Below are 54,992 nucleotides of genomic sequence, written 5' to 3'. Positions count from 1 at the left end.
TGATCAGGTGGAGGAGGCATCAAACGGTTCCATACCGGCTCTCCTCGTCCTGAATGCCATCTGCGTGGGCGTTGCGGTCTGGGCGGGCCTTGGCATGCTGCGCATCGGATACGGTATTCCACTGCTCTACCTACTCGTTCCAGGCTATGGTCTCGCAATCCTCATGCTCTGGATCAGCGACAAGGACTTCGTGGCCATTGCCATAGATGCGGGGGGCGTTGCCACAGGACCGCTCGCCAACACGTTCCTCCTAGCACTTGCCCTTGGCGCCTCGGCGGCCGTGGAGGGCCAGAATCCGGTGGTGGACGGCCTGGGCTTCGTTGCGCTGGTCGCTTTGGCACCTATCATTTCAGTGATGGCGCTCGGACTTCTGATGGGCAGAAAAAGAAGAACTGAGGAGTAAGCAGATGTTGGATCCGTATCTGATCGTGAGCATCGTCCGCAAGGGATGGGGTGACACGGTGCTGGAGGCGACGATGAACGCCGGTGCTCACGGGGGTACGGTGCTGATGGGGCGAGGGATCGGACGAAACGAGCAGCAGCGCGTATTCGGCATCCAGATCGAGCCTGAGAAAGAAATCGTCCTGACCCTTGTACCCGCCCATCAACGGGAGGTCGTGCTTCGGGAGGCGGAGCGCGCGGGAGAGCTCAATGCTCCCGGTAAAGGGTTGGCGTTCGTGTTGCCGCTCGAGAAGGTCGTCGGCGTCGTGCACCTCGTGAACGAGCTGCCGTGACATTTGACTGCAAGCTGCTCCGGAGGACCGCATCATGCGCGCGATGGTATTGCACGAAATTGGGCAGCCGCTGGTGCTTCTGGAACGGCAAGACCCGCTGCCGGGAGCAGGCGAGATTCTCGTCCGGGTCGAGGCCTGTGCCGTCTGTCGCACTGATCTCCATGTCGTGGACGGCGACTTGTCCAGTCCGAAGTTGCCGCTCGTTCCGGGACATGAAATCGTGGGTCGCGTCGAGGCGGTCGGTGAGGGTGTTTCCCAAGAAAGGATCGGCCGTCGTGTCGGGATACCCTGGCTTGGCCACACCTGCGGACACTGCAGTTATTGCACGAACGGGCAGGAAAACCTCTGCGACGAGCCGCTGTTCACCGGCTATACCCGCGACGGAGGCTTCGCTACCCATGTGGTCGCCGATCGCGAATATGCATTGGAGCTTCCCGAGGATGGGGATCCGGTGTCCCTCGCGCCGCTTCTCTGTGCGGGCCTCATCGGCTGGCGATCGCTGAAGAAGGCCGGTGACGGGAGGCGGATTGGCCTCTACGGGTTCGGAGCAGCCGCGCATATCATCGCCCAGATCTGCCGTTGGCAGGGACGCGAGGTCTTCGCCTTCAGCAAGCCAGGCGACATGCAGGCGCAAGATTTTGCCAGAAGCCTCGGCGTCAGCTGGGCCGGTGCTTCCGGCGACAAGCCACCCGAGCTCCTTGATGCCGCAATCCTGTTCGCGCCCGTTGGGGACCTGGTGCCCGAGGCCCTGAAGGTGGTGAGGAAGGGCGGCCGTGTCGTTTGTGGGGGGATCCACATGAGCGACATTCCAAGCATGCCCTATTCGCTTCTTTGGGGGGAGCGAAGCATCTGCTCCGTCGCGAACCTTACCCGAAAGGATGCGGAGGAATTCTTCCCGATCGCCCTGGCGGCAGGAGTGAGAACCCACACTGTGCCTTACCCTCTGACCGAGGTGAACGCCGCGCTGGAAGACCTGCGCTCGGGCAGGCTGTCCGGTGCGGCGGTGCTGGTGCCCTGAGCAGGAGCCGCGCCCTCATCGTGAAGTGCGCACGCCAGTGCGCACCTCGTAACCGACCTGCCTCAGGCGGCCGCCGAGCGGCGTCCTTCCGCCTCTGCGACCTTCTTCTTCACGGCCACGAAGCTATCCGGGCTGACGGAGATGCTGTCGATGCCGCAGTCCACCAGGAACTTCGCGAATTCCGGATGGTCGCTCGGTGCCTGACCGCAGATGCCGATCTTGGCGCCAGCTTTTCCGGCCTCGGTGATGACGCTGCGGATCATCCACTTCACCGCCTCGTCCTGTTCGTCGAACAGGTCGGCAAGCTCGCCGGAGTCCCTGTCTACCCCCAGGGTGAGCTGGGTGAGGTCGTTCGAACCGATCGAGAAGCCGTCGAAGTGCTGCGCGAACTGCTTTGCGAGGATGACATTAGAGGGGATTTCGCACATCACGTAGACCTGCAGCCCATCCTCGCCACGCTTCAACCCGTTCTCCGCCATCACCTCCAGCACCTTCTCCGCTTCCGAAACGGAGCGGCAGAAGGGGATCATCACGACGACATTCTTGAAGCCGAGTTCGCTGCGGAGCCTACGGATTGCCCGGCACTCCAGTGCGAAGCCCTCGCGATAGCGGGGCGAGTAGTAGCGCGATGCACCCCGGAAGCCGATCATCGGATTTTCCTCATTCGGCTCGAATTCCGCGCCACCGACAAGGCCTGCATATTCGTTGGTCTTGAAGTCGCTCATCCTGACGATCACCGGCTTCGGGTAGAGCGCCGCTGCGATTCGAGCCAGACCTTCGGACAACTGGTCGACGAAATACTCCGACTTGTCGTCGTAGGCGGCGGTCAGCGCGGCGATTTCCTCTTTGGCGGCCTCATCCTTGAGGCGATCGAAATGGACAAGCGCCATGGGATGGATGCGGATGGCGTTGCTGATGACGAACTCCATGCGCGCAAGGCCTACTCCGTCAGCCGGCAACTTCCACCAGCGGAAGGCAGCCCCGGGATTGGCGAGGTTCAGCATGACCTTCGTCTCTGTCGTCGGAACGTCGTCCATGTTGAGCGTTTCGATGTCGTATTCGGCACTGCCTTCGTAGATCATCCCTTCGTCGCCTTCGGCACAGGAGACGGTAATCTGCTGGCCGGTGTGCAGGAGGCGCGTCGCGTCTCCGGTTCCCACAACAGCTGGAAGTCCAAGTTCGCGGCTCACGATGGCGGCGTGGGAGGTGCGTCCGCCGTGGTCTGTGACAATGGCTGCCGCACGCTTCATGATGGGCACCCAGTCGGGGTCGGTCGTGGAGGTAACGAGGATCGAACCGTCGACGAACTGGTCGATGTCCTTGGCCGTCTCGATCAGGCAGACTTGGCCACAGACGATGGCATCGCCGATGGAGAGGCCCCTGACAAGCTGCTTTCCCTTGCTCTTGATGTGATATGCCTTGAAGACCGCGGCTTCCCGGTTGGACTGTACGGTTTCTGGACGGGCCTGGACGATGTAGAGGCGCCCGGTCTCTCCGTCGCGGGCCCATTCCATGTCCATCGCGCAACCATAATGCTGCTCGATGGTAGCGGCCCAACGGGCAAGCGTCAGGATTTCCTCATCGGCGAGCACGAAGGCCTCCCGCTCCGCCCTGGACGTCGGCACGTTGCGCGTCGGCTGATCGGCGTTGCCGTAAATCATCTTGATGGCCTTTGCGCCCTTCTTCTTCGCGATGATCGGCGTTAGCGACGGCTGGTCGAGGAGCGGCTTGAAGACCTGATATTCATCCGGATCGACCGCGCCCTGCACGACGTTTTCGCCGAGACCCCAGGCAGCGTTGATGAGGACCACCTTGTCGAACCCCGTTTCCGTGTCGATCGAGAACATCACCCCGGATCCGCCGATGTCGGAACGGACCATCTGCTGGACGCCGATCGACAGGGCAACCTTCATGTGGTCGAAGCCCTTGGCCTGGCGATAGGAGATGGCGCGGTCGGTAAACAACGAGGCGAAGCAGCGTCGGCACGCGTCGAGCAGCGCCTTTTCGCCCGCGACATTGAGAAAGGTTTCCTGCTGTCCGGCAAAGCTTGCGTCGGGCAGGTCCTCGGCTGTCGCGCTCGATCGGACGGCAACACTGGCATCGGTACGACCTGCCCGTTCCGACAATTCGCGATAGGCGGCGATGATGGCGTCCGCAGTCTCCTTCGGCCAGTCGCCGCGCAGGAAGAGCTTGCGGACTGCCGCTCCTGTTTCCGCAAGGCTGGCTTTGCCCGTCGTCCAATCAGCAATCAGCGCGGCCATTGCGTCGCGGATGCCGTTCTCGTCGACGTAGTTCCAATAGGCGTCGGCGGTGGTGGCGAAACCGGCCGGAACATCCACGCCTCTCTGCGCGAGTGTCTGGATCATCTCGCCAAGGGACGAGTTCTTGCCCCCAACCTTGGCGACGTCGATCCTCCTGAGCTTCTCGAACCAGACCACGGGAGCTTCGGTAACGCTCATTGCTGACCTCCAGGAATTACGGTGCGGGCCGCGTGCGGCCACCTTCAATGAGGGAGACGCTAGTCTGAGGGCAGCCGCTTAACCTTGATCCGTGTCAAGATCGGGTCATCCTTCCTATCAAGGCCAGGCGGCGAAGTTCGTCTCCTGCGCCGTTCGTTTCATGGCAGCATCCTGACGGTGTGCTTTCGGAGAGTGTCCAGCCATCCGCTTGAAAAAACGACTGAAATAGGCGGGGTCCTTGAAGCCAAGCACGTTGGCTATCTCGGCGATCTGCATGGCGCTTCCGTCCAGAAGCATCGCCGCCTCCGCTACAAGCCTGGTGTGGACCAGTTCCATGGGCGTCCGCCGGGTTGCGCGGCGAACGGCGGTGTTAAGACGGTCCGCAGTCACACCCAACGTGTTCGCATATTCAGCAATCGTCCAGTGTTCACGCGCGTGAAGCTCGACAAGATGAACGAAGCCGCGAAGGATCATGCGTGGCGATGGCTGGGCCTGATCGGCGGAGGGCTTCGAGAGGCGCCAGACCTGCAGGAGCAGAAGGGCCAGATGGTGGCGGACAGCTTCTTGCGCGCCTGGCACATCCAGACGCAGTTCCTGATCGATGGCAGCGATCGTGGAAAGCAACTGTCTGGCGTCCGCAGTCGCCAGCCGTGCGCCGAGGATGGGGCGGGTGATTGCGTCGCGGACTTGCGAGAAGATGGCACCCACAGGCATGGCCGAGCCGAGAAGGACATCTGGAATGGCAAGTGTTCCCCCGTCAGCGCCGGCCTCGAACAGGATCGATCCATTTGCGTCGGCGGGTATCCAGACGATGGCAGGTCCGGCGACAGCCACGTCCTGCTCTGCGAATGTCAGTGAGCCGCTGCCGGCTTGAAGAACGAAGATGCGGCTCCGCCGGCCGCGGAAGGTCCATTCCATGCCAGCCAAGCCACCCTGGAAGAGACGAGCTTCGATGGGATCGGAAGGGGCCGCCGGCCCAGCCGCAAAGGATCCGGTAGATGCAGCTTTCAAATCAGGAGTCCCGCTTTCCGTGAAAAGTACCAGTATCTCCTGTGAAAGTCTATTCTTCCCCTCGTGAGAGCTGTTACCTTTACGAGGTCGAGCCGATCCGATGGGACACCACGGTCGGGTTGATCATGACGGCCCGGTGGAGCGGGTCCAAGGGAGGAATCCATGAAGAATTTGCTACGCAGGCAGATCCTGCGCACAACGGCTTTGGCCGTCTCGACACTCGCATTTGGTATGGGCGCAACCGCAACCGCGCAGGAGCGCGCTTCGGTCAAAATTGGCTACGCGCTTTCGCTGACCGGGCCGAACGCCGGCGGTACCGGCATCACGACGCTGCCGAACTACCAGCTCTGGGTCAAGGAAGTGAATGACGCAGGCGGACTGGAAATGCCGGACGGCAAGCGTTTGCCGATCGAAGTCGTCGAATACGACGACCGTTCCTCTGCGGAAGAGCTCGTGCGGGCGCTTCAGCGCCTTGCAACCCAGGACGAGGTCGACTTCATCCTGCCGCCGTGGAGCACCGGCTACAATCTGGCAGCAGCACCGTTGCTCGACCGCTACGGCTATCCGCACCTGGCTGCCACTTCGGTGACGGACAAGGCTCCCGAATTCGCCGCACGCTGGAAGAAGAGCTTCTGGATGCTCGGCGGCGGCCACGACTACACGAGTGCCCTGGCCAAGGTCCTTACCGATGCGGCCGACACGGGAACGATCAACAAGAAGGTTGCGATGATATCGATCGCCGACGGCTTCGGTATCGATCTGGTCAATGCGGCTCGTCCGTCGTTCCAGGAGGCCGGTCTCGAAGTGGTCTACGACAAGACCTACCCGGTTGGCACCACCGACTTCACACCAATGATCAACGAAGCGAAGGCGAGCGGGGCCGACACCTTCGTGGCCTTCTCCTACCCGCCAGAAACCTTTGCACTGACGCAGCAGGCGCAGGTCGCCGACTTCAACCCGAAGGTCCTCTATTTCGGTGTTGGCACGGCGTTCCCGATCTATGCCAAGAACAATGGCGACGCCATCAACGGCATCATGGGGATCGGTGGCATTGACGGCACCAGCGAGAAGATCGCGGACTACCGCAAGCGCCATGAGGCTGCGACAGGCAAGGCTCCCGACTACTGGGCGAGCGTGATCACTTATGCCTCGCTGGAAATCCTGCAGGAAGCCATCAAGCGCAAGGGCCTCGATCGTGAGGCAGTTGCCGAGGAAATCGCTTCCGGCACCTTCGAAACGGTACTCGGCGAGACCAAGCTTGAAGACAACCAGCTTCGTGACCTGTGGTGGGCCGGCCAGTGGCAAGACGGACAGTTCGTCGCCATCGCGCCATCCGATCGTCCGGGTGCTGCAGAGCCGATGATCCCGCGGCCCGCCTGGAAGAAGTAGGGCGCGACGGCGCAAAGCCTGTCCACGGACAAACCTCTCCCCCTCCGGGGAGAGGACAGATTTCGACACCCGCTTTTGCTGACATCCGGGATGATATCCGACGGCACGTACTTGCCGGGATCTGGCCCATTAGAAGGAGCAGGCAGTGCTCACCACCACCCTTATCTCCGGACTGGTGCTTGGAGGGACCTACGCGCTGATCGCGATGGGACTGACGATCCAGTACGGCATCGCGAGGATCATGAACCTTGCCTATGGCGAGACGATCATCGCTGCCGCGTTCGTGGCCTATGTTCTCTACGGACGGTGGGGGATGGACCCCGTCCTTGGTTTGCTGGTCGCCGTCCCGATCGGGTTCGCCTTCGGCTACGTGATCTACGGCCTGATGCTGAGGCCGCTCGTCTTGCGCTCCGCCAGTCGGGAGAGCCTCGAAATCGATTCCATCCTGGCCACCTTCGGGCTGCTGTTCGTGATCCAGGGGGTGATGCTGGTCGTCTTCGGTTCCAACTATACCAGCTACAATTATCTGAATGTCGGCATCGAAGTGTTCGGTGCCGTGGTTGCCGCTAACAGGCTCCTTGCGCTCGCCCTCGCAGTCGTCATCGGCGGCGGGCTGTACCTGCTTCTCACGCGCACCCTCTGGGGCACGGCGTTGCGGGCTGTCGCGGTGGCGCCGAAATCGGCTCCGCTGGTCGGGATAGACGTCAATCGAGCCGCGCGCTTCGCCTTTGCAATTGGCTGCAGCCTGGCGGCGGCAGGTGGCGTCGTCGTCTCCACCTATCAGACCTTCACGGCCACCGCCGGCGTTGTCTTCACCATGAAGGCACTGGTGGTGGTGATCATGGGGGGCGTCGGCAATATCCTCGGAGCGCTCTCTGCAGGGCTGATCCTCGGACTGGTCGAGACCTTTGTCGCCTCCTACCTCGATCCCGGCCTTACGCTTGCTGCTACATACCTCATCTTCCTGGCCGTGCTGCTCTGGCGTCCGGCCGGCCTGTTCGGGAGATCCTCGCGATGACCCTGAAGACCCTCGCCACCGCAGTCTTCTTCCTGGCGCTGCTTGCCGCGCTTGCCAGCGTGCCTTTCTTTGCCGGCGAGTACGCCGTCACGCTGATGATTGGCATGACTGGCTACGTGGTGCTCGCCACCGCCTGGGGCCTGTTCTCCGGTCCGACGCGCTACGTGTCGCTCGCCACCGTCGCCTTCTTCGGGATCGGTGCCTATACCGTCAGCGTGCTCAGTGAAGTGCTGCCCTATATCCTCGTCCTCGTGGCCGCCGGCCTTGTGGGCCTGGCCGTTGCGCTTGTCGTGGGGCTTGCGACGCTCCGGCTCGCCGGCGTCTACTTCGTCATCTTCAGCTTTGGCCTGGCAGAACTCGTTCGGCAGCTCGTCACCTGGTACGAGGTCAACATCACCGGCACGCTAGGCCGCTATATCTTCCTGCCGGTCACGCCCGAAGGCATCTATTGGCAATTGCTGGCGCTTGTGGCTGCAACGCTCCTGTTCTCCTGGGCGATCGGCCGCAGCCGGCTGGGGTTGGCTCTCAAGGTGATCGGCGACGATGAGGTGGTGGCAAGCCATTGCGGCATCAACATCGCCGGCGTGAAGCTCGCGCTGTTCTCCATCAGCGCCGTCGTCATCACCCTTGTCGGTGCAATCCAGGCGCCGCGCTGGACCTATATCGAGCCCAGCATCGTCTTCAATCCGACCACATCGTTCCTGACGCTGATCATGGCCCTGCTCGGTGGTGCGGACCGGCTCTGGGGCCCGTTGCTGGGTGCTATCCCGCTCTTCCTGCTGTTCGAATGGCTCTCGGCCAATTTTCCGAACCATTATCCCATCATCCTCGGCCTGATCTTCATCGCCATCGTCTTCGTGCTGCCGAAGGGTGTGCTGGCGGCGCTCGAGAACCTGACCTCCCGCCGGACGTCCGCCAAGGGATCCGCCGCTGGAGTGGAGGCCGTACAATGACTGAAATCCTGGCCCTGTCCGGTATAACCAAGCGCTTCGGCGGACTGACCGCCGTCAACGAGCTGAGCTTTTCGCTGGCGGCAGGCGAAGTGGTCGGCCTGCTCGGACCAAATGGCTCCGGCAAGACAACCGTGATGAACATGATCTCCGGCTTCTTTGCCCCGACGCAAGGGGTGATCGCGTTGAAGGGCGAGCCGATCCAGGGACTTGCACCCCATCGCATTGCGCCAAAGGGGGTAGCCCGGACGTTCCAGCTGGTCCGCGCCCTTCCATCGCTGACAGTTTCGGAAAACGTTCAGACCGCGCTCGCCTTCGGCAAGCAGAGGCTGTGGGGCGAGGAAGCCCGCGAGCGCGCCCTGCACCATCTGGAGGAAGTCGGGCTTGCCGAGCGTGCCGGCGAGAAGGCCAGCGACCTGACCTATATCGACCAGAAACGGATGGAGCTTGCGCGGGCGCTCGCTGCCGAACCCGATCTTCTCCTGCTCGACGAGTGGTTGGCGGGCCTTAATCCGACTGAATTGCGGACCGGAATAGATCTGATCCAGTCGCTCGAGCAGCGCGGCATGACGATCCTGCTGGTGGAACATGTCATGGATGCCATCCGGGCATTGTGCGGACGCTGTGTCGTGATGAATGCCGGCCGCAAGATTGCTGACGGGCCCACCGACGAAGTATTGCGACATCCGGAGGTCGTGCGCGCCTATCTGGGAGACGATCATGCTTGAGATACGGGACCTGTCCTTGCACTATGGCCAGCACCTTGCGCTCGACCGCATATCGATCTCGGTGGGCAAAGGCGAGACTGTGGTCATCCTGGGAGCGAACGGCGCGGGCAAGTCATCGCTCTTGAAGGCGATCGCCGGTATGACACCGGCAGACAGCGGAGCATCGATCGTGTTCGGCGGTCGGCCGATCCATACGCTTCCGGCGCATGAGGTCCTGGAGGCCGGCATAGCCTTGGTGCCGGAGGGCAGGGGAGTGTTTGGCGACCTCACCGTCGAGGAGAACCTCGCGCTCGGAGCCTATGCCAAGCGGGCTCGAGCCCATGCGAACGAGAATCGTGCCTTCGTCTACGAGCTGTTCCCAAAGCTGCAGGAGCGCCGGCGCCAGTATGTCAACACCATGTCCGGCGGTGAGCAGCAGATGGTGGCGATCGGCCGGGCCCTGATGTCGAAGCCGGAACTGCTGATGCTCGATGAGCCGAGCCTCGGACTTGCACCGGTCGTAGTCGGCGACCTGTTCCGCAGCCTCGGACGCATACGCGAGCGGGGCCTGGCGCTTCTGATCGTGGAACAGAACGTCAAGATGAGTCTCTCGATCGCTGACCGAGGCTATCTGGCGGAGGCCGGCCGGATCACCGGCGAGGACACGGCCGCAAACCTGGTGAACGACCTAGCTGTGCAGCGTGCCTTTCTTGGCAGCGCCGCATGATCGACCCCAACAATGCGAGGATAGTGGAGAACTGCATGAGCATCCTGGGACTGAAGATCGATAACATCGAAATGGAAGCCGCCGATGGGCGCTATTTCGAGCGCATGAACCCGATAACAGGCGAGGTGGCGTCGAAGGTGGCCGCAGCGTCCGTCGACGAGGCTCGGCAGGCCGCCAATGCGGCCGCGAAGGCGTTTCCTGCCTGGGCGTCTACTGGTCCGGGTCAGCGCCGGAAGCTACTCATGGCGGCCGCCGACCGGCTGCAGGAGAAGGCGCAGGAATTCGTCTCCGCAATGGCCGAGGAAACTGGCGCCACGGCAGGCTGGGCGATGTTCAACGTCGGACTTGCAGCCGACATGCTGCGGGAAGCGGCATCGATGACCACACAGATCGCCGGAGAGGTGATTCCGTCGAACCGGCCGGGCAGCCTCGCAATGGCTGTGCGGCAGCCGGCAGGCGTCGTCCTGTCCATGGCACCCTGGAACGCACCGGTCATTCTCGGTGTACGGTCGATCGCAATGCCGCTCGCCTGCGGCAACACGGTCGTCATGAAAACCTCGGAAATCTGCCCTCGCACCCACCGCCTGATTGTCGATGCACTTCATGAGGCGGGGCTTCCGGAAGGTGTTCTCAATGCCATTTCCAACGCGCCGGAGGATGCGGGCAAGATCGTGGAAGCGCTCATTGCGCATCCAGCAGTCCGGAGGATCAACTTCACCGGCTCCACGCGTGTCGGGAAGATCATCGCCGAAACCGCTGCGCGGCACCTGAAGCCTGCCCTGCTGGAGCTCGGCGGAAAGGCGCCGCTCGTGGTTCTGGACGATGCAGACGTCAGCGAGGCGGTCGCCGCAGCCGCGTTCGGCGCCTACATGAACCAGGGGCAGATCTGCATGTCGACGGAGCGCCTGGTCGTCGACGAGAAGATCGCTGACGAATTCGTTGAAGCCATGGCCGCCAAGGTTCGCACGCTCAAGGCAGGCGATCCGCGTCGCAGCGATTCACCGCTCGGCTCGCTTGTAGATCTGAAAGCCGCACAGCGTGTGGAGGCCCTGGTCAAGGATGCCGTTTCCAAAGGCGCCGTACTCGCCGCCGGCGGTGGCTGCGAAGGCACGCTGATGGATGCGACGCTTCTCGACCGGGTTACCCCGGCGATGCGCATCTATTCGGAAGAGAGCTTCGGGCCCGTCGCCTCGGTCGTGCGGGTGGGCTCGATCGACGAGGCGGTCCGGATTGCCAATGACACGGAATACGGGTTGTCTGCGGCCGTATTCGGTCGCGACGTCAATCGCGCCATGAGTGTGGCGCGCCGCATCGAATCCGGCATCTGCCATGTCAACGGGCCGACGGTGCACGACGAGGCGCAGATGCCCTTCGGCGGCGTCAAGGATTCCGGCTACGGGCGATTTGGGGGCAAGGCCGGTATTGCCGAGTTCACGGAGCTTCGCTGGCTGACGGTACAAGACGGGCATATTCACTATCCCATCTAAGGCCTCCAAGCCGATCACAAAGAAAAACGGCGCAGCAATGGCTGCGCCGTTTGCTATTGAACCAGGTTCCCCTCAGAGCCCTACATAGGGCGACACCTCGTTAAAGCCGCGCCAGATCATTTCCAGAGCGACATAGAGGATCACCGCGAGGCCGACATAGGCAATCCAGCGGTGCTTGTGCAGCAGGCGAGCGATGAAGCTTGCGGCAAGGCCCATCAGCGCGATGGACAGGGCCAGGCCGAAGACCAGAACCGTCGGGTGCTCGCGCGCGGCACCTGCGACGGCCAGAACATTGTCGAGCGACATGGAGACGTCGGCAATGACGATCTGCCAGGCGGCTTGTGCAAATGTCTTGCGGGGTACAGTGCCCGCAACCGTGCCGTCGGCATTCAGATCCTGATCCTCAAGCGCCTCCGTCGCGTCGGTTTCCTCGGCATGCGTGGTGCGCAGTTCGCGCCACATCTTCCAGCATACCCAGAGAAGCAGAACGCCGCCTGCCAGCAGCAGTCCGACAATCTGCAGCAATTGCGTCGTCGCCGCGGCAAAGACGATGCGAAGCACCGTGGCGGCGATGATGCCGATTAGGATCGCCTTGTTACGCTGTTCCTTCGGAAGCCCGGCGGCGGCGAGTCCGATAACGATGGCATTGTCCCCAGCCAGCACTAGGTCAATCATGATGACCTGCATGAAGGCGGTCAGCACTTCCTGCGAAAACATTTCGCCCATTTTGCACCCTGTCCTTTTCTGCGGGAGCCCGGACACGGCATCATTGATCCGTCGTCCGCCGCACCGGTTGGTGTGAGGACAAGCTAGATCGTCGACGGCCGCTATCTGATCAAAACCGGGACACCCTGATCGAGATTTTCCAGTCCGACATCACAGCCGACGGCTGCCAGAGGGGCCCGGCCTGGTAATCGCACACCTATTCCTATCGCTGCTGAAACTCAAGCGGCTCCTCCCCATTGGTTGGATGCAAAGTACCTGTAGCAAACGGACAGAAAGGAAAGAGCAGATATGCCTCTCCGCCAGGCCTTCTTGCCCGGTTTGGGTAGACGCAACAGACGCTGTGTGTGTGTGTGAGACCGCTAGAGTGTGGCCTGGGCGGCGGTGTTGCGTGCTCGCGCTACCCAGGCCGCACCTTCGCGGGCGTGAAGGAAGCCATTCGACAGGGGAACCTCCGGATAGACGAGCTTGACCCGTGCGACCACCTCTTCCGCCGCGATGCGATCCGCCAGAAGATCAGCGAACACCTCCGCAATCGCCACCATGTCACAGTCCTGCGGCGACAGCCGGAAGCGCGAAACGCCCGCCTCGCGCAACGACGGCAGTTCCGCGGCAAGCATCTGGCAGGTGTGGGACACCGTCTGGACGCCGTTCAGGACCAGGAATGATTGTCGGTCGAGTGTCCGGACGGGAAGACCATCCGGCTCTTCGCCGCAGACGAACTGGCAGTTGTCCTTGATGTGTCCCTTGGATCTCGCATGGGCGCAACGGGCCGATATGGCGAGCGGCATCCGCCCGAAGGCGAAAACTTCGTAATCGACCTCGTGTGCGTCCCCGGCAATTGCCGAGATGGACGCCATCGGCAGTTCCGGCGGCAGGCAGATGGTCCGCGCACCGCGAGACGCCAGAAGCCTTGCCGTCGCCGCGTTGTAGACATTGATGAGGGGGCCGATCACGTGCTCCCTGCCGTTCAGCAGACCCAGGGCGGACAGGTCGCTTGCCTCCACCAGGTTCGTCGTCGCCTCGATCAGATTGCGCACGTGCTGGCTTTCCCGCTCCAGCGTCACCATGGCAAGCGTGGAAAACACGATCTCCTTTCCCGCCGCCGCCAGTCTTTCAACGACATCGGCGATGTAGGGCTCGGTAAAGTGCAGCCGCTTAGAGCAGACGGTCTCGCCAATTACCACGCGACTGACGTCCGCCTCGTCGGCGATGCGGAAATAGAAGTCGCGCCATTTGGGGCCGTCCCAGAGATAGAGCACGGGTCCAAGGGTAAGGCTGGCGGTGGCAGGCATGCACTTCATCTCCATCTTTTCTCGTAGGCGCCGGAGGTGGTCTTCTGTCCTTCGCTCAGATGGCGCAGGCGGCCCAGCAGCTCCTGGCGCTCGGTCCCTTGGGCCGCGAGTGCGCGCCTCAAGGTGCCGACGACCTCCGCAACGTACGCTTTGCCGCGCTGCCGGCCTTCCACCTTGAGCGCGCTGACCCCTGCCTCCCGCAGGGCGTCGACGTGATCCATGATGTCCAGGGAGACAGGGTCCTCGAAGGCATAGCCATGGCTGTCGGCGACTTCGAAACGGCCCTTGCACAGGGTCGGATAGCCTGCCGCCTCTCCGGGTGGGAACCGGTTTATCGTGTAGTCGCCGAGTTCGGAGACGAGTTCGCCCCTGTCCTCGCGGTATCGCACATGGGTCGCGGGCGAGCAGACGCCATTCATGTTGGGCGACTTGCCGGTGGCATAGGAGGAGAGCGAGCAGCGGCCTTCGGCCATCACGCAGAGGCCGCCGAAGACAAAGACCTCCACCTCGCAGTCGATCTTGCGGGCGATCCGGGCGATATCGCTGATGGTCAGGGTCCGCGGCAAAACAACTCGCTTCACGCCGAATGCGGTGACCAGGAATTTGATGGCATCGACATTCGATGCCGAGGCCTGGACGGACGCATGCAGGCGTTGCTGCGGGTAGGTCTCCGCCACATGCGCCATGAGCCCGAAGTCGGCCACAATGAGGGCATCCGCGCCGACGGCAACCGCGTCCGCCGCCCTCTGATACCAGAGCGTCTCGCTTCCGGCGCGCATGAAGGTGTTCAGGGCCACCAGGGTCCGCACGCCCCGCTGCCGCGCGTAGGCGATCGACCTTGCCAGTTCCTCGCGACTGAAGTTCAAGCCGGGGAAGTTGCGGGCATTGGTCTCGTCGGCAAAGCCGCAATAGACGGCATCGGCACCGGCATCCACGGCCTCACGAAAGGCGGCTGGGGTGCCTGCCGGACAAATCAGTTCCATCTCTGTTGCTCCTGCGGAAGAACTCGCGCCCGTATCTCGTAAGCGGCCCGTCTGAGCAGCGGGCCAAAGGGTCCCCCCAGCTTGCCGACCTCTGTCGGCAGGTCGATCAGGCTGTCATCAAGCGCATTTCGAAGGGCAAGCATTGCTTCCATGTCGCCCGTAACGGTGATTTCGCGGGCGAAGAACAGGGCATCGGCGTCGCACCGCCCCTCCAGGAGCGCCAGCAGGTGGACGATCGTAGCTTCGACGGTGCAGTCGGCAGCGGCGTTCTCCGTCTTCCGGATGACGGAAAGAGCCGGGAGCGACGGGTCGACGATAAATGCGACAGGCAGATCGGTCGGCCGGAAGGCGAACCGTTTCTGTCGATAGGCACCAAGTCTATGGAAGAGATCCGGATGCTCGGCGAGGACTTTCCGAAAGACCATCTGCGTCGCTTTTTCGAGGATGGGCAGCGGCACATAATGGATCGGGATCGACAGGTACGAAGGGATTTTCATCATTTGAATCCTAGAGATGGGGGAACCTAGTCCGGATTCGGCGGGCCGACTTGCGCTAGAGCAAAGACAGTTCGGTTTTTGCCCGCGACAGACAGCGCATGGACACATGCACGCCGCCGCGCAGCTATGAATCGCTTCAGCATTTCGTGGGGGAGCTCGAACGACGTGGGCGGCTGACGCGGATCACGCAACCGGTCAGTCTCGTCCATGAAGTGACCGAGATCCACCGCCGGGTCCTGAAAGCCGGGGGGCCTGCCCTTCTGTTCGAGAACCCGGTCCATGCAGACGGGCGCCCCTCCAACATTCCGCTGCTGGCAAACCTTTTTGGGACGCAGGAACGTATCGAATGGGGACTGGGGCTTGCTGGAGGCGGGATTGGCGGACTGGCCGAGTTGCTTGCCAGGCTCCGCCACCCAGAGCCGCCGAGATCAATCCGCGACGTGATGAGCAGCCTGCCCTTGTTGACCGCTGCCCTTGCGATGCGCTCCAGCCGGACCGTCAATCCGACGTGCCAGGAAGTCGTTTGGCGGGGCGAGGAGATGGACCTTGCGCGGCTTCCGATCCAGTGGTGCTGGCCGGGAGAGCCGGCACCGCTCGTGACCTGGCCACTGGTGATTACGCGCAGTCCCGATGATCCGAGTGATATCAATGTCGGCATCTACCGGATGCAGGTGCTCGGCAAGGACCGGCTGGTCATGCGCTGGCTCGCGCATCGCGGGGGCGCACGCCATCATCGCATGTGGCAGCAACGCGGAGAGGATATGCCGGTGGCTGTGGTCATCGGCGCCGATCCTGCCCTGCTTCTTGCCGCTGTGATGCCTCTGCCCGAGGGCATGAGCGAGCTTTCCTTCTCCGGCGTCCTTAGGAAACGGCGAACCGCTGTCGCCCAGGCGCTTACCGTGCCGCTGCCAGTGCCGGCAAACGCAGAGATCGTCCTGGAAGGCACGGTCCCGGCGACCGAGACTGCCAATGAAGGGCCCTATGGCGATCATACCGGCTACTACAACTCGGTCGAGCCGTTTCCGGTCATGCGATTGTCTGCGATCACCAGCCGACGAAAGCCCGTCTACCTCTCAACCTTTACCGGACGACCGCCGGACGAGCCGTCCGTTCTGGGAGAGGCCATGCTGGAACTCTTCCTGCCTCTCGCCAAGCGGCAGTTCCCCGAGATCACCGATCTGTGGATGCCACCGGAGGCCTGCTCCTACCGCGCGATGGTCGTGTCGATCGACAAGCGCTATCCGGGGCAGGCGAGGCGGATCATGATGGGGCTCTGGTCGATGTTGCCGCAGTTCAGCTACACAAAGCTCATCATCGCGGTCGATCCCGACATCGACGTCCGTAACTGGGGTGACGTTCTCTGGGCACTCTCCACCCGGTTCGACGCGGGACGCGACCTGCTGCTCATCCGCGACACGCCGATCGACTATCTCGACTTTGCGTCACCCCAGCCGGGGCTCGGAGCAAAGCTCGGGCTCGACGCAACCAACAAGCTTCCCCCGGAGACCGATCGCGAATGGGGGCGCGTGCTTTCCATGTCTCCGGATGTCGTATCGAAGGTCGATGCCCTTTGGGCAGATCTTGGGCTGGAGGGATCACCATGAGGACCGTCCGCGTCGTGGTCGGCATTTCGGGAGCGTCTGGCGCTCTCATCCCGCTCAGGATTCTGAGCCTGCTGGCTGAGACTGGGATGGTCGAGAGCCATGTGGTGATCTCCTCCGCAGCCGAAGAGACGCTGTTGCACGAGGCTGGTGCAGATGCCCTCGACCGGGTCCGACAGCTTTCTGGACGCCTCTATCAGCGCAAAGACATTGGCGCCGCCATTGCCAGCGGCTCCTTCCACACAGACGGCATGATCATTGCGCCCTGTTCCATGCGGACGCTCGCCGCTATTGCGACAGGCGTTTCAGACAATCTCTTGCTGCGTGCAGCTGACGTCCATTTGAAGGAGCGGCGCAAGCTGGTCTTGCTGACGCGGGAGACGCCTCTGCATCTCGGTCATCTCCGCAACATGTGTGCCGTGACCGAAATGGGCGGCGTCATCATGCCGCCGGTTCCTGCCTTCTACCACCGGCCAACCACAGTCGGCGAGATCGTCGATCATTTGGCCGCGCGGGCGATCGACCAGTTGCACCTGCCGATCGGCTCTCGGTCACGGGAGTGGAACCCGGACTTGCCCTAAAAGCCGGCCAGCCTCGGCAGCCAGGTCGACAGGGCGGGTACGAACGTCACCAGGAGCAGCACCACCACATAAGCGATGAGGAATGGCGATATCTCGCGGGTGATCTCGCTGACCCTGATCTTGACGACCGACGAAACCACGAAGAGCAGGGCACCCACTGGCGGCGTGATGAGGCCGACCGTGAGGTTGAGGATTACGATCATGGCGAACTGTATCGGGTCTACGCCAAGCTGGAAGGCAATCGGCGCGAGGATCGGGACAAGGATCATCACCCCGGGCAGCGGGTCCATGAACATGCCGAAGATCAGCAGCAGCACGTTGACCGCGAGGAGGAAGACGATCGGGCTGAGGTCCCAGCCAATGATGGTGTCTGCCAGGAACTGCGGAACGCCCTCGATAATGAGCACCCAGGCGAAGGCACGCGCGGAGGCCAGGATCAGCAGTATGCCGACGGTCACCATGGCGGAGCGGAAGATGATCTCGGGAAGGTCCTTCACCTTCAGCGAACGGTAGATGAACATACCGCAGAAGAGTGCGTAGAAGACCGCGATCACGGAAGCCTCGGTGGGCGTGAACCAGCCGAAACGGATGCCGCCGACGACGATCACGATGAGCGCGAGCGCGGGTACCGCGTACAGCGTATTTGCCACCATCTCCCTGAGGCTTGGCCTGATGTCCAGCGAGCGATAGTTCCGCTTGCGGGAGACATAGAAGTTCACGACGCACATCGCCGCAGAGATGACGAGGCCAGGCACCACGCCCGCCAGGAAAAGCCCGCCCACCGACACCCGCTGATCCTGAAGTGCGTAGATGATCATGGTGATGGAGGGAGGGATGATCGGGTCGACGACGGCGACCGCTGCCGCAAGCGCGGAGGCATACCGCTTGTCGTAACCACTCTTCTCCATCATGCGGATCGACATTGCTCCGGGGCCGGCGGCGGCGGCGAGTGCGGAGCCGGATATCCCGGCGAAGAGGGTGGTTGAGATGATGCTTGCGTAGCCCAGGCCACCCCGCGCCCTGCCGACGAACTGCGAGGCAAGCCGCAGCAGGTGGTGGGTCAGCGCGCCGCCCGTCATGAGTTCGGCAGCCAGGATGAAGAAGGGGACGGCGAGGAGAGGGAAGCTGTCCACGCCCGTGAACATCTCCTTGATCACGACGATCTGCGGATAGTTGCTGCCCAGTACCACCGCCAGCCAGGTCGCGATTGCCAGCGTGAAGGCGACCGGAACGCCCAAGGCCAGCAGTATGAAGAACGAAGTGAAGAGAATGATGATCATCGGATTGCGGCGTCTTCGGCTGGAGCCTCGTGGAGCGTTGTCGCGGTCATCCCGCCACCGGGGGGAGGTCATCGCCCTGCTGGAGGGCGCCCATTCCGCCGGCAAGGTAGGCCTTCAGGACCAGCAGGAAGTGGATGATGAGCAGGCCGAAGCCGATGGGCATAGCGAGGTAGATGTAGCCGAACGGAATCCTCGTGGACGGTGTCGTCTGAAACATTGTCCGCTCCACGTAGATCTTTCCGGCCCAGATCATCGTCAGGAAGAAGATGATCATGATCGCTGCGACCAGCGCGCGGAGGGCCCGTGCCTGGCGCTCACCCAGCGCCGCCTGCAGATTGTCGATTGCGACCAGCCCGCCGTGGCGGAGTGTCAGGCCGGCGCCGATGAAGGTCAGCCAGATCATCAGATGGCGGGAGACCTCGTCCGACCACGTGATGGAGTGATTGGTGAAGTAGCGAAGGCAGACATTGGTGAAGACGAGACCGGCCATCAGCGAGAGGATCGCAATCATCGCCCACCGATTGGCTTCAATGAAGATCGTTTCGGCCTTGCGTGCCAGCATTTCAGGGTCCCCCCGTCGAAGTGGCGCCCCGCCGTTCGGCGGGGCGCTTCAAGGTCATTTCACTTCGTTGCAATGATCTGGTCTACCAGTTCCTTGGTGAAGGTTTCGTAGTACTGCTCATAGGCCGCCTGGATGGCCTGCTGGAACTGCGCCTTCTGCTCGTCGCTCAGCTCGTTGACCTGCATTCCGGCTTGCTTGGCGGTTTCGACGCCGTTCTTCTCCGAGTTGTCGACGAAGGCGCGCATGGCTTCCTTGCCCTTAAGCGCGCCATCCGCGAAGATCTTCTTGTCCTCTTCCGAAAGGCTGTCCCAGAAGGTCGGCGAGACGATCAGCATGGCGGGAGAATAGACATGGCCGGAAACGGTCAGGTACTTTTGCACTTCCCACAGCTTGGCGGAGACGATGACCGACAGAGGGTTTTCCTGCCCGTCGATGGCGCCCTGCTGCAGGGCGGGAATGACTTCCGGCCAGGACATGGGCGTCGGCGCGGCACCTGCCGTCTCGAAGGCGGTGATGTGAACCGGGTTTTCCATCGTGCGGATCTTCAGGCCGGCAAGATCTTCCGGCTTCTCGATCGGCTGGCGATTGTTGGTGATGTGGCGGAAGCCCTGTTCCCCCCAGGCGAGCGCGATCAACTGCCGATCCGCGAACTTCGAGAGGATATCCTGGCCGATCGGCCCGTCCAGGACTGCACGCGCATGGCTGAGGTCGCGGAACAGGAAGGGGATGTCCGTGACGCCGATTTCGGGCACGAAGTTGGATAGAGCACCGGACGAGACCACGACGGCCTGGACGCCGGTTCCGAGCTGCAGCCCTTCGATGACTTCACGTTCACCGCCTTGTGCGGAGGAGGGGAAATGCGTGAAGGTGAATCGGCCGCCGCTGGTTTCGGTAACATATTTCTCCCAACCATCGGCAGCAGCGCCATAGTGCGACTCCCGCGCCAGCGCGTAGGCGATCTTGACTTCCGTGGTCTGGGCAAAAGCGCCACCGGTCCAAAGAGTGGATGCAGCAAGTCCAAGGGCGGCGAGGCGCCCGATAAACAGGTTCATGAGTGTTCCTCCTACTACGAGACCCGCATGTGCAAGGTTCCCGTTCGTCCATCCGCGAAAACCATATCAGGGTCAAGCTGTCCGACAACCCGAGGGGTACGCTTCCCAGGTCAAAGGAGCTGTTTTTCGAAATCGTCTGGCCGAGGCTTCTGAAGAAGCCGCGCTACCTTCCCGCCACGCCGGTAACCTTACTATATCTCCCTTGTTTCAATCTATTCAGCGCCGTCTATATTGCCGCCGTTCCAATCGTTGGTGTGGCGAGGGCGTATGACGCAGAAGAAAGTCCTGGTAGTCGGGGGAGCGGGATATATCGGTTCGCACACCTGCCTCGTTCTGGCTGAGCGGGGTTACCAGCCCATCGTCTTCGACAATCTCTCCAACGGTCATTCGGAGTTCGTTCGCTGGGGACCGTTCGAGGAGGGGGATATCCGCGACCGGAAACGGCTGGACGAGGTTTTCGCGACCCATCGCCCTGACGCGGTTCTTCATTTCGCAGCACTGATCGAAGTAGGCGAATCCGTCAAAGATCCGGTAGCCTTCTACGGAAACAATGTCGTAGGCACCCTGACCCTGTTGTCGGCCGCCATGTCGGCGGGTGTCGACGCATTCGTGTTTTCCTCCACCTGTGCGACCTACGGACTCCCCGATCAGGTGCCGATGGACGAGACCCACCGGCAGGTTCCCATCAACCCCTATGGCCGGACCAAATGGATCGTAGAGCAGGCTCTCAAGGACTTCGGTACCTACAAGGGGCTTCGCTCCGTCATGCTGCGCTATTTCAATGCCGCCGGGGCGGATCCCGAGGGACGGATCGGCGAGTGGCATAGCCCGGAGACGCACGCCATCCCGTTGGCAATCGAAGCAGCACTTGGCCGCCGCAACGGGTTCAAGGTCTTCGGCAGTGACTACGATACCCGCGACGGCACGTGCGTTCGCGACTATATCCATGTCCTTGACCTGGCGGACGCACATGTCCGGGCCGTCGACTATCTTCTGAAGGGGGGCGAGACCGTCGAGCTGAACCTGGGGACGGGGACCGGGACGACGGTGAAGGAGTTGCTGGCGGCCATTTCCGCTGTTTCGGGTCGACCCTTTCCCGTCGAATATGTCGGCCGACGTGACGGCGATTCCACGTCGCTGGTCGCAGACAATGCGAGGGCGAGGGAGGTGCTTGGCTGGCAGCCTCGGTTTAACCTTGACGAGATCATCCGCTCCGCCTGGCACTGGCATTCCCGCACCAATCATGGCGATGGCGGCTGAAACAAAGGGTAACAAAGCGTCATTTGCCGCTTGGATCATTTTTGCGACGTTTTCGTTCTCTCTCCTGAAAACGGTGCAGGGACCTTCAGGTCACCTGCGGGGGCGTTTCCAAGGAGACCTATGATGAGAAGAATTTTCGCGTCCGCACTCGCTGTCGCTGTCGCATGTTCAGGCGTATCGGGAGCCATTGCTGCTGATGCCGTGCGCTATTCCGAGCCGGCGCCGGTTTATCAACAGGAGGATGCCCGCAACGGGGTCAAGATCGGCTACCTCACGTGCGATATCGGAGGGGGAGTGGGATATGTGCTTGGCTCTGCCAAGGAAGTGGGCTGCGTCTTCACCTCCACTGACGGTAGCCGCCGGGACGAGTATGTCGGAAACATCCGCAAGATGGGGATCGACCTTGGCTTCACGACCCGCGGCAAGCTGGTCTGGGCCGTCTTTGCGCCCACTGCGGGCTACCATGCCGGTTCGCTCGGTGGCCTGTACCAGGGCGCTACGGCCGAGGCGACCGTTGGTGCTGGCGTCGGTGCCAACATCCTCGTCGGTGGTACGTCCGGCTCTATCCACCTGCAGACAGTCAGCGTCCACGGTCAACTGGGTCTGAACATCGCTGCGACGGGCACTTCCATGACCCTCACGCCGGTTGGTTGAGCGTCGAAAGCTGTCTGGAATACCAAAAGGCCCTCCAGTCGAGGGCCTTTTTCATGTCGCATCATGAACCTGCGATGGTCGACGGCCCCCTAGGTTGAACGGCCTCAGGAAGCTTTGCTTGAGTCTCGTGACGATCCGGGGTATTCGCCCCCCTTTCTAGCGACCAAGTTCCGAGGCAGTTGTGAACAACGGCATTCAGACCCCGTACTACCTGATCGACAAGTCCCTCCTGCTCCGCAACATGGAGCGGATCGCGCGGGTCCGTGAGGCTTCCGGGGCCAAGGCGCTTCTCGCTCTCAAATGCTTCGCGACCTGGTCGGTCTTCGACTTCATGCGCGACTACATGGACGGCACGACCTCCTCCTCGTTGAATGAGGTGCGCCTCGGCCATGAGCGGTTCGGCAAGGAGACGCATGCCTATTCCGTGGCCTATGCCGACTACGAGATCGATGAAGTGGTCAGCCATGCCGACAAGATCATCTTCAATTCCATCAGCCAACTCGAGCGCTACGCGGACAACGCCGCAGGCATCGTTCGCGGCTTGCGGCTGAACCCGCAGGTATCTTCCTCCAGCTTCGATCTCGCCGATCCCGCACGACCCTTTTCGCGTCTGGGCGAGTGGGATCTCTCGAAGGTCGAGGCGGTGATGGACCGCATCAGCGGTTTCATGATCCATAACAACTGCGAAAACAGCGACTTTTCGCTGTTTGACCGGATGCTCGGCCAGATCGAAGAGAGGTTTGCGCCCTTGCTCCGCAAGGCGGAATGGGTGAGCTTGGGGGGCGGCATCCATTTTACCGGTGATGATTATCCGATCGATCAGTTTGCGGAGCGGTTGAAGCGCTTTGCCGGTGAATACGGAGTGCAGGTTTATTTGGAACCTGGCGAGGCCTCGATCACCAAGTCCACGACGCTCGAAGTCACCGTTCTCGATACGCTGCTCAACGGAAAGAACCTCGCGATCGTGGATTCCTCCATCGAGGCTCATATGCTCGATCTGCTCATCTACCGGGAAAGCGCCAAGGTGGCGCCCAACAGAGGCCCTCACCGCTACATGATCTGCGGCAAGTCCTGTCTTGCCGGCGACATCTTCGGCGAGTTCGACTTCGAGCACGAATTGAAGGTCGGCGACCGCATCTCGTTCCAGGATGCGGCCGGTTACACGATGGTCAAGAAAAACTGGTTTAACGGCGTGAGAATGCCGTCAATCGCCATCCGCGAACTGGATGGCAGCATCAGGACGGTCCGCGAGTTCGACTACGCGGACTACGAACAAAGCCTCTCCTGAGGCTTCTGACGATTGGACACGAAGGAGTTGGTCCCCATTATGAAAAAGAACGTCCTCATCATCGGCGCCGGCGGCGTCGCCCAGGTGGTGGCGCACAAATGCGCCCAGAACAACGATGTGCTGGGCGATATCCATATCGCCTCCCGCACGAAGTCAAAGTGCGACGCCATCATCGCCTCCGTTCATGAAAAGAAGGCGATGAAGCAGCCGGGCGTGCTGGAAGGGCATGCATTGGACGCATTGGATATCGAAGCCACCAAGGCGCTGATCAAGAAGACCAACTCCCAGATCGTCATCAATGTCGGCACCGCCTTCCTCAACATGTCGGTGCTGCGCGCCTGCATTGATACGGGTGTTGCCTATATCGACACGGCAATCCATGAAGAGCCGAACAAGATCTGCGAAACGCCGCCATGGTATGGAAACTACGAGTGGAAGCGTGCTGCTGAGTGCGAGGAGAAGGGCATCACCGCCATTCTCGGCGCCGGCTTCGATCCGGGCGTCGTCAATGCCTATGCCCGTCTTGCCAAGGACGACTATCTCGACAAGGTAACCGACGTTGATATCGTCGACATCAATGCCGGCAGCCACGGCAAGTATTTCGCCACGAACTTTGACCCGGAAATCAACTTCCGCGAATTCACCGGCGTCGTCTACTCGTGGCAGAACGGCCAGTGGCAGACCAACAAGATGTTCGAGATCGGCAAGGACTACGACCTGCCGGTCGTCGGCACGCGCCGCGCCTATCTCTGCGGCCATGACGAAGTGCATTCGCTTGCCAAGAACATGGATGGCGCCGATGTGCGCTTCTGGATGGGCTTCGGCGACCACTACATCAACGTCTTTACCGTCCTCAAGAACATCGGCCTGCTTTCGGAGCAGCCAGTGAAGCTCGCGGATGGTTCGGAGGTCGTTCCGCTCAAGGTCGTCAAGGCCTGCCTTCCGGACCCTGCTTCGCTTGCTCCAGAATACGAGGGCAAGACCTGCATCGGCGACTTCGTGAAGGGCATCAAGGACGGCAAGGAACGGACGGTGTTCATCTACAATGTCGCCGACCATAAGGAAGCCTATAACGAGGTCGGTTCTCAGGGCATCTCCTATACCGCCGGCGTCCCGCCGGTTGCGGCAGCCATGCTGGTCGCCACCGGAGAATGGGACGTGAAGAAGATGGCTAATGTCGAGGAATTGCCTCCGAAGCCTTTCCTCAACATCCTCAACAACATCGGCTTGCCGACCTGGATCCGCGACGAGCAGGGCGAGCGCCCTCTCTCGTTCTCCTGATCGATTGCTTCCGTGATTACGGGGTGCCGCAACGTTCGTCGTTGCGGCATTTTCTTTTTCTGAAAACCGGTCGGGACGGCTCGCCGGTACTGTTCAGGCTGAATGCTCGTCCAGCATCCGGGCCTCGACGCACGCCTCAACGAAGCAGTCGCGGGCAGTCTGGGTTTGGCGGCTGTCGCTCAGTGCGCCCAAGCATGCCTCCTTGGCCTGCCGATAGAAGTGGCCATGGATCGCGGGCCAGCGGAAGTCGAGGTAGGCGAGGGCCTCTCGCGGGCCTCTGATGGTTTCCGGAAAACCATAGCCGATGCGGACGCGGACCGGGGAAAGCCAGCGGACGTCGCTGGTCGTGATCATCATGTTCATTGTAGTACCCTAGATAGCGGGCTGATGAACGTGACTCTGGGGAAAAGGTTGCGGCGCCTGGAAAATTATCTGCGGCAAATATCGGCCAGCAGCATCGGACGCCGCTGGCCGATATTGCGGATGCTATAGCTTCACTTTCTCGTTTTCGCCCATATCGGGGCGAGCGCTCGAGACAGCAGCCGCAGCCATCTTGATATAGCTGACGACGGTACCCGGGCTGTCCCAGAACTCAGCGAATGAGGGATTCACCTTGAGCACGCGGATGGACGGGTCATCAGGACTGTCCCACCACGCCTTGGCCGGGGTCGACCAGATCTCCCGGATCAACTCACGATCGTTGGAGACCTCTGCAGCACCGGAAACCGACACGTAGCTTTGGGCCTTGGTGTCAGCAAATGCGAGGCACACGTTGGGCCAACGGGAAATTTCCTCGTCCTTATGGCTGGCGACGTCCGTCAGAAAGTAAACGGCGCCATCCCGCCTCTTCGTGTAAGCGGACATCGGCCGAGAGCGGATATCGCGGCCATCCTGTGTGGCGAGCATGCAGAAGCCGATCTTGTCGATGAGGTCCCACACCTTCGCTGTATCGTCGTGACTGGTCATTCTTGGGTCTCCTTTTGTCAGTTCGGAAAACCCAGAAACCTGCCATCGGTTCCGGCCCTGATCGCCACACCTCACTCGTGAACTTCTCGTTCAGCAATTGCTGATACCCTCTGAAGCGGGTGGAGTTCTAGTATGAGTGAGTTTCTCAACAGCCGCGCGGGTACGCAGTTCCTTTATACCTGCCTTGCCGCCATCGTGCTGTGGGGCCTCGCGATGGTTTTCATGCGCGAGATCGTCGACTATCTCGGCACGGCCAATGGGAAGGGCGTTGCAATTGCCCTGGTCATGGCGAACGTCGCCGGCGGCGTCAGCATCGTCTACTCGCTGCTTCGTATCCTCGACATGAAGGACGAGATGCTTCGCAGACGTGATGCAGAACGTCGGGCCGACTACATTGCCACCCACGATCATCTCACCAAGCTGCCCAATCGCTACGCCTTCGATCGTTGCGAACTGGCACCAAACATGCGTTTGGATGACGCTTCGGAGCCCGCCGCCGACGCTCCGCTTGCGACCGTCTACGCCATAGACCTGGATGGCTTCAAGAAGGTCAACGACCTGATGGGGCATCAGGGCGGGGATGTCCTGCTGAAGGAAGTGGCGCGTCGCATCTGCGCATTGGCGGAGCAGGATTGCGTCTTTCGTTTCGGCGGAGACGAGTTCATCGCCATTGGTCGCCACTTCTCGGAAGCCAAGGAGAAACGTTTCGCGGAGCTGTTGATCCAGTCCATCACGAGACCGGTTCGGATCGGCAGTCTTACTGCGGAGGTGGGCGCCAGCATCGGCTATGCCCGCCTGCCGGAACATGGCGCCACGCTTGCGGAGGTCTCGCATGTCGCCGATATCGCGCTTTACGAAGCGAAAGGGCGGGGTCCCAACAATCACGTTCTCTTCGAGCCAGAGATGCAGGCCAAGGTCAGCCGCCGTGCCAAGCTTGAAGGTGAATTACGCCGGGCAATCGACAAGGGGTCAATCGGGGCCTTCTATCAGCCGCTCGTGGACCTGCGCAGCGGTGACGTATGCGGCTTCGAAGCGCTGGCCCGGTGGAAGAACGAAGACGGAGAATTCGTACCGCCGAACGTCTTCATCCCCTTGGCCGAAGAGGCAGGGCTCATCACGCCTCTATTCCAGCAGCTTCTGCGCCAGGCTTGCGAGGCGGCCAGGTCATGGCCCGAGGGAATGGGACTTTCGTTCAACCTTTCACCGGTGCAGATGGAAGACCGCATGCTGCCGACCCGTGTCATCGGGATCCTGGACGAAGTCGGCTTTCCGCCCGAACGGCTGGAACTGGAGATTACGGAAAATGCTCTGGTCTCTGACCCGGATCTGGCCGCTCACATCATGGACAGCCTGAGCGGCAGGGGCGTTCAGATTGCTCTGGACGACTTCGGCACCGGCTACTCCAATTTTTCCCAACTGGCGCGCTTCCGATTTGACAAGATCAAGATCGACAAGAGCTTCGTCGCCGCCTGTGGCACCGACGAGCGGCAGGAGAAGGTTATCCAGGCGATGCTGGGCCTCAGCCGCAGCCTTCATGCCAAGACGACCGTGGAAGGTATTGAGGACCACCGGCAACTGGCTCATTTCGTAAGTCAGGGTTGTGATCTCGGGCAAGGCTACCTGCTTGGCAGGCCCATGCCGGCGGAAGATGTTCTGACCTATCTGTCCGACCGACGTCAGGTGCTGGCAACCGGTTAGCGAACGGCATCCCGCGGGTGGGATTGCATGATTTCGGTCCGCCGCTTAAGCAGGTTGCCGATGTCAGAGCGAAACGGATCGGCAATGAACGACAGCACCTACCATTCACGGCTCGGCGGTCTTCCCGGGCAGACCGAACTCCTCTCCAGCAAGGCCATCTTCACGACCGCATATGCCGTCATCCCGCGGTCGGTCATGACCGACATCGTCACGAGCATCCTGCCCCACTGGAACAATACCCGCGCCTGGATCATCGCGCGGCCAATGACCGGCTTTGCAGAGACCTTTGCCCAATACGTGATGGAGGTCGAAGCGGGAGGCGGTAGCCTGCGTCCCGAGCCCGACAGCCGGGCTCAAGCCGCACTTTTCGTCACTGAAGGCGAAATGACTGTCGAACTGGATGGCGGGGCCCACCAGCTTCGCACTGGCTCATTTGCCTATCTGCCGGCAGACAGTTCCTGGAGCGTGCGGAACCATTCCGGATCGGCAGTCCGGTTCCATTGGATCCGTAAGGTGTATCAGGCGGTGGACGGTCTTGCACCCCCGCCGGCCATATTCACGCATGAGAGCGAGCAGCAGATGGTCGCCATGCCGGATACCGAGGGTAAATGGGCGACAACCCGGTTCATCGATCCTGCCGACGTCCGCTACGACATGCACGTCAACATCGTCACGTTCGAACCTGGCGGCACGATCCCCTTCATGGAGACCCATGTGATGGAGCATGGGCTCTATGTTCTCGAGGGGAAGGCTGTTTACCGGCTCAACGCGGACTGGGTGGAGGTCGAGGCTGGTGACTTCATGTGGCTGCGAGCCTTCTGCCCACAGGCCTGCTATGCGGGCGGGCCTGGCCGCTTCCGTTATCTTCTCTATAAGGATGTAAACCGTCACGTACCGCTCTGGTAGCAGCGGTCGGCGAGGCTGATCGGGGGCCGGGTTGGCCGGCCCCCGAATTCACGCGTTACTGCCAGCTCTTGACCAGCTCATCGTAGTTGACGGTAATTGGCTTTTCCTTCTCGTTCTCGATCTTCAACTGAGGAGCGAGATTGCCGGCCTTCACCGCTTCGGCGTTCCAGTATTCGAGATCGTGCTCTTCAGCGAGCTTCGGCCCGATGTCGCCCTGAACGCCTGCACGCTCAAGACGCTCCATGACCTTCTCCTGCTCGGCGCAAAGCGAGTCCATGGCTTCCTGAGGAGTTTTTGCGCCGGACGAGGCATCCCCGATCGCTTGCCACCAGAGCTGGGCGAGCTTCGGATAATCCGGAACGTTCGTCCCGGTCGGCGACCACTGCACGCGGGCCGGCGAACGGTAGAATTCGATCAGGCCGCCGAGCTTGGGCGCACGCTCGGTGAAGCTCTCATGCTGGATGGTGCTTTCGCGAATGAGCGTCAGCCCGACGTGACTTTTCTTCACATCGACAGTCTTGGACGTGACGAACTGAGCATAAAGCCAGGCCGCCTTCGCCCGATCGTCCGGTGTCGACTTCAGCAACGTCCAGGAACCGACGTCCTGATAGCCCAGCTTCATGCCTTCCTTCCAATAGACGCCGTGGGGCGAGGGAGCAAAGCGCCACTTCGGCGTGCCGTCTTCGTTGACCACCGGCAAACCGTCCTTGACCATGTCGGCGGTGAACGCCGTGTACATGAACATCTGCTGGGCGATCTCGCCTTGGGCGGGTACCGGGCCGGATTCGGAGAATGTCATGCCCTGTGCGGCAGCCGGTGCATAGGCCTTCATCCAGTCGAGATACTTCTGGATGGAGTAGACGGCTGCCGGCCCGTTGGTATCGCCGCCACGCGCGACGCAGGAGCCGACAGGACGCGAATTCTCGTCGACCTTGATGCCCCATTCGTCGACCGGAAGACCGTTCGGCAGACCCTTGTCGCCGTTACCGGCCATCGACAGCCAGGCATCGGTGAAGCGCCAGCCAAGCGACGGGTCCTTCTTGCCGTAGTCCATGTGACCATAGACCTTCTTTCCGTCGATCTCGCGTCCGGTGAAGAACTCGGCGATGTCCTCATAGGCCGACCAGTTGACCGGCACGCCGAGATCGTAGCCGTACTTCTCCTTGAAGTCCGCCTTGTTCTTCTCATCGTTGAACCAGTCATAGCGGAACCAGTAGAGGTTCGCGAACTGCTGGTCGGGTAGTTGGTAAAGGTCGCCATCCGGCGCCGTGGTGAATTTCAGGCCGATGAAGTCATCCAGATCCAGCATGGGATTGGTGACGTCCTTGCCTTCGTTCGCCATCCAGTCGGTCAACGAGCGTGCCTGCTGATACCGCCAGTGGGTGCCGATCAGATCGGAGTCGTTGACATAGGCGTCATAGACGTTCTCGCCGGACTGCATCTGTGTCTGCAGCTTTTCGACAACATCGCCTTCGCCGATCAGGTCATGGGTGATCTTGATGCCGGTGATCGCCGTGAAGGCTGGGGCCAGCACCTTGGACTCGTATTCATGGGTCGTGATGGTTTCGGAGACAACTTTGATGTCCATTCCCGCGAACGGTTGAGCCGCGTCGATGAACCACTGCATCTCCTTTTCCTGATCCTCGCGGGAAAGGGACGACATATCGCCGATTTCCGCGTCCAGGAACTGTTTGGCTTCCTCCATGCCTGCAAATGCAGACCCTGCCATTGCCAGCAGCACCGCTGCCGTTGTTGTCATCAGATGCCTTCGCATATCATCCTCCCAAGGTTGCGATTGCACTTACTCATGCGGAGGCAGCCGACCGCCTCCGTATTGCTTGCGTCAGACGGTTCTGAACACGACCATCGCGTAGAGAATGCTGACGACAAGAGCCCACCAGAGGCTGAGGTCGGACAGACCCAGCCACGCGAGATGAATGAAGGCAGAGCCGAGCAGCGAGATGAACAGCCGGTCGCCCCGGGTCGTCTCGAAACGCAGGATGCCAATTCGTGGATGTCCTCCGGGCCGCGCATATTCCCAGACCGCCATGCAGGCCAGCAACGCGAAGATCGTCAGGAAGAACATCGCCGTCGGGAAAGACCAGGCCATCCAGCCGCCCGGGATGAGCGGTGCGGTCCAGTCGCGCGCGCCGTCCTTCACCGGAAGCGACATGGCCAGCGACATGGCGACCACCGCATAGACGACCAGAACGGCAGCGAATGCAACGGGCCAGCGGCGGCTTGAGTGATCGTGAGCTTTCGACATCAAACTCTCCCCAGGGCGAAGCCCTTGGCGATGTAGTTGCGAACGAAGTAGATGACCAAGGCGCCGGGGATGATCGTGAGCACGCCGGCAGCGGCGAGAACGCCCCAATCAAGCCCCGAGGCCGAAACAGTGCGGGTCATCGTCGCCGCGATAGGCTTCGCGTCCGTCGTCGTCAGCGTCCGGGCGATCAGCAGTTCGACCCACGAGAACATGAAGCAGAAGAATGCGGCGACACCGATGCCGCTGGCGATGAGCGGCATGAAGATCTTCACGAAGAAGCGGGGGAAGGAGTAACCGTCGATATAGGCGGTCTCGTCGATTTCCTTGGGAACGCCCGACATGAAGCCTTCGAGGATCCAGACTGCCAGCGGCACGTTGAACAAACAGTGGGCGATTGCGACGGCGATATGGGTGTCGATCAAGCCGAACGCGGAATAGAGCTGGAAGAACGGCAGCGCGAAGACCGCCGGCGGGGCCATCCGGTTCGTCAGGAGCCAGAAGAACAGGTGCTTGTCGCCAAGGAACCGGTATCGCGAGAAGGCATAGGCCGCAGGAAGTGCGACGGTGACCGAGATGATCGTGTTCAGGACCACATAGATGATCGAATTGATGTAGCCGTTGTACCAGGAGGGGTCGGTGAAGATCACCGAGTAGTTCCGGAGTGTCGGGTCCTGTGGCCAAAGGGAGAAGGGGCCGAGGATCTCGGCATTCGTCTTGAAGCTCATGTTGACGAGCCAGTAGATCGGCAGGATGAGAAAGACGATATAGACGGTCGGGACGATCCAGGACCAGCGCGGCGTGATGTTCGAACTCATCGCAAACCTCCTATCGCTGCGTGTCGTGACTGGTCATGACGGTATAGAAGACCCATGACAGCAGCAGGATGATCAGGAAGTAGATGATCGACATGGCGGCTGCCGGTCCGAGGTCGAACTGACCCACCGCCATCTTCACCAGGTCGATCGACAGGAACGTCGTCGAGTTGCCGGGTCCGCCGCCCGTTACCACGAAGGGTTCGGTGTAGATCATGAACGAGTCCATGAAGCGCAGGAGGACGGCGATCAGCAGCACCCGCTTCATTTTCGGAAGCTGGATGTAGCGGAAGACGGACCAGCGGGAGGCGCCGTCGATCTGGGCTGCCTGATAATAGGCGTCCGGAATGGATACCAAGCCTGCGTAGCTTAGGAGAACGACGAGGCTCGTCCAGTGCCAGACGTCCATGATGATGACGGTCGCCCAGGCGTCCACCGGATCTTGTGTGTAATTGTAGTCCACACCGAGGACACGGAGGTAGTGGCCCAGGAACCCGATATCGACACGGCCGAAGACCTGCCAGATGGTGCCGACAACGTTCCAAGGAATGAGCAGTGGCAAGGCCATCAGGACGAGGCAGACCGGCACGCCGATCCCTTGCTTCGGCATATTCAGCGCGATGAATATCCCGAGTGGTATCTCGATGGCGAGGATCGTCAGCGAGAAGATGAGGTTGCGTAGCAGCGCATCCCAGAAACGGTCCGATTCCAGGATGTCAACGAACCAGTCTGTGCCGGCCCAGAAGAAGGCATTGTTGCCGAACGTGTCCTGGACGGAGTAGTTCACAACTGTCATCAGCGGCACGACTGCAGAGAATGCCACGAGCAGCAGGACCGGGAGGACCAGGAACCAGGCCTTGTTGTTCCATGTCTTTTCCATGCTCAGTCTCCAAGCTCGACGCGCCAGGAATCGGCATAGATGCCGATCGCAGCTTGATCGAAGTAGATCCTAGGCTCGGACGGGATCTCCTCATCCTCCGGCACCACCACGGCAATCGGCTGGCCGCAGAAGCTGGCCCGCACGATCTTCTGCCGGCCGATATCCTCGACCTTGGCGATTGTGATCGGCATGCCGTCGCGGGAGATACGTATGAACTCCGGCCGGATGCCCAGCTCGAGCCTCTGTGGCCTCTGCACCATGGGTCTGCCCGAGAGCGGGATCGTCTGATCTCCGACGACCGCGTTGGCATTTTCGATCGAGACCGGCATGACATTCATGCCGGGCGACCCGATGAAATAGCCGACGAAGGTGTGGCTCGGACGCTCGAAGAGTTCTGCGGGGGTCCCGATCTGGACGATCTGACCGTCATGCATGACCACCACCTTGTCAGCAAAGGTCAGCGCCTCGGTCTGGTCATGGGTCACATAGACCATGGTGAAGCCTGATTGACGATGCAATCGCTTCAATTGCGATCGAAGCACCCACTTCATGTGAGGGTCGATCACGGTGAGAGGCTCGTCGAAGAGGATCGCATTGACGTCGGAGCGAACGAGGCCTCGACCGAGCGAGATCTTCTGCTTCTGGTCTGCCGTCAGCCGCCGAGCGGGGCGCGTCGCCATGCCGGCGAGGTCCGTCATCTCCAGAATGTGTTCAACCCGCTTCCTGACTTCAGCCTCCGGTACACGCCGGTTTCGCAGCGGGAATGCGAGATTGTCGTAGACGGTCATCGTGTCGTAGATCACCGGGAATTGGAAGACCTGAGCGATATTGCGCTGCTGCGTGGAGAGATGGGTTACATCCGCTCCGTCGAACAGTATCTTCCCTTCGGTCGGATGAATCAGGCCTGATATGATGTTGAGAAGCGTGGTCTTGCCGCATCCCGACGGCCCGAGCAGCGCGTAGGCACCGCCGTCGTCCCACTCGTGATGGACTTCCTTGAGCGCATAGTCACCCGCGGCCTTGGCCTTGGCCTTGGCGCCGTACGCGTGGCGGATATGGTCGAGATTGATGCGTGCCATGTCCGCTCCCTCACATCTCTTCGTGTGCCGCACCCGCCCAGGAGCGACCGCTCCTGGGGTCGAATGCCATCAGGTGACGGGTGTCCAGGAAGAAATCGATCGACTGGTCGGGGTCGATGTCATGAATGCCGTGCGTCAGCAGCACCCATCGTGCTCCGGAAAACTCCAGATGGATGAAGCTCTCGGAGCCCGCGATCTCCGAAACCTGCGTGCGCGCCGTCAAGGGAACACTGGATGGCCGCGGCTTCAGTGAAAGGTGATGCGGGTGAAAGGCAACAGTTACCGGTCCGTCGGGGATGCCGGTCAGGTGCATCGGGACCGGGAGGATTTTCTGCTCACCGAGGAGGAAATCGTCACCGTAGCGGGCGACGTCGATGGTGTTCAGAGGTGGATCTGCGAAGGTTTTTGCCGAAACCAGGTCGGCCGGCTCCCGATACACCTTTATCGTCTCGCCGAATTGCGTCACCCGGCCCTCGGCAAGTGTCGCCGTATTACCGCCGAGCAGAAGCGCTTCGGAAGGCTCTGTCGTGGCGTAGACGAAGATTGCGCCGGACTCCGCGAAGATCTTAGGTAGTTCCTCGCGCAACTCCTCCCGCAGCTTGTAGTCCAGATTTGCTAAGGGCTCATCAAGCAGCACGAGGCTGGCATTCTTTACGAGCGCCCGCGCCAGCGCTGTGCGTTGCTGTTGCCCGCCGGACAGGTTGAGCGGAGTCCTCTTGAGATAGGGTGTGAGCTTCAGAAGTTCGGCCGCGCGGTGCACTTCGCGATCAATGGTTTTGCGGTCCTTGCCGGCAATGCGCATGGGCGAGGCGATGTTCTCGTAGACGGTCATGGCCGGGTAGTTGATGAACTGCTGGTAGACCATCGCGACGTTGCGGTCCTGCACCCGAACGCCGGTGACGTCGACACCGTCGAAATGGATCGTGCCGCTGGTGGGGATGTCCAGTCCAGCCATCAGTCGCATGAGCGACGTCTTGCCCGAGAGCGTCGGTCCAAGCAGGACGTTCAGCGTGCCCCGTTCAAGGCTGAGGCTGGTCGGATGAATATGATACTCATCCGCCACCACTTTCTCGACATTTCGAAGTTCCAGCATTCGGCTCCCGGGCCTCCTCCACCACGGGGAACCACATGCGTGCTAGCCGACGGACCTCGCCGGCACAGCCGCCATGTATTCCTCCAAGAGATTCGTTTCTTCCTGAGACAGGCGCAGCCCCTGCTTGGTCCTGCGCCACAAGATGTCTTCCGCGCGATAGGCCCATTCCCGCATCATCAGCCAGTCCACCTCGCGGGCATAGAGGTCGCTGCCGAAATGGCGACCAAGGTCCCGTTCGCTCCTTGCATCTCCCAGTAGCGAGGCTGCCGCCGTGCCGTAGGCTCGAACGAGGCGTCGCGTGTGTGCGTCTGTCAGGAACGGATAGACCGCCGACAGTGCCCGAACCTGCTCCTCGTACCCTAGCACAGGGAAGTCTCCGCCGGGCAGGCGACTTTTCGCGGTCCACGGAGATCCCTTGGTACCGATCTTCTCGCCGATCTTCTCAAGCGCATGTTCGGCGAGCCGTCGATAGGTGGTCAGCTTTCCGCCGAACACGTTCAAGAGGGGCGCGCCATTCGCCTCGTTGACTTTCAGCACGTAGTCTCGTGTCGCCTCCTGCGCCTTGGAGGCACCGTCGTCATAGAGCGAGCGCACGGCGGAATAGCTCCAGACGATATCCTGGGCCGTCACCGGTTCCGAAAAATACTCGCTTGCGGCCGAGCAGAGGTAGTCGATCTCGCCCTGGCTGATCTTCACGTCCTTCGGGTCGCCTTCGAAGTCGCGATCGGTGGTTCCGATCAGCGTAAAGTCCTGTTCATAGGGAATGGCGAAGATAATGCGGTTGTCGGGGTTCTGGAAGAAGTAGGCACGTGGTCCTTCGAACTTCTTCTTCACGACGATGTGGCTGCCCTGTACCAGCCGCACGTTTCGGCGCGCATTCGCGTCCACTGCACCGCAAAGCACGTGATCCACCCACGGACCGGCGGCATTGACCAGCATGCGCGCCGTGATCTCGCGCCTTGCCCCGCTCGCCTGGTCTTCGATTTCGATGCTCCAGAAGCCGTCTCTTCGCCGGGCCGACACCACCTTCGTCCGCGCGAGAATCAAGGCACCCTTGTCAGCCGCGTCGCGTGCATTGAGCACGACCAGCCTTGCATCATCCACCCAGCCGTCCGAATATTCGAACGCCTTGGTGAACAGCGGCTTCAGCGGCCCCCCAGCCGGATCTCTTCGCATGTCCAGGCTTCTTGTGGGCGGCAGCAGCTTTCTGCCGCCCAGATGATCATAGAGGAAAAGGCCGAGGCGGATCAGCCAGGCGGGCCGCACGCCGCCCTTCTGGAAGGGCAGGACGAACCGCAGCGGCCAGATGATATGGGGCGCCATCGCCCACAGGACCTCGCGCTCCATCAGTGCTTCTCGCACCAGGCGAAACTCGTAATACTCGAGGTAACGCAGACCGCCGTGGATCAGCTTCGTGGAACCGGAGGACGTGCCGGCACCAAAATCGTTCATTTCAGCAAGGGCAACTTTATATCCGCGGCCGATGGCGTCGCGCGCAATCCCGCATCCATTGATGCCGCCGCCAATCACGAATATGTCGAATTCCGGCCCGTTCACGCTCGCCCCACGATTTCGGAAGTCGCATCAGGCGACAATAACGAAAGTCAGAGACAGTTCATACGAGCTAAAAACGAATGTCAAACGAAAGTTTTCGGAATGCTGTCGGTTTCGATCAGCGCGACGCCGCTTTCGGCACAGATCCTTCGAAGCGACGGTACGGGGCAGTGATCCGTTATGAAGGTGTGGACCTGCGTGATCTGCGCGATCCGGACCGGCGCAGTTCGCTCGAACTTGGTCGAGTCGGAAACGAGAATGACATGCCTGGCATTGGCGATGATCGCCTGAGCAACCTTCACCTCACGGAAGTCGAAGTCGAGAAGCGCGCCGTCTGCGTCGATGGCTGACGCACCGATCACCGCAAAGTCCACCTTGAACTGGCGGATGAAGTCCACCGCCGCTTCCCCGACGATGCCGCCGTCGGAAGCACGGACCACGCCTCCCGCGATGATCACCTCGATCGAGGGAAGCAGGCGCAGTCGATTGGCGACATTGATGTTGTTAGTGATGACCATCATTTCCTGATGCTTGGTCAATGCCTCGCCCACAGCTTCCGTCGTCGTGCCAATGTTGATGAACAGTGATGCGTTGTTGGGGATGAGTGCGGCGGCCGCCAGCCCGATCGCCTGCTTTTCCTGGGCTGCAATCTGCCGTCGCGCCTCGTACTGCATGTTTTCGGTACTGCTGGGAAAGGTCGCTCCGCCGTGGATGCGATTGAGCAGCTGGCGGTCGCAGAGGTCATTCAGATCCTTCCGGATCGTCTGGGGCGAGACGGTGAATCGCGTGGACAGCTCGTCGACCAGGACTCGCCCATGCAGTCTGGCCAGTTGGACGATTTCCTCCTGCCGGGGGGTCAGAAACATGCGCCGTCTTTCGTGTCGCTTTCGATTGAAACGACGGCATCATGGACGAGGTAGAAAACGAAAGCCAGCCCTTGTTCCCGCGGAGCTGGCTCTCATGGTTTCGTCAGTCGTGTTGCTTGTCACCCGCGCTTCGGCCGTCGGAGCTGCGCGCACGTTCTTCGAAGCGGTCAGCGCCCTTGGCCAGATCGCTGCCTTTCTCCGCTTCGACGTGCCGCTCCTCTGCCTTGCTGCTGTCCTTCAAGCCACGGGCGGATTCCTTGCCCTGTTCGGTTGGTGCCTGTTCGATTCCCATTTTCTCCTCCATCATCTGCCAGAACAACTCGTTGCCGTGGCTGTGGTTCCGGTTCGAAAGGAACCCCGCAGCCCGTTTCCTCATTCTGTCCTGGCTACGAAGTGGTTCATCAAGAGATTGGCAGATGATGTCTGGGAACGACGAAGGATGGGGTACCGGCAGCCGGTCTCACGAGGAGCGAATCCAGTTGCTCAGGCGACTGCGTCGGCTGAACAACCTCGCCCGGCTTCTCGATACAGCGGTGCGCGTGCCCGGAACCGGCATCCGCTTCGGGGCCGATTCACTTCTGGGATTGCTTCCGGTGATTGGTGATGCGAGCGGCGCGATCATCGGACTTGCGATCGTCAACGAAGGCCGAAAGCTTGGGGTCCCATCAGACAAGCTCGCGCGAATGCTGACCAATATTGCTGTCGATGCGGCCGTCGGAAGCGTCCCGCTGCTGGGCGATGCCTTCGATGTCTACTTCAAGGCCCACAAGCGCAATATCGGCATTATCCTCGATCATTTCGATGTGGAGGCGGCGGAGTTGGCAGAGCCAAGACGCCGCTGATCTGCCCTATCGCTGGGCGTGTCACGCGAGGAAATCGGCCCGGTGCGGTGTGAACGAGTCGACGAGGCGTCCGGCCTCAAGCGCAACCACTCCATGCACGACATTCGACGGAACGATGAAGCTGTCGCCTGCCGACAGGACATCGGTCCTGTCCCCGACGGTAACCTCGAAACGGCCTTCGGCGACATAGCTCGCCTGCACATGCGGGTGGGAGTGGGGTGCGCCGACCCCGCCTTCATCGAAAGCAAACTCCACCATCATCAACTCATCGGTGTGCAACAGGATGCGGCGGCGATTGCCGCCACCCAGGTCTGTCCAGCCACCTTCATCCTTGCGTGCGAAGATCTTCATTTGTCCTGCCTCGCCTGATCGGTCTGATGCCCGGGATCTGCTATCGGAGCATGTCCATGGGCACGGCATCGACGTCGGTGTAGTCGACATTGTCTCCGGCCATTGCCCAGATGAATGTATAGCTGGACGTTCCGCAGCCCGAGTGGATGGACCACGGCGGAGACACCACCGCCTCCTCGTTTGCCATGACGATGTGGCGTGTCTCGGTCGGCTCGCCCATGAAGTGGAAGACCCGTGCCGTCTCCGGCAGGTCGAAATAGAGATAGGCTTCCATGCGCCGGTCATGAACGTGGCAGGGCATGGTGTTCCACACGGAGCCGGGAGCAAGTTGCGTCATCCCGACGACGAGTTGGCAGGTTCTTGCACCTTCTGGGTGGATGAACTGGAAGATCGAGCGCTCGTTCGAGGTCTCTCTGCTGCCGAGGTCGATACGCTTTGCATCGCCGATCTGGATCAACTGCGTGGGGTGCTTCTGGTGAGCCGGAGCACTGAGGAGGTAGAACTTCGCAGGCGTGGAGGCGTCGTCCGATGCGAACACCACGCTGCTTCCCATCCCGACATAAAGCATGTCGCGGGTTCCAAGCGCGTGACGCTCGCCATCGACCTCGATCGATCCCTTGCCACCGATATTGACGACGATCAGTTCGCGGCGATCGAGGAAGCCGGGGGTTCCCGTCGGCTTGATTGTTTCCAGCGCGAGCGCGGCGTTTGTCGGCGTTGCGCCGCCGATCATCATCCGGTCGTAGTGCGTGTAGGTGAGGTTCACCCGACCAGAGACAAAGAGATTGCCGACGTGGAAGTTGTCGCGAAGTGCGCTGCTGCCCATCTGCGCGCCCGTTGCCGGGTCAAAGGCCTGGCGGATGGAATAGTCTGTATGGTTCGCAGTCATGGCGTCCTCGCTGTGATGGTCATTGTGGTTCAGGGCGTCGCGGCGGAACCGAAACGATAGTCCGCCTGCTGACCCGCCAGGCGATCTCGATAGCGTCGCTGGCTTTCTGTCAGGTGCGCCCGCATTGCAGCACGCGCCGCCTCGGCATCTCCGGCGGAGACGGCCTTCAGGATGGCCAGATGCTCCCGCTGGAGCATGACCTGGTACTCCCGGGTCAGGAGGCTGTCGGTGCCCCAGGGAGATGTGATGTCGCAGGGAATGGCGCGCATGCCCAGGGCATCCAGCACTTCAACGTAGAATGGATTGTTGGTGGCTGCAGCAATGGCGCGATGAAACATGAAATCGCTGCGCCCGGTGGCCTCGCCCATGGCAAGCAGCCGGTCGAACTCGAAAAAGGCCTCCTGAATGGCAGCCTCCTGGGCAGCATTCCGGCGCTGTGCCGCAAGACCCGCGCTTTCGATCTCGAGCCCCATGCGGACCTCGATGACATTGAGGGCATGCGAGATCTTCATCCCGATGTCCTGCGTGATCGACGCGAAGGCCATGGCAGGTCGTTCGCAGACAAAGATACCTGCGCCCTGGCGAGACTCGACCAGCCCATCGGCTGCTAGGTTTGCAACCGCTTCCCGGATAACGGTGCGGCTGACGCCGAAGGCCTCCGTGAGCTGGCTCTCCGTCGGAAGCTTCTGTCCCACGCCGATATCGCCTGCCAGTATCTGCGAACGCAGGGACGCAGCGACGTGAGCCGAGAGTTTCGGCTTGCGTTCAACCTTGGTTGCGACGGTCAGATCTGCAGGCATATCCGCGTCCTATTTGAAAACGCCCGGCAGCCATAGCGATATGGCGGGGACGTAAGTGACGAGGCCGAGTACCGCAACGCCGGCGAGATAGAAGGGCCAGATGGAGCGCATTGCCTGCCAGACACTAATCTTACCAACCGCACAGGCGACGAACTGCACCGCACCGACCGGCGGCGTGTTCAAGCCAATGCCGAAGTTCAGGATCATGATCACTCCGAAATGGACAGGGTCGACGCCATAGGCCTGCGCCACCGGCAGGAAGATCGGCGTGGCAATGATGATGGTCGGGCCCATGTCCATGAACGTGCCCAGGAAGAGCATCAGGATATTGAGGAGCAACAAGATGATCAGCGGGTTGTCCGAGATGGTGTTCATCCAGGCGATCAGGGCCGCGGGCACCCGGAGGAAGGCCATCAGCCAGGAGAAAGCGGCTGCCATGCCGATGATGAGCAGGACCATTGCGGTGGTGCGCACCGCACCCATGGTGGCATGAACGAAGCCTTCCCAGGTCATCTGCCGGTAGACGAAGACCGTGATGAGCAGGGCGTACAGGACGGCAATGCATGAGCTCTCGGTGGCCGTGAAGATACCGGAGCGGACGCCGCCGAATATGATGGCGATCAGAAGCAGGCCAGGGATGGCAACTGCTCCCAGGTGAAGTGCGATCTGGAAGCCGGGGAAGGATTCAACCGGGTAGCCGCGGCTGCGAGCCACGAAATATGCGGTGACCATCAATGCGAGTGCGAACAGGAGGCCGGGAATAACGCCGGCAGTGAAAAGATCAGCGATGGAGATCTTCCCACCCGCCGCGATGGAATAGATGATCATATTGTGGGAGGGCGGAAGGAGAAGGGCGATCAACGCGGCCATCGAGGTCACGTTTACGGCGTAGTCTGCGCCGTAGCCTCGTTCCTTCATTTGGGGGATCATCAAGCCGCCGACGGCTGCTGCCTCGGCAACTGCAGAGCCGGAAATGCCACCGAAAAGGGTCGCGGTCACGATATTGACTTGGCCAAGTCCGCCCCGGATGTGACCCACAAGGGAGGCCGCGAAGGCCACAATTTTCTGAGCGATACCGCCACGAACCATTAGGTCGCCGGCGTAGATGAAGAAGGGGATGGCGAGCATCGAAAAGACGCTCATCCCTGAGTTCAGCCGTTGGAAAACGACCAGCGGGGGAAGCCCGATATACGCTACTGTGGCAAAGCTGGCCACGCCGAGACAGAAGGCAATCGGCGTGCCGATCAGCATCAGAAGGGTGAAGACGCCAAAGAGAATCCAGTATTCCATGAGCATCAAACCTTCACGTTGGCAGTGTCGAGTTCGGCCGCAACTTCCGCAGGCGGCGTCTCGTCCAGAACGTCGTCGATCGGAGCGCCAGAGAGCCTCAAAACGATACGCTCCAGGGTGAACAGCACGATCAGCACCCCACCGCCGACCAGTGGTACGTAATCCCACGCGCCTGAAATGCCGAGCGACGGCAGCGTCGTGTTCCAGGTCAGCAGGATGAGCTCCCAGCCGTACCAGATCATGCCGACGCCGAAGCCGAACGCTACGACGTCAGAGATCATACGCAGCCATTTTTTGCCGCTACGGGGGATCACGTAGAGGAGGACGTCGAAGCCGAGATGATAGTTTTCCCGCACACCAACCGCTGACCCCAGAAAGATGAACCAGCTCATCAGCATGACCGCGCCGGGCTCGGTCCAACTGGGCGAGTCGTTGAGCACGTAACGGCAGAAGACCTGCCAGGCTACGAAGGCGGTCATCAGGATCAGGCCGATGCCGGCGCTCCACAGAGCCAGTGTATTGAGCCGGCCGAGAAGCCCGGCCGTAAGTTTGAGGCGGTCCGACATGGTGTGCTCTTAATTGCGCTTGCGGCAGTTGCAGATCGTTTCAGGTTCGACGTCCACCCGAAAAAGGGGCGGCTGGAGACCAGCCGCCCCGGTCTTGCGTTACTGGACAGCCTTGACGTCATCCACCATCTTCTGGAGCACAGGGTCGGTCACGTGCTTGGCATAAACCGGTTCCATGGCATCAATGAAGCCCTGCTTATCGGGTGTGGTGATTTGCGCGCCCGCTTCTTCCACGATCTTACGGGACTCGCTTACCTTCGCCGCCCAGAGTTCGCGCTGCTTGGCGACGCTGTCTTTTCCAGCTTGGCGGAAGATCTCCTGATCCTCAGGGGTCAACTGATCGAAGGCTGCCTTGTTCATTACGAAGACTTCCGGAAGGATGGTGTGCTCGTCGAGCGAGAAGTGCTTCGCGACTTCGTAGTGCTTGGCCGTGTCGTAGCTCGGGAAGTTGTTCTCCGCACCGTCGATGACGCCGGTTTCGATGGAAGAATAAACTTCGCCATACGGCATCGGCGTCGCATTTGCGCCAAGTGCTGCGACCATGTCGACGAAGATGTCCGACTGGATGACGCGGAACTTCAGGCCCTTCATGTCTTCAACGCTGTTGATGGGCTTCGTCCTGTTGTAGAACGAGCGAGAACCCGCGTCGTAGAAGGCCAGGACCACGAGGCCCGCTCCCTCGAACGCCGTCTTGATCTGATCGCCGATCGGACCGTCCATGACCTTGTGCATGTGCTCTTCCGAGCGGAAGAGGTAGGGCAGGGCCGGAACGATCGATTCCTTCACCGTGCCGTTGAATGGGGCCATGGAAACGCGGTTGAGTTCGAGAACGCCGGAACGAACCTGCTCGATCGTGTCCTTCTCCTCGCCAAGCTGGGCAGAGTGGTAGACTTCGACCTCATAGCGGCCCTCGGTCCGCTCCTTGATCAGTTCACCGAAATATTTCACGCCCTCAACGGTCGGATATCCGTCCGGGTGCGTGTCCGACGACTTCAGTACCGTCTGCGCCAGCGCTGTGCTCGCAAACAGCGTTGCTGCGACCGTGAAGGCAGCAGCGACCTTTCCAAAATGCAACATGATGTTCTCCTCCCTGTTTCCTCGGCGCCCACGCGCCACTCAAAGCCGATACGCTTTTTTCGCGAGCGTATAGGCAAGCTCCCTGGCCAGATCGAAGGCTTCCTCCTCCCTCAATCTGTGTTCGGCGACGAGGCGCGCCAGAAAGGCGCAGTCCACGCGTCGCGCAATATCGTGCCGCGCCGGTATGGATGGGAAGGCGCGGGTGTCGTCGTTGAAGCCGACGGTGTTGTAGAAGCCGGCGGTCTCGGTCGTCATCTCCCGGAAGCGGCGCATGCCCTCCGGGCTATCGTGGAACCACCAGGCCGGTCCAAGTCTCAGCGCCGGATAGACACCCGCCAGCGGCGCAAGCTCGCGGGCATAGGAGGTCTCGTCCAGGGTGAACACCACGACGGTGAGGTCACGCTCTAGGCCAACCGCGTCGAGTAGCGGCTTCAGCGCGCCGACATAGTCGGTACGGGTTGGGATATCAAAACCCATGTCGCGACCATGGCAGGATAGCATTGACGGCGAGTGGTTGCGCCAGGAGCCGGGGTGAATCTGCAGGACCAGCCCATCGTCCAGGCTCATCTTCGCCATTTCCGTCAGCATCTGCGCCCGGAACTGGCGGTGATCGCCGGCGTCTCCCCTGCCGCTTCTGATCCTGTCGAAAAGGGCGGCGGCCTCCGCTGCGGAGAGGTTCGCCGTGTCCGCAGTGGCATGACCGTGATCGGAGGACGTGGCGCCAAAGGACTTGAAATAGTCTCGGCGCTTGCGGTGGGCTGCAAGATAGCCCGCCCACGTCCCGGTATCCTCACCGGTGATCTCCCCCAGCTGATCGAGATTGGCGGAGAAGCCTTCGAAGTCCGGATCGACCACCGCGTCGGGACGGTAGGCCGTCACCACACGGCCATCCCAGCCGCTCTCGCGGATCATCCTGTGCCAGCGCAGGTCGTCGAGTGCTCCCTCCGTCGTGGCGATAGCCTCGATGTTGAACCGCTTGAAAAGGGCCCGCGGCCGGTACTCGGGCTGGCGGAGCTTCTCGGCGATGCGGTCATAGCTGCTGTCTGCCGTTTCCGCGTTCAGAGGCTCCTCGATGTGGAAGAGGGAAGACAGGACGTAGTCCATCCAGAGGCGGGTCGGTGTGCCACGAAAGAGATGGTAGTTTTCTGCGAATAGCTTCCAGATCCGCCTGCCGTCGGTTTCGGTCTCTGCTCCGTCAAGCCGCCTTACCCCGAGATCCTCCAGTGCGATCCCTTGACTGAATAGCATGCGGAAGATGTAGTGGTCCGGAACGATCAGAAGCTGGGCGGGATCGGGGAAGGGCTCGTCGAGCGCGTACCACCGGGGGTCCGTATGGCCATGCGGACTGATGATCGGCAGGTTTGACACGGTCCGATACAGAGCGCGTGCAATCGAGCGGACGCCGGGTTCCGGCGGCAACAATACGTCCTCGTGTACCAGTGAATTCATCGAGACTGCCGCTCCTCCTTCGGCATAAGAATGGCTAGAGCAGCGACGTGTGGTATGTCAACATACAAAAATCGGTATTTTGTATGACAACCATTTTCTGCAGAGGAGGTAAGTATGCGAATAGCGGTGATCGGACTGGGTATGGCATCGGCGCCACATGCCCAAAGCCTCCTCGATCTTCGGGATCGTGTTGAAGTGATAGCGGCCTTCAGCCCGACGTCCGCAAGGCGCCAGACTTTTGCGAGCCGGTGGGGGATGCCGGTCACCGATACCCTCGACGGCATCTTCGAGGATCCATCTATCGAGGCAGTCCTCACCCTTACCCCGCCAAATACCCATCGCCAGTTGGTGGAGCAGGCCGCTTCCAAGGGCAAGCATGTCCTGCTGGAAAAGCCGCTGGATGTGTCACTGGAAAACGCCGAGGCGCTGGTCGAAACCTGTGAGAAGGCCGGGGTGACGCTCGGGGTCGTGCTGCAGCACCGGTTCCGGCCGGTCAGCGTCGCGATGTCACATATCGTCGCCGATGGCCGGTTGGGACAGATTGTGGGTGCGTCGGCCAGGCTGTCCAATTGGAGGCCACAGAGCTACTACGACGAGCCCGGTCGCGGGACGAAGGCAAGGGATGGCGGCGGCGTGTTGTTGACGCAGGGGATTCACACGCTTGACCTTCTGATTTCCGTTGGCGGTCTTCCAGTGGAAACCATGGCCTATGCGGTGACAACACCGGTGCATCGCATGGAGACGGAGGACCTCGTCGCCGGAGCAATCCGCTATGGGAACGGGGCAATAGGGACCGTGGGTGCAACCACCTGCGCCTATCCCGGTACGCCTGATGCGATCGAAGTGATCGGCACCAGGGGGATGGCGAGGATAGAAGGCGCGACACTCATCGCGAAGTTTCACGATGGCTCCGACATCGAGATGGACGATGGTGAGGTCGGCGGCGGTGCGGGTGCCGATCCGATGGCGTTCTCGCACATGCATCATCGTGCTGTGATCGAAGACTTCGTGGATGCCGTCGAGAAAGGGCGCTCCCCCAAGGTGAGCGGCCGAGAGGCACTGAAGGTCCATCGCCTGATCGAGGCAATGCTTCGATCGGCCGCGACGGGTCGTCGGGAACAGGTCTGAGGCGCGATCGCGCGAAACCGATCAATAGTGATTTCGTGACGTTCAGGAAAGAAACGGCGCCTGACGGCGCCGCTTCTTTCGTAAAGTGTATCGTGCAGACTTAAACCTTGGCGCTTTCGCCGGCCTCGCGGAGTTCCACGAAGCGCGTTGTCACGGTGCGCAGGTTGTCGTCGATCCATTTCGCCATGTTCTGCTCCTCCTGCAGGTTTGCCTGGAGGGCGGAGGTTGCTGACTGGAAGCCGCCGAGTTCTGCCACAGTCAGAAGAGACTTGTAGGCAGCAATCTCGTAGTTCTCGAAGGCGAAGTTGGCGAAGGAGTTCTTGACGATCTCGTCGCCCGCGATCGTGTGGCCCATTGCCGCCATCGAGCCGGTGAAGGAAAGCGCCATGTCCTTCATGGAGGAGTGGCTTTCATCCAGTTGCTGAAGCAGTTCTTCGAGACGCGTCATCTGCCCTTCCGTCTCGCGGATATGCTCCTCAAGGCGGCGGGCGACTTCCGGGTAGTTCTCAATTCTCGAAACCTGCGGCTTCATGATCGACAGAGCCTGGTTTTCCATCGTGTGAGCGTTTTTCAGGCCGGTCACAAAGATCTCACGGGTCGCGCTGGTGTCAGCCATGTCATTCTCCAAAATGGGTTGAAGTTCCGGGACACGAACCTCGGTGCGCAGCAAAAGTTCCGATCCGGTGCGGGCATTGCGGCGTAGATTTTCCGTTGTCGCGCGTTTATCCGTTAAGGGGGCGGGTCGCGGGACCAGTCGCTGATGAGCGGGGGAAGAAAGTGGACTGGCTGGCGCTGAGCGAGGAGGAATGGACGGCCGTCCGCCTGAGCGTGAAGGTTGCGACGGTAGCAGTCGCATGCAGCCTGCCGGCTGGCATCGCCATAGCGTTCCTGCTCGCACGCGGTCGGTTCTGGGGCAAGTCCTTCCTGAACGGGATCGTTCATCTGCCGCTCGTCCTCCCGCCCGTGGTCACGGGATTTCTTCTCCTGGTGACCTTCGGCCGGCAGGGTGCGGTCGGCTCCTTCCTCTATGACTGGTTCGGCATCAGCTTCTCGTTCCGGTGGACGGGAGCAGCGCTTGCCTGCGCGATTATGGGATTCCCACTGATGGTGCGGTCGATCCGCCTTTCTATGGAGGCTGTTGACACGAAGCTGGAGGAGGCGGCAAGCACGCTCGGCGCCCGTCCTGCCTGGGTATTTGTCACAGTCACGCTGCCGCTCGCCGCCCCGGGCATCATCGCCGGCATGATCCTTTCCTTTGCGAAGGCGATGGGAGAGTTCGGGGCGACGATTACTTTCGTGTCAAATATCCCCGGAGAGACACAGACTCTGTCGGCCGCGATCTACACCCTTACGCAGGTGCCGGGGGGTGACGCCGGGGCGATGCGGCTGACGATGGTCGCGATCGGCATTTCCTTCGCAGCGCTGATAGCATCCGAATGGGTGGCGCGGCTGGTGGGACAGAAAGCTGTCGTATCATGAGACTGACCGTTGAGGTGAAGCAGGCTCTCGGGAACTTCCATCTGGACGCGGCCTTCACCGCCGAGGGTGGCGTGACGGCATTGTTCGGCCAATCGGGCTCCGGCAAGACCTCCCTTGTGCGGACAATCTCCGGCCTCGCAAAACCCCAGTCGGGAAAAGTGCTGTTTGATGAGGAGATCCTGCTGGACACGGAGAAGGATCGCTTTGTGCCGCCGCACCGCAGGCGGTTCGGATATGTGTTTCAGGAGGCAAGGCTCTTCCCGCATCTGAGCGTGCGACGTAATCTGGGCTTTGGTCAGTGGTTCGCGTCCGCGAGGAAGGACGCGCGCGCATTCGAGCGGGTAGTCGACCTCCTCGGTATCGCATCCTTGCTTGACCGGCCGCCAACTCACCTCTCCGGAGGCGAACGCCAGCGCGTTTCGATCGGGCGCGCCTTGCTGTCCTCCCCGCGGCTGCTGCTCATGGACGAGCCGCTTGCTGCCCTCGACGACGACCGTAAGGCGGAGATCCTCCCCTATCTCGGCCGCCTCAGGGACGAGGCAGGAATCCCGATCGTCTATGTCAGCCATTCCGTCACCGAGGTTGGGCAGCTGGCCGATCGCGTCGTCATGATGCGAGACGGGCGCGTTGCCGCGATCGGCTCGCCGTCGGAGGTTCTCAAGGGGCACCTTCTATCCGCCCATGAGCGTCGCGATGCAGGTGCTGTCCTGAGCGGGGTTGTCCGCTCGGTAGAGGCTGGTCACGGACTGGCCGTCGTAGCTGCCGAATCCGTGGAGATCACGGTTTCCGATCCGGCCCTGCATGAAGGCCAATCCGTGCGCCTGCATATCCCGGAACGGGATGTGATGATTGCAACAGAGATGCCGGCCGGGATAAGTGCGCTGAACATCCTTCCCGGTACGATATCCGGGTTCGAGGACGATGCCGACGGGTCAGTTCGCGTCGCGATCGCCATTGGTGAAGTGCGGATCTTCGCGCGGATCACCGCCTTCTCCCGTGACCGGCTGGGCCTTTCGACGGGTCGACGGGTCTATGCGGTGGTGAAGTCGGTCGCACTCGCGCGCTGACCTTGCGTTGGCAAATGGTTGGAGAACGGAAGACCGTGCTGGCGCAAGCGGCCGGCTTGTGCAAAATCCGCCCCTGAGCTTGGCGGGAGGCCAAGGGAGGTCAGACATGGATTTCACGCTCACCGAGGAGCAGGCTGCCATACGGCAGATGGCTCAGGACTTCACCCGTGAGGAAATTGCGCCGTTCGCCCTGGAATGGGATCGGGAGAAGCATTTTCCCGTCGAAACGATCCGCAATGCCGGTGCCCTTGGTATGGGGGCCATCTATGTTCGCGACGATATCGGAGGCACAGGGCTTGGGCGTGTCGAATCGGCCCTCATCATAGAGGCGCTTGCGTCCGGTTGTCCGGCAGTCGCATCCTATATCTCCATCCACAACATGTGCGCCTGGATGATCGATCGGTTCGGCAACCAGCAGCAGCGGGAGCAATGGCTACCCGGGCTCGTGACCATGGAGAGGCTGGCAAGCTATTGCCTCACCGAGCCGGGGTCCGGATCCGACGCTGCGGCTCTCAAGACACGGGCGGTTCGGGAAGGTGATCATTATGTGGTCTCCGGCCAGAAGCAGTTCATCTCCGGTGCGGGCGCCTCAGATGTCTACGTTGTCATGGTGCGGACCGGAGATGACGGTCCGAAAGGCATCTCGACCCTGGTCGTGCGGGCGGATACGCCTGGTCTTTCGTTCGGCGCTGATGAGCGCAAGATGGGCTGGCATGCGCAGCCGACGCGGGCGGTCATTCTCGATGGCGCGCGCGTTCCCGTCGCTAATCGGCTGGGCGAAGAGGGAGACGGGTTCAAGATTGCGATGGCGGGCCTCGATGGCGGGCGCCTCAACATTGCCGCGGCCTCGCTCGGGGGCGCGCAGTCGGCCTTCGACAAGGCGCTTGCCTACATGGGAGAACGACGTGCCTTCGGGCAACCTCTGACGGCTTTCCAGGCACTGCAGTTTTCCCTGGCGGATATGGCCGCCAATCTGGAAATGTGCCGAACGTTCCTCTGGCGCGCCGCCGCTTCCCTGGATACCAAGGCTCACGATGCGACAACCCTCTGTGCGATGGCGAAACGGCTGGTGACGGACCGGTGCTTCGACGTGGCCAACACCGCGCTGCAACTGCATGGCGGCTATGGATACCTCGCTGAATACGGGATCGAGAAGATCGTGCGTGACCTGAGGGTGCACCAGATCCTCGAGGGGACAAACGAGATCATGAACGTGATCATTGCGCGCTCGCTGATCGGGCGTACATCCTAGAGGCTATCGCGAGAGAGTTTTGGACCGGCGGCATGCTGCGCCGTCCGCTTACGGGAGGAAAGACATGAAAGACCGCGTTGCGTTCATCGGGCTGGGAAACATGGGCGGGCCGATGGCGGCCAATCTCGCGAAGGCAGGTTACCAGGTCGCGGGCTTCGATCTGTCGCCGGAATCGCGCGAGACCGCTACGGGGAACGGTGTTTCGGTGGCTGCAAGTGCTGTGGAGGCGGTGAAAGAGGCAGCCGTCGTCGTGACAATGCTGCCGGCTGGCAAGCATGTGCTGTCGGTCTGGGAGGAACTGATTGCCGCCGTGGCGCCCGGCACGCTCCTCATCGACTGCTCAACCATCGACGTCGAAAGTGCAAGGCAGGCGCATTCCCTGGCGAAGGGCGCCAGTTGCCTCTCGCTCGACGCGCCGGTCTCGGGTGGTACTGGTGGTGCGACTGCCGGCACATTGACGTTCATGGTCGGTGGGGCGAACGAAGCCTTCGCACGGGGGGAGGCGGTCCTCCAGAAGATGGGCAAGCGGATCGTGCATTGCGGCGATGCGGGTGCGGGACAGGCGGCCAAGATCTGCAACAACATGATCCTCGGCATCACGATGGCAGGGGTCTGCGAGGCATTCGTCCTGGGCGAGAAGCTGGGTCTGTCCCATCAGGCATTGTTCGATGTTGCGTCGACCTCGTCAGGCCAATGCTGGTCGATCAACACCTATTGCCCGGTGCCGGGCCCGGTGCCGACGTCCCCGGCGAACCACGGCTACAAGCCGGGATTTGCCGCGGCCCTGATGCTGAAGGACCTGAAGCTATCGCAGGACGCGGCGGGCGCGGCGGGCGCAAAAACGGAAATGGGAGCCCATGCCGCGGATCTATACGAGCGGTTTGCCGCGCTGGGGCACGGGGGCGATGATTTCTCGGGGCTGATCAATTTCCTGCGGGAGGGAAAGTAACCCCTCCGGTCGCTCAATCATCGGCGTAACGCTGCTCGGCCCACGGGTCGCCCCGCATGTGGTAGCCGTTCTGCTCCCAGAAACCGGCGCGATCGGATCGGATGAACTCGATCCGCTTCAACCACTTCGCGCTTTTCCAGAAATACAGGTGCGGTACCACAAGCCGCACGGGGCCTCCGTGTTCGGTCGCCAGCGGTTTATTCTGCCAACTGTGGGCGAGGATGGCATCCTCTGCCGCGAAGTCGGCAAGCAGGAGGTTGGTCGTGTAGCCATCATAGCTCGTCAGCATCACGGCGGCTGCCTCGTCCCTGGGGGCGACCATGTCCATGAGGTCACGAGTAGAGACACCCGTCCAGTCATTGTCGTAGCGGGACCAGGTTGTGACGCAGTGAATGTCGGAGCGGCGCTCCGTCTGAGGCAGGGCGAGCAGGGCATTCCAGTCCAGTGAGCGAGGGTTCTGCACGAGGCCGGCAACGTCAAGACGCCATTCTGCCGTCGATACCTCCGGCTGCTCACCGAGATCCAGGACCGGCCAGTTCTTCACCAGGTGCTGCCCAGGCGGGAGCCGTTCGGTCTCAGGGCGCGCGGTCCTGCCCGTCAGGAAGCGGCCTTCGTGTGCCCATGCCCGTTTGCTGCGCGTCAGCTTGCTATCCTCGGGCTGGGTAGGCTCGTCGCCCATGACATGTCCTTCCGTGGAGATCTCGTCCTTGCCAGGGGCAATAAACTGGTAGATGTGGAGGCCAAATCAATGCCAGTTGCCGCAATCGCCTCTATTCGGATTTACCATGCCTGCCTTCAATCCCCTCGTCGAGAAGCTCGCCCCGCCGCCCGTTCCATCGGTCTTTGCCTGGGGCAGGGCATATGACGGGTCGCGCGGCCCATTGATCGACCTCTCGCAAGCGGTACCGGGCTATCCGCCACATCCCGACATGCTGGCCCTGCTCGGCGAAATGGCCTCTTCGACCGCCTATTGCGGCTATGGCCCGATCGAGGGTGATGCCGATCTGCGGCGAGCCTACACGGAGCACGTTAGCCAGGTCTATGGCGCGACGCTGACACCTGAAAACATCCACGTCACTTCGGGATGCAATGAAGCCTTCGCCAGTGCCGCCATGACCGTCGCCGGCCCCGGCCAGACAGTGCTGATGACCAATCCCTTCTACTTCAATCACGACACGACGCTGGCGATGATGGGCGTCAAGATGCGCACCGTCGCCTGCCGACCGGAGGACGGCTTCCTTCCGAAACCCGATACGATCGCGGCCGCCATCACGCCCGACGTGCGCGCTCTCGCGCTCGTTTCGCCGAACAATCCGACAGGAGCCGTCTATCCGCCCGACCTGCTGCTGGCGATCTTCGAGCTGTGCCGCGCAAGGGACATCTGGCTGATCCTCGACGAAACCTACCGCGATTTCCTGCCCGAGGCAGGCCGTGCACCCCATGGCCTCTTCGCCCGGGATGACTGGCAGGAGCACCTGATCAGTCTCTACAGCTTCTCGAAGTCTCTCTGCATTCCGGGCCACCGCCTGGGTGCAATCACCGCCGGGTCGAAGACGGTCGAGCAGATCGCCAAGGTCATGGACAATCTGCAAATCTGCGCGCCGAGGTCGGCACAGGCCGCGGTCGCACGGGCCCTGCCAATGCTGGCGGACTGGCGGGAGGGCAACCGGCAGGAAATCGTCCGCCGTGCCGAGGCCCTGACGCAGACGATGGCGAATCTGCCGGAGTGGCGGGTCGATTCGCTCGGCGCCTATTTCGCCTTCGTTCGCCATCCCTTTCCGGCCCTCGGGTCGGCTGACGTAGCCGAGCGTCTGGCCAAGGAGGCGGGCATCATCTGCATTCCAGGCGCCTATTTCGGCGATGGCCAGGAGGCCTATCTCCGCTTTGCCTTTGCCAATGCGGATGTCGCGACGATCTCCCTGCTGGAAGAACGGCTGCGGGATTTCCGGCCGGCGTATTAGAATGATCCTGTTTCGTTCTCGGATTCCAGCTATATAAGCTTGATCTGGAGAAGGACCGGACATGGCACAGAGAGCAGGCAGCGCTGATCTTCCGCTTCACGGCGGCCGCGTTCCGCAATGGCTCGGGCAGCGCATGACCCGCCTCGGTGCGCTGATCACCGAGGCCGTGGTCCACCACTACGGTCGCGACGAATTCCTCCGCCGCATGGCGCATCCATTCTGGTTCCAGTCCTTCGGCGCCGTGATGGGGATGGACTGGCATTCTTCCGGCATTACGACTAGCGTGATCGATGCCCTGAAGCGCGGGCTGACGCCGCTTTCGGCGGAGCTCGGCATCCATGTCTGCGGCGGACGAGGACAGCATTCGCGCAGGACACCGGACGAACTCACGGCAATCGGCGATCGCATCGGGATCGACGGAGCGTCTCTCGCCACCACCAGCCGGCTCGTCGCCAAGGTCGACAGTGCGGCCGTGCAGGATGGCTTCGATCTCTATCTGCACGGGTTCATCGTGACCGACGACGGGAAATGGGTGGTGGTGCAGCAGGGAATGAACGGCGACCGGCGACAGGCCCGGCGTTATCACTGGCTGTCGGAGGGGCTGGAGAGCTTTCTGGACTCGCCCCATGCGGCCATCGAGGGGCAAGAGCAGGGCCGGATCGTCAACCTGGCCGACCGGCGAGCGGATGCGTCCCGCATGTCGCAACTGGACATGCTTAAAAGCCTCGGGCCGGACCGGATCGTCAGCGAGCTCGTTTCACTCGAGCGGCGCGAAAAGCCGGGCGATGTATCGCAGCCGATGCTGCCACATCTGGTCATGCCGGCCCATCACGATGTCCGCGAGAAGGACGTCAACATGAAGCGTCTTCACGGCACCCTGGCAGCGGCGGCGGACCGTGGACCCGCCGACTTCCAGCAATTGCTGCTCACGCCCGGTGTCGGCGCGCGCACGGTGAAGGCGCTTGCCATGGTCGCGGAAGTCGTTCACGGCGCCCCCTGTCGCTTTTCCGACCCCGCGCGCTTCTCGCTCGCTCACGGTGGCAAGGACCGCCACCCGTTTCCCGTTCCGCTCAAGGTTTATGATGAGACGATACGGGTAATGAAGTCCGCGGTCAGCAAGGGCAGGTTGGGTCGAGAAGAGGAATTGCAGGCGCTGAAACGGCTGGACGATCAGGCGCGGCGCCTGGAGCAATATGCGACTGGCCCGGATCTCAAGGAAATCGTGGTTGGCGAATTTCGCGATTCTCACGCCCTGGGCGGACGCAGCATCTTCGGGTGGGAAGAGGAACTCAAAGCCCGCAGCTTGAAGCGCGGCTGACGGTTTCAACGGAACCAAGCGAGCGTTTCCGCCTTCTAGGTGCCATGACGATCATCGGTTACCACGCGTCCCACGAGCAGTTTTCCCCAAGCGAACTCGTCGCTTGCGTCCAAGCGGCGGAAAATGCCGGCTTCGGAGCTGTCATGTCCTCCGATCATCTGGCGCCCTGGAGCGAGCGGCAGGGACAGTCAGGTTTCGTCTGGACCTTCCTCGGTGCCGCCATGCAGGCGACGAAGACGATACCCTTTGGGCTGATTACCGTACCGATGGGCTGGCGATATCATCCCGTGATCACCGCCCAGGCGGCGGCGACCCTTGGAGAACTCTTCCCTGGCCGCTTTCCCTGGATGGCAGTCGGGAGCGGACAGGCCCTCAGCGAGCACGTGGTCGGGGAACGCTGGCCGTCCAAGCCCGAGAGGAATGAACGACTCCTGGCTGGGGTCGAGATCATCCGGTCGCTGTGGGACGGCAACACGGTCAGTCGCGAGAGCCCCATTCTGGTGGATGAGGCAAGGCTCCATACCTTTCCGCGAGAGGCTCCGAACGTGATTGCCGGCGCACTTTCCATCGCCACGGCCGAATGGGCGGGGAAATGGGCGGACGGGCTGATAACGATCAACCAGCCGCGAGACAAGCTGGCCCAGATTGTCGAGGCTTTCCGTCGTGGCGGCGGTGAAGGAAAGCCGGCCTATCTTCAGGTTCACGTTTCCTATGCCCCGACTGACGCAGAAGCCCGCGAGAACGCATACGATCAGTGGCGGAGCAATACGCTGCCCGCCGCAGTCGCCGAGACGCTCAGGACGCCGGAGGAGTTCGATGCTGCCTGCGCCCGGGTCAGGCCCGAAGATATGGACGAGTTCGTCCGCATCTCGGCCGATCCCTCTCGCCACGTTGCGTGGCTCGAGGAAGACATGGGCATGGGTTTCGAGCAGATCTACGTCCACAATGTCGGACGCAATCAGTTGCAGTTCATCGATGTCTTCGGTGCGCAGGTCATTTCACGGCTGAAATGACCTGCCTTCGCCGCTTAGGCGGTCGCGCGTCGTCCTTCCGGCGCCATAAGGCGATCGGCTAGGTCCGAGATGCGCTTCATGGCGATGAGCAGCGTGTCGTCGGGAACCGTGAGGGAGATGCGCAGGAAGCCGTTGGCCTGCCGGCCGAACGATCCTCCGGGCATGACCGCGACACCTTCCTGCTGCAGAAGCTCCCAAGCAAATTGAAGCCCGGTGAGGCCGGTTGCGGAGATGTCGAGAAGGATGAACATTCCTCCTTCCGGCAGCATGGGTCTCACAAGATTGTTGCCGGCGAAAGCCTGGGCTGCAATCTCCGCGCGCCGGCGGTAGTTGGCGCGCATGGTCGGCGCCATGTGGAAGTCCTGCGAAAGCGCGAGCGCCGTCATATCTGCAATGAACGGCTGGACACCAAAGAGCATCGTCTCGGAGACGGGAAGCAAGCGGTTGCAGAACTCTGCAGGGCCTGCGGCCCAGCCGCTGCGGAAGCCCGGCGCCGCATGGGACTTGGAGATCGACGAGACCACGATGGTCCGCTCTGCCAGTTCCGGCATGTCGAATGGCGATGCAAACGAGACGTCATCGAATACCAGTTGCTCATAGACCTCGTCGCAAACGATCCAGAGGTCGTGCTTGCGGCAGACTTCCCCGATCGCGTAAATTTCACTGGCGGTCAGTACTGCGCCGGTCGGATTGTGCGGTGTATTGAGGAGCACCACGCGTGAGTTGGGCGTGATCGCCCGTTCCAGGTCCTCGGCCTGCATGTGGAACTGCTTCTCAGGACGAAGCGGAACCATAACCGGTTGGGCACCGGTGGAGGCGATCACCCCTTCATAGGTTGCGTAGAGCGGGTCGCCGACGAGTACAGCGTCACCGGTTTCGACCAG

The 54,992-nt window shown here is 61.4% G+C and carries 56 protein-coding genes (2 of these 56 only partly in view); 26 read left to right on the top strand and 30 right to left on the bottom strand.

The annotated features are described in order from the left end of the window. The 3 genes in view from FN060_RS06885 to FN060_RS06875 are tightly spaced (at most 34 nt apart) and all read left to right on the top strand, a layout consistent with a single transcriptional unit that may run on beyond the window. On the top strand, positions 1-403 hold the 3' portion of the coding sequence (locus FN060_RS06885) for a DUF1538 domain-containing protein (RefSeq protein ID WP_142587437.1). 326 nt of this gene lie to the left of the window's left edge; the window shows 403 of its 729 coding nt (coding positions 327-729); the start codon falls outside the window, past its left edge; its stop codon occupies positions 401-403. A 4-nt stretch (positions 404-407) separates the two neighbouring features. Further along, positions 408-734 carry a P-II family nitrogen regulator gene (locus FN060_RS06880; RefSeq protein ID WP_142587436.1) on the top strand — a complete coding sequence of 109 codons (327 nt, stop codon included), beginning with the start codon at positions 408-410 and terminating at the stop codon, positions 732-734. A 34-nt stretch (positions 735-768) separates the two neighbouring features. Next, on the top strand, positions 769-1,752 hold the full coding sequence (locus FN060_RS06875) for a zinc-dependent alcohol dehydrogenase family protein (RefSeq protein WP_142587435.1): 984 nt from the start codon (positions 769-771) through the stop codon (positions 1,750-1,752). A 62-nt stretch (positions 1,753-1,814) separates the two neighbouring features. On the opposite strand, the gene ppsA is transcribed toward FN060_RS06875, so the two are convergent. Further along, on the bottom strand, positions 1,815-4,211 hold the full coding sequence (gene ppsA, locus FN060_RS06870; protein WP_142587434.1) for a phosphoenolpyruvate synthase: 2,397 nt from the start codon (positions 4,209-4,211) through the stop codon (positions 1,815-1,817). Positions 4,212-4,328: 117 nt separating this feature from the next. Continuing rightward, positions 4,329-5,222: a helix-turn-helix domain-containing protein gene (locus FN060_RS06865; RefSeq protein WP_142587433.1), complete on the bottom strand. Its 894-nt coding sequence runs from the start codon at positions 5,220-5,222 to the stop codon at positions 4,329-4,331. Between the two features lie 162 nt (positions 5,223-5,384). Here FN060_RS06865 and FN060_RS06860 point away from each other — a divergent pair, with 162 nt between their 5' ends. The 6 genes from FN060_RS06860 (at position 5,385) to FN060_RS06835 (ending at position 11,500) form a co-directional block, all read left to right on the top strand. Continuing rightward, positions 5,385-6,611 (top strand): amino acid ABC transporter substrate-binding protein, encoded by a 1,227-nt coding sequence (locus tag FN060_RS06860; RefSeq protein WP_142587432.1) that lies wholly within the window; start codon positions 5,385-5,387, stop codon positions 6,609-6,611. Between the two features lie 145 nt (positions 6,612-6,756). Further along, positions 6,757-7,629 carry a branched-chain amino acid ABC transporter permease gene (locus FN060_RS06855; protein WP_142587431.1) on the top strand — a complete coding sequence of 291 codons (873 nt, stop codon included), beginning with the start codon at positions 6,757-6,759 and terminating at the stop codon, positions 7,627-7,629. Continuing rightward, entirely contained in the window at positions 7,626-8,582 is a 957-nt protein-coding gene (locus tag FN060_RS06850) for a branched-chain amino acid ABC transporter permease (RefSeq protein WP_142587430.1), read from the top strand. Before FN060_RS06855 ends, FN060_RS06850 begins: the two co-directional genes overlap by 4 nt. Further along, the gene (locus FN060_RS06845; protein WP_142587429.1) at positions 8,579-9,307 is read left to right on the top strand and encodes an ABC transporter ATP-binding protein; all 729 of its coding nucleotides are present in this window, start codon (positions 8,579-8,581) and stop codon (positions 9,305-9,307) included. The genes FN060_RS06850 and FN060_RS06845 overlap by 4 nt, the downstream gene beginning before the upstream one ends. After that, on the top strand, positions 9,300-10,013 hold the full coding sequence (locus FN060_RS06840; protein ID WP_142587428.1) for an ABC transporter ATP-binding protein: 714 nt from the start codon (positions 9,300-9,302) through the stop codon (positions 10,011-10,013). Before FN060_RS06845 ends, FN060_RS06840 begins: the two co-directional genes overlap by 8 nt. A gap of 35 nt (positions 10,014-10,048) precedes the next feature. Beyond that, the gene (locus FN060_RS06835; RefSeq protein ID WP_142587427.1) at positions 10,049-11,500 is read left to right on the top strand and encodes an aldehyde dehydrogenase; all 1,452 of its coding nucleotides are present in this window, start codon (positions 10,049-10,051) and stop codon (positions 11,498-11,500) included. Between the two features lie 72 nt (positions 11,501-11,572). Here the strand turns inward: FN060_RS06835 and FN060_RS06830 are convergent, their stop codons facing one another. From FN060_RS06830 to ubiT, 4 genes are all read right to left on the bottom strand, one after another. Then, positions 11,573-12,226: a TerC family protein gene (locus FN060_RS06830; RefSeq protein WP_077545839.1), complete on the bottom strand. Its 654-nt coding sequence runs from the start codon at positions 12,224-12,226 to the stop codon at positions 11,573-11,575. Between the two features lie 359 nt (positions 12,227-12,585). Next, positions 12,586-13,518: a ubiquinone anaerobic biosynthesis protein UbiV gene (gene ubiV / locus FN060_RS06825; protein ID WP_425312145.1), complete on the bottom strand. Its 933-nt coding sequence runs from the start codon at positions 13,516-13,518 to the stop codon at positions 12,586-12,588. 5 nt (positions 13,519-13,523) lie between these two features. Next, positions 13,524-14,501, bottom strand: a complete 978-nt coding sequence (ubiU, locus tag FN060_RS06820; RefSeq protein ID WP_142587426.1) for a ubiquinone anaerobic biosynthesis protein UbiU — start codon at positions 14,499-14,501, stop codon at positions 13,524-13,526. Further along, complete coding sequence (gene ubiT / locus FN060_RS06815; protein WP_425312144.1) at positions 14,492-15,001, bottom strand: ubiquinone anaerobic biosynthesis accessory factor UbiT; 510 nt, start codon at positions 14,999-15,001, stop codon at positions 14,492-14,494. Before ubiT ends, ubiU begins: the two co-directional genes overlap by 10 nt. Positions 15,002-15,096: 95 nt before the next feature. Here ubiT and FN060_RS06810 point away from each other — a divergent pair, with 95 nt between their 5' ends. Next, a complete protein-coding gene (locus tag FN060_RS06810; RefSeq protein ID WP_142587424.1) occupies positions 15,097-16,602 on the top strand; it encodes a UbiD family decarboxylase in 1,506 nt (501 codons plus the stop codon). Beyond that, on the top strand, positions 16,599-17,180 hold the full coding sequence (locus FN060_RS06805; protein WP_142587423.1) for a UbiX family flavin prenyltransferase: 582 nt from the start codon (positions 16,599-16,601) through the stop codon (positions 17,178-17,180). Before FN060_RS06810 ends, FN060_RS06805 begins: the two co-directional genes overlap by 4 nt. Here FN060_RS06805 and FN060_RS06800 read toward each other — a convergent pair. From FN060_RS06800 to FN060_RS06790, 3 genes are read right to left on the bottom strand one after another with little or no spacing between them, the layout of a single operon-like run. Further along, on the bottom strand, positions 17,177-18,460 hold the full coding sequence (locus FN060_RS06800; protein WP_142587422.1) for a TRAP transporter large permease: 1,284 nt from the start codon (positions 18,458-18,460) through the stop codon (positions 17,177-17,179). The genes FN060_RS06805 and FN060_RS06800 overlap by 4 nt on opposite strands. 46 nt (positions 18,461-18,506) lie before the next feature. Continuing rightward, positions 18,507-19,022: a TRAP transporter small permease gene (locus tag FN060_RS06795; RefSeq protein ID WP_142587421.1), complete on the bottom strand. Its 516-nt coding sequence runs from the start codon at positions 19,020-19,022 to the stop codon at positions 18,507-18,509. A gap of 59 nt (positions 19,023-19,081) precedes the next feature. After that, positions 19,082-20,074, bottom strand: coding sequence for a TRAP transporter substrate-binding protein (locus FN060_RS06790; RefSeq protein WP_142587420.1), 993 nt, complete (start codon positions 20,072-20,074; stop codon positions 19,082-19,084). Positions 20,075-20,341: 267 nt separating this feature from the next. Between FN060_RS06790 and galE the strand changes: the two genes are divergently transcribed. The 4 genes from galE (at position 20,342) to FN060_RS06770 (ending at position 24,557) form a co-directional block, all read left to right on the top strand. After that, the gene (gene galE / locus FN060_RS06785; RefSeq protein ID WP_142587419.1) at positions 20,342-21,334 is read left to right on the top strand and encodes a UDP-glucose 4-epimerase GalE; all 993 of its coding nucleotides are present in this window, start codon (positions 20,342-20,344) and stop codon (positions 21,332-21,334) included. Positions 21,335-21,457: 123 nt separating this feature from the next. After that, complete coding sequence (locus FN060_RS06780; RefSeq protein ID WP_142587418.1) at positions 21,458-21,988, top strand: DUF992 domain-containing protein; 531 nt, start codon at positions 21,458-21,460, stop codon at positions 21,986-21,988. Positions 21,989-22,169: 181 nt separating this feature from the next. Next, positions 22,170-23,276 carry a carboxynorspermidine decarboxylase gene (gene nspC, locus FN060_RS06775; protein WP_280514320.1) on the top strand — a complete coding sequence of 369 codons (1,107 nt, stop codon included), beginning with the start codon at positions 22,170-22,172 and terminating at the stop codon, positions 23,274-23,276. A 39-nt stretch (positions 23,277-23,315) separates the two neighbouring features. Further along, positions 23,316-24,557, top strand: a complete 1,242-nt coding sequence (locus FN060_RS06770) for a saccharopine dehydrogenase family protein (RefSeq protein ID WP_142587417.1) — start codon at positions 23,316-23,318, stop codon at positions 24,555-24,557. Positions 24,558-24,650: 93 nt separating this feature from the next. Here FN060_RS06770 and FN060_RS06765 read toward each other — a convergent pair whose 3' ends face one another. Further along, the gene (locus tag FN060_RS06765; RefSeq protein ID WP_077545848.1) at positions 24,651-24,920 is read right to left on the bottom strand and encodes a DUF982 domain-containing protein; all 270 of its coding nucleotides are present in this window, start codon (positions 24,918-24,920) and stop codon (positions 24,651-24,653) included. Positions 24,921-25,043: 123 nt separating this feature from the next. Then, positions 25,044-25,523 carry a pyridoxamine 5'-phosphate oxidase family protein gene (locus tag FN060_RS06760; protein ID WP_142587416.1) on the bottom strand — a complete coding sequence of 160 codons (480 nt, stop codon included), beginning with the start codon at positions 25,521-25,523 and terminating at the stop codon, positions 25,044-25,046. 132 nt (positions 25,524-25,655) lie between these two features. On the opposite strand from FN060_RS06760, the gene FN060_RS06755 reads away from it, so the two are divergent. Continuing rightward, on the top strand, positions 25,656-27,221 hold the full coding sequence (locus FN060_RS06755; RefSeq protein WP_142587415.1) for a putative bifunctional diguanylate cyclase/phosphodiesterase: 1,566 nt from the start codon (positions 25,656-25,658) through the stop codon (positions 27,219-27,221). 84 nt (positions 27,222-27,305) lie between these two features. Beyond that, positions 27,306-28,127, top strand: coding sequence for a bifunctional allantoicase/(S)-ureidoglycine aminohydrolase (locus tag FN060_RS06750; protein ID WP_142587414.1), 822 nt, complete (start codon positions 27,306-27,308; stop codon positions 28,125-28,127). Positions 28,128-28,182: 55 nt separating this feature from the next. On the opposite strand, the gene FN060_RS06745 is transcribed toward FN060_RS06750, so the two are convergent. The 9 genes from FN060_RS06745 to FN060_RS06705 form a co-directional block, all read right to left on the bottom strand. After that, positions 28,183-29,901, bottom strand: coding sequence for an ABC transporter substrate-binding protein (locus FN060_RS06745; protein ID WP_142587413.1), 1,719 nt, complete (start codon positions 29,899-29,901; stop codon positions 28,183-28,185). Positions 29,902-29,970: 69 nt separating this feature from the next. After that, positions 29,971-30,393, bottom strand: a complete 423-nt coding sequence (locus FN060_RS06740) for a DUF2160 domain-containing protein (protein ID WP_142587412.1) — start codon at positions 30,391-30,393, stop codon at positions 29,971-29,973. Beyond that, entirely contained in the window at positions 30,393-31,208 is an 816-nt protein-coding gene (locus FN060_RS06735; protein ID WP_142587411.1) for a carbohydrate ABC transporter permease, read from the bottom strand. The genes FN060_RS06740 and FN060_RS06735 overlap by 1 nt, the downstream gene beginning before the upstream one ends. Before the next feature lie 10 nt (positions 31,209-31,218). Beyond that, positions 31,219-32,085, bottom strand: coding sequence for a carbohydrate ABC transporter permease (locus FN060_RS06730; RefSeq protein WP_142587410.1), 867 nt, complete (start codon positions 32,083-32,085; stop codon positions 31,219-31,221). A gap of 2 nt (positions 32,086-32,087) precedes the next feature. Continuing rightward, positions 32,088-33,164 carry an ABC transporter ATP-binding protein gene (locus FN060_RS06725; protein ID WP_142587409.1) on the bottom strand — a complete coding sequence of 359 codons (1,077 nt, stop codon included), beginning with the start codon at positions 33,162-33,164 and terminating at the stop codon, positions 32,088-32,090. A gap of 10 nt (positions 33,165-33,174) precedes the next feature. Then, positions 33,175-34,257: an ABC transporter ATP-binding protein gene (locus tag FN060_RS06720; protein ID WP_142587408.1), complete on the bottom strand. Its 1,083-nt coding sequence runs from the start codon at positions 34,255-34,257 to the stop codon at positions 33,175-33,177. A 42-nt stretch (positions 34,258-34,299) separates the two neighbouring features. Beyond that, the gene (glpD, locus tag FN060_RS06715) at positions 34,300-35,814 is read right to left on the bottom strand and encodes a glycerol-3-phosphate dehydrogenase (RefSeq protein WP_142587407.1); all 1,515 of its coding nucleotides are present in this window, start codon (positions 35,812-35,814) and stop codon (positions 34,300-34,302) included. Positions 35,815-35,894: 80 nt separating this feature from the next. After that, a complete protein-coding gene (locus FN060_RS06710; RefSeq protein WP_142587406.1) occupies positions 35,895-36,677 on the bottom strand; it encodes a DeoR/GlpR family DNA-binding transcription regulator in 783 nt (260 codons plus the stop codon). A 103-nt stretch (positions 36,678-36,780) separates the two neighbouring features. Next, positions 36,781-36,969 carry a hypothetical protein gene (locus tag FN060_RS06705; protein WP_077545858.1) on the bottom strand — a complete coding sequence of 63 codons (189 nt, stop codon included), beginning with the start codon at positions 36,967-36,969 and terminating at the stop codon, positions 36,781-36,783. Positions 36,970-37,093: 124 nt separating this feature from the next. Between FN060_RS06705 and FN060_RS06700 the strand changes: the two genes are divergently transcribed. Then, positions 37,094-37,519, top strand: coding sequence for a DUF4112 domain-containing protein (locus FN060_RS06700; protein ID WP_244665707.1), 426 nt, complete (start codon positions 37,094-37,096; stop codon positions 37,517-37,519). Between the two features lie 21 nt (positions 37,520-37,540). Here the strand turns inward: FN060_RS06700 and FN060_RS06695 are convergent, their stop codons facing one another. From FN060_RS06695 to uxaC, 7 genes are all read right to left on the bottom strand, one after another. Further along, on the bottom strand, positions 37,541-37,870 hold the full coding sequence (locus FN060_RS06695) for a cupin domain-containing protein (RefSeq protein WP_142587405.1): 330 nt from the start codon (positions 37,868-37,870) through the stop codon (positions 37,541-37,543). A gap of 40 nt (positions 37,871-37,910) precedes the next feature. After that, on the bottom strand, positions 37,911-38,759 hold the full coding sequence (gene kduI / locus FN060_RS06690; RefSeq protein ID WP_142587404.1) for a 5-dehydro-4-deoxy-D-glucuronate isomerase: 849 nt from the start codon (positions 38,757-38,759) through the stop codon (positions 37,911-37,913). Positions 38,760-38,788: 29 nt separating this feature from the next. Continuing rightward, positions 38,789-39,559 carry a FadR/GntR family transcriptional regulator gene (locus tag FN060_RS06685; protein WP_142587403.1) on the bottom strand — a complete coding sequence of 257 codons (771 nt, stop codon included), beginning with the start codon at positions 39,557-39,559 and terminating at the stop codon, positions 38,789-38,791. Positions 39,560-39,568: 9 nt separating this feature from the next. Then, positions 39,569-40,849: a TRAP transporter large permease gene (locus tag FN060_RS06680; protein ID WP_077545896.1), complete on the bottom strand. Its 1,281-nt coding sequence runs from the start codon at positions 40,847-40,849 to the stop codon at positions 39,569-39,571. Positions 40,850-40,854: 5 nt separating this feature from the next. Next, positions 40,855-41,415 carry a TRAP transporter small permease gene (locus tag FN060_RS06675; RefSeq protein WP_142587402.1) on the bottom strand — a complete coding sequence of 187 codons (561 nt, stop codon included), beginning with the start codon at positions 41,413-41,415 and terminating at the stop codon, positions 40,855-40,857. Between the two features lie 99 nt (positions 41,416-41,514). After that, positions 41,515-42,492 (bottom strand): TRAP transporter substrate-binding protein, encoded by a 978-nt coding sequence (locus FN060_RS06670; protein WP_142587401.1) that lies wholly within the window; start codon positions 42,490-42,492, stop codon positions 41,515-41,517. 39 nt (positions 42,493-42,531) lie between these two features. Beyond that, positions 42,532-43,941, bottom strand: coding sequence for a glucuronate isomerase (gene uxaC, locus FN060_RS06665; protein ID WP_142587400.1), 1,410 nt, complete (start codon positions 43,939-43,941; stop codon positions 42,532-42,534). 114 nt (positions 43,942-44,055) lie between these two features. Between uxaC and FN060_RS06660 the strand changes: the two genes are divergently transcribed. Then, positions 44,056-45,069 (top strand): Gfo/Idh/MocA family protein, encoded by a 1,014-nt coding sequence (locus FN060_RS06660; protein ID WP_142587399.1) that lies wholly within the window; start codon positions 44,056-44,058, stop codon positions 45,067-45,069. Positions 45,070-45,169: 100 nt separating this feature from the next. Here the strand turns inward: FN060_RS06660 and FN060_RS06655 are convergent, their stop codons facing one another. Continuing rightward, positions 45,170-45,685, bottom strand: coding sequence for a ferritin-like domain-containing protein (locus tag FN060_RS06655; RefSeq protein WP_142587398.1), 516 nt, complete (start codon positions 45,683-45,685; stop codon positions 45,170-45,172). A gap of 161 nt (positions 45,686-45,846) precedes the next feature. Between FN060_RS06655 and modB the strand changes: the two genes are divergently transcribed. From modB to mmsB, 4 genes are all read left to right on the top strand, one after another. Beyond that, a complete protein-coding gene (modB, locus tag FN060_RS06650; protein WP_142587397.1) occupies positions 45,847-46,548 on the top strand; it encodes a molybdate ABC transporter permease subunit in 702 nt (233 codons plus the stop codon). After that, positions 46,545-47,615 (top strand): molybdenum ABC transporter ATP-binding protein, encoded by a 1,071-nt coding sequence (modC, locus tag FN060_RS06645; RefSeq protein WP_142587396.1) that lies wholly within the window; start codon positions 46,545-46,547, stop codon positions 47,613-47,615. Before modB ends, modC begins: the two co-directional genes overlap by 4 nt. A gap of 106 nt (positions 47,616-47,721) precedes the next feature. Continuing rightward, positions 47,722-48,867: an isobutyryl-CoA dehydrogenase gene (locus tag FN060_RS06640; RefSeq protein ID WP_142587395.1), complete on the top strand. Its 1,146-nt coding sequence runs from the start codon at positions 47,722-47,724 to the stop codon at positions 48,865-48,867. A gap of 19 nt (positions 48,868-48,886) precedes the next feature. Further along, complete coding sequence (mmsB, locus tag FN060_RS06635; protein ID WP_280514319.1) at positions 48,887-49,816, top strand: 3-hydroxyisobutyrate dehydrogenase; 930 nt, start codon at positions 48,887-48,889, stop codon at positions 49,814-49,816. A gap of 13 nt (positions 49,817-49,829) precedes the next feature. On the opposite strand, the gene FN060_RS06630 is transcribed toward mmsB, so the two are convergent. Then, positions 49,830-50,495, bottom strand: coding sequence for a sulfite oxidase-like oxidoreductase (locus FN060_RS06630; RefSeq protein ID WP_142587393.1), 666 nt, complete (start codon positions 50,493-50,495; stop codon positions 49,830-49,832). A gap of 106 nt (positions 50,496-50,601) precedes the next feature. Between FN060_RS06630 and FN060_RS06625 the strand changes: the two genes are divergently transcribed. From FN060_RS06625 to FN060_RS06615, 3 genes are all read left to right on the top strand, one after another. Beyond that, positions 50,602-51,777, top strand: coding sequence for an aminotransferase (locus FN060_RS06625; RefSeq protein WP_142587392.1), 1,176 nt, complete (start codon positions 50,602-50,604; stop codon positions 51,775-51,777). 61 nt (positions 51,778-51,838) lie between these two features. Further along, on the top strand, positions 51,839-53,095 hold the full coding sequence (locus FN060_RS06620) for a DUF763 domain-containing protein (protein ID WP_142587391.1): 1,257 nt from the start codon (positions 51,839-51,841) through the stop codon (positions 53,093-53,095). Positions 53,096-53,139: 44 nt separating this feature from the next. Continuing rightward, on the top strand, positions 53,140-54,108 hold the full coding sequence (locus FN060_RS06615) for a TIGR03885 family FMN-dependent LLM class oxidoreductase (RefSeq protein ID WP_142587390.1): 969 nt from the start codon (positions 53,140-53,142) through the stop codon (positions 54,106-54,108). 14 nt (positions 54,109-54,122) lie between these two features. On the opposite strand, the gene FN060_RS06610 is transcribed toward FN060_RS06615, so the two are convergent. Next, positions 54,123-54,992, bottom strand: the 3' portion of a protein-coding gene (locus FN060_RS06610; RefSeq protein ID WP_142587389.1) for a pyridoxal phosphate-dependent aminotransferase. 330 nt of this gene lie beyond the right edge of the window; 870 of the gene's 1,200 nt are visible here — the last part of the coding sequence; the start codon falls outside the window, past its right edge; its stop codon occupies positions 54,123-54,125.

This window comes from Pseudorhizobium halotolerans, assembly GCF_902153235.2.
GTDB classification, from domain to species: Bacteria; Pseudomonadota; Alphaproteobacteria; order Rhizobiales; family Rhizobiaceae; genus Neorhizobium; species Neorhizobium flavum.
Note: the sequence above shows the minus strand (reverse complement) of the source record. Positions and strands in the feature narration are given on the sequence as shown.

What these genes read in the sequence shown, in the direction of transcription:
- FN060_RS06880 (WP_142587436.1), top strand. Translation starts at nt 408, where the DNA reads ATGTTGGATCCGTATCTGATCGTGAGCATCGTCCGCAAGGGATGGGGT.
- FN060_RS06875 (WP_142587435.1), top strand. Translation starts at nt 769, where the DNA reads ATGCGCGCGATGGTATTGCACGAAATTGGGCAGCCGCTGGTGCTTCTG.
- ppsA (WP_142587434.1), bottom strand. Translation starts at nt 4,211, where the DNA reads ATGAGCGTTACCGAAGCTCCCGTGGTCTGGTTCGAGAAGCTCAGGAGG.
- FN060_RS06860 (WP_142587432.1), top strand. Translation starts at nt 5,385, where the DNA reads ATGAAGAATTTGCTACGCAGGCAGATCCTGCGCACAACGGCTTTGGCC.
- FN060_RS06850 (WP_142587430.1), top strand. Translation starts at nt 7,626, where the DNA reads ATGACCCTGAAGACCCTCGCCACCGCAGTCTTCTTCCTGGCGCTGCTT.
- FN060_RS06845 (WP_142587429.1), top strand. Translation starts at nt 8,579, where the DNA reads ATGACTGAAATCCTGGCCCTGTCCGGTATAACCAAGCGCTTCGGCGGA.
- FN060_RS06840 (WP_142587428.1), top strand. Translation starts at nt 9,300, where the DNA reads ATGCTTGAGATACGGGACCTGTCCTTGCACTATGGCCAGCACCTTGCG.
- FN060_RS06835 (WP_142587427.1), top strand. Translation starts at nt 10,049, where the DNA reads ATGAGCATCCTGGGACTGAAGATCGATAACATCGAAATGGAAGCCGCC.
- FN060_RS06830 (WP_077545839.1), bottom strand. Translation starts at nt 12,226, where the DNA reads ATGGGCGAAATGTTTTCGCAGGAAGTGCTGACCGCCTTCATGCAGGTC.
- ubiV (WP_425312145.1), bottom strand. Translation starts at nt 13,518, where the DNA reads ATGCCTGCCACCGCCAGCCTTACCCTTGGACCCGTGCTCTATCTCTGG.
- ubiU (WP_142587426.1), bottom strand. Translation starts at nt 14,501, where the DNA reads ATGGAACTGATTTGTCCGGCAGGCACCCCAGCCGCCTTTCGTGAGGCC.
- ubiT (WP_425312144.1), bottom strand. Translation starts at nt 15,001, where the DNA reads ATGATGAAAATCCCTTCGTACCTGTCGATCCCGATCCATTATGTGCCG.
- FN060_RS06810 (WP_142587424.1), top strand. Translation starts at nt 15,097, where the DNA reads ATGGACACATGCACGCCGCCGCGCAGCTATGAATCGCTTCAGCATTTC.
- FN060_RS06805 (WP_142587423.1), top strand. Translation starts at nt 16,599, where the DNA reads ATGAGGACCGTCCGCGTCGTGGTCGGCATTTCGGGAGCGTCTGGCGCT.
- FN060_RS06800 (WP_142587422.1), bottom strand. Translation starts at nt 18,460, where the DNA reads ATGATCATCATTCTCTTCACTTCGTTCTTCATACTGCTGGCCTTGGGC.
- FN060_RS06795 (WP_142587421.1), bottom strand. Translation starts at nt 19,022, where the DNA reads ATGCTGGCACGCAAGGCCGAAACGATCTTCATTGAAGCCAATCGGTGG.
- FN060_RS06790 (WP_142587420.1), bottom strand. Translation starts at nt 20,074, where the DNA reads ATGAACCTGTTTATCGGGCGCCTCGCCGCCCTTGGACTTGCTGCATCC.
- galE (WP_142587419.1), top strand. Translation starts at nt 20,342, where the DNA reads ATGACGCAGAAGAAAGTCCTGGTAGTCGGGGGAGCGGGATATATCGGT.
- FN060_RS06780 (WP_142587418.1), top strand. Translation starts at nt 21,458, where the DNA reads ATGAGAAGAATTTTCGCGTCCGCACTCGCTGTCGCTGTCGCATGTTCA.
- FN060_RS06770 (WP_142587417.1), top strand. Translation starts at nt 23,316, where the DNA reads ATGAAAAAGAACGTCCTCATCATCGGCGCCGGCGGCGTCGCCCAGGTG.
- FN060_RS06765 (WP_077545848.1), bottom strand. Translation starts at nt 24,920, where the DNA reads ATGAACATGATGATCACGACCAGCGACGTCCGCTGGCTTTCCCCGGTC.
- FN060_RS06760 (WP_142587416.1), bottom strand. Translation starts at nt 25,523, where the DNA reads ATGACCAGTCACGACGATACAGCGAAGGTGTGGGACCTCATCGACAAG.
- FN060_RS06755 (WP_142587415.1), top strand. Translation starts at nt 25,656, where the DNA reads ATGAGTGAGTTTCTCAACAGCCGCGCGGGTACGCAGTTCCTTTATACC.
- FN060_RS06750 (WP_142587414.1), top strand. Translation starts at nt 27,306, where the DNA reads ATGAACGACAGCACCTACCATTCACGGCTCGGCGGTCTTCCCGGGCAG.
- FN060_RS06745 (WP_142587413.1), bottom strand. Translation starts at nt 29,901, where the DNA reads ATGCGAAGGCATCTGATGACAACAACGGCAGCGGTGCTGCTGGCAATG.
- FN060_RS06740 (WP_142587412.1), bottom strand. Translation starts at nt 30,393, where the DNA reads ATGTCGAAAGCTCACGATCACTCAAGCCGCCGCTGGCCCGTTGCATTC.
- FN060_RS06735 (WP_142587411.1), bottom strand. Translation starts at nt 31,208, where the DNA reads ATGAGTTCGAACATCACGCCGCGCTGGTCCTGGATCGTCCCGACCGTC.
- FN060_RS06730 (WP_142587410.1), bottom strand. Translation starts at nt 32,085, where the DNA reads ATGGAAAAGACATGGAACAACAAGGCCTGGTTCCTGGTCCTCCCGGTC.
- FN060_RS06725 (WP_142587409.1), bottom strand. Translation starts at nt 33,164, where the DNA reads ATGGCACGCATCAATCTCGACCATATCCGCCACGCGTACGGCGCCAAG.
- FN060_RS06720 (WP_142587408.1), bottom strand. Translation starts at nt 34,257, where the DNA reads ATGCTGGAACTTCGAAATGTCGAGAAAGTGGTGGCGGATGAGTATCAT.
- FN060_RS06710 (WP_142587406.1), bottom strand. Translation starts at nt 36,677, where the DNA reads ATGTTTCTGACCCCCCGGCAGGAGGAAATCGTCCAACTGGCCAGACTG.
- FN060_RS06705 (WP_077545858.1), bottom strand. Translation starts at nt 36,969, where the DNA reads ATGGGAATCGAACAGGCACCAACCGAACAGGGCAAGGAATCCGCCCGT.
- FN060_RS06700 (WP_244665707.1), top strand. Translation starts at nt 37,094, where the DNA reads ATGATGTCTGGGAACGACGAAGGATGGGGTACCGGCAGCCGGTCTCAC.
- FN060_RS06695 (WP_142587405.1), bottom strand. Translation starts at nt 37,870, where the DNA reads ATGAAGATCTTCGCACGCAAGGATGAAGGTGGCTGGACAGACCTGGGT.
- kduI (WP_142587404.1), bottom strand. Translation starts at nt 38,759, where the DNA reads ATGACTGCGAACCATACAGACTATTCCATCCGCCAGGCCTTTGACCCG.
- FN060_RS06685 (WP_142587403.1), bottom strand. Translation starts at nt 39,559, where the DNA reads ATGCCTGCAGATCTGACCGTCGCAACCAAGGTTGAACGCAAGCCGAAA.
- FN060_RS06680 (WP_077545896.1), bottom strand. Translation starts at nt 40,849, where the DNA reads ATGGAATACTGGATTCTCTTTGGCGTCTTCACCCTTCTGATGCTGATC.
- FN060_RS06675 (WP_142587402.1), bottom strand. Translation starts at nt 41,415, where the DNA reads ATGTCGGACCGCCTCAAACTTACGGCCGGGCTTCTCGGCCGGCTCAAT.
- FN060_RS06670 (WP_142587401.1), bottom strand. Translation starts at nt 42,492, where the DNA reads ATGTTGCATTTTGGAAAGGTCGCTGCTGCCTTCACGGTCGCAGCAACG.
- uxaC (WP_142587400.1), bottom strand. Translation starts at nt 43,941, where the DNA reads ATGAATTCACTGGTACACGAGGACGTATTGTTGCCGCCGGAACCCGGC.
- FN060_RS06660 (WP_142587399.1), top strand. Translation starts at nt 44,056, where the DNA reads ATGCGAATAGCGGTGATCGGACTGGGTATGGCATCGGCGCCACATGCC.
- FN060_RS06655 (WP_142587398.1), bottom strand. Translation starts at nt 45,685, where the DNA reads ATGGCTGACACCAGCGCGACCCGTGAGATCTTTGTGACCGGCCTGAAA.
- modC (WP_142587396.1), top strand. Translation starts at nt 46,545, where the DNA reads ATGAGACTGACCGTTGAGGTGAAGCAGGCTCTCGGGAACTTCCATCTG.
- FN060_RS06640 (WP_142587395.1), top strand. Translation starts at nt 47,722, where the DNA reads ATGGATTTCACGCTCACCGAGGAGCAGGCTGCCATACGGCAGATGGCT.
- FN060_RS06630 (WP_142587393.1), bottom strand. Translation starts at nt 50,495, where the DNA reads ATGGGCGACGAGCCTACCCAGCCCGAGGATAGCAAGCTGACGCGCAGC.
- FN060_RS06625 (WP_142587392.1), top strand. Translation starts at nt 50,602, where the DNA reads ATGCCTGCCTTCAATCCCCTCGTCGAGAAGCTCGCCCCGCCGCCCGTT.
- FN060_RS06620 (WP_142587391.1), top strand. Translation starts at nt 51,839, where the DNA reads ATGGCACAGAGAGCAGGCAGCGCTGATCTTCCGCTTCACGGCGGCCGC.
- FN060_RS06615 (WP_142587390.1), top strand. Translation starts at nt 53,140, where the DNA reads ATGACGATCATCGGTTACCACGCGTCCCACGAGCAGTTTTCCCCAAGC.